This is a genomic window from Dyadobacter sp. (assembly GCF_017744695.1).
Classification (GTDB): Bacteria; Bacteroidota; Bacteroidia; order Cytophagales; family Spirosomataceae; genus Dyadobacter.
This window is the reverse complement of the sequence record NZ_JAGIAS010000001.1, coordinates 288,358-339,002: the sequence shown is the minus strand read 5'-3', so window position 1 is coordinate 339,002 and position 50,645 is coordinate 288,358. Positions and strand designations below refer to the sequence as shown.

Sequence of the window (50,645 nt, the reverse complement as noted above, 5' to 3'; positions counted from 1 at the left end):
CTAATGTGACGAACAGACCTGTCGGGATGGTAGTTACGGAGCCCGTAGTGTTCACCGTGCTGTCTGTCAATGCATTGGCATCGTGGAATACGTTACCCGAGAGCTGTACGGTTGGGACAGTGAAATCAGCGGTTACGGTGCTGACATTACTCTCCAGTCCGCCGTTGTCGGTCACAAAGAACGGGATCTCTACGACTGCACCGCCATCGACAGGGTCAACCAGTACGGAAAGACCTGCTGGTGGGATCGTTACGCCCGCTGCCGGCCAAACCTGCTGGCCCGCGCCCGGCGTAGTGCCCGGAGCGACGTAGGTCGTGCCGTTGATGGTGATCGTGGTCACGTCGGCAGGGAACTCGGTGAAAGTGATCGAACTCACAGTTCCGTCGGTATCGCTCAGTCCGAAATGCGAGGTCAAATCGACCTTCGTCGTGCCACCCGGGTTTGGCTGGGTAGGCTCGGTGCCGCCCGTAGTGACCGGAGGCAGCTGGATACCGAAGTTGGCATTGGTCACATTGGTACCTGCTACGGTCACGCCGGTAAGGATACCGTTCACGCCTGCATCGCTACCTACACCTGCGCCCAGGTTCTCGCCCGTGTTCACCCAGCCCGTTGGCAGGCTTGGCGTAGTAGAGCCGGTCGAAGTCTGGTGCAATACGATGCTGTAATCGCCGGGAGCGGTCACACCGAAATCGTAAGTGCCGTCTGCATTCACGGGCACTGTTTTCACGGCCGCACCGGTGCTATCCACCAACGTCACGTACAAGCCGGTCGGGATCGACGGGTCGGTAGCGGTGCTGTTGACGGTCACATCTTTCAATGCGTTGGCATCATGGAATACATTACCGGTCAGGGTTACCGGTGCAAAACAAGCCTCAGGCGCATTGATCGTCACATTCACTTGTTTCACCAATTGGCATTGGCTTGCATTATCGGTCACAGTTACGGTGTAAGTCCTTGGAGAACCAGTCGTAACAGTAGGATTGGCAACAAATGCATTGGAAAGACCTACCGATGGGCTCCATGCATAAGAATAGTTACCCGAAGAAGTTACATTCAATGGCAGCGGGGCAGAAGTGCCTTCGCAAAGTGCCAGGTCGCCGGTTGTCGCGGCAATGGTGTTTGAATTTACAACCAGCACCACTTCTTTGTAATTGCTGCAACCGGTCAACAGGTTGGTCTGCGTCAGACGGTAAGTCTGGGTCGAAGCGGCATTTACGGTTGTAGAGGTCGCATTCGGACTTGCCACACCGGTCAGCGGGCTCCATTGCCATGTTGTATTCGCAGCAGGAGTTCCAGCCAGCGATAGTGTCGCCACGCCACCTTCGCAAATCGCGGTGTTACCGGTAATGGCAAAGTTGGCAGGTGTATTTACCGTTACCACTACGTCATCGGTGGTCGTACAGCCATTCAGGGTCACACTTACCTGGTACGTTGTCGTCACAGTCGGTTTTACGGTCGGCTGTGCCACATTGGCCGCGCCTACGATCCCGGCACCAGTCCAGGAGTAAGTGGCACCGGCAATCGCCGCTGTACCGATGGTCGTAGATTCGCCCGGACAAATGATTGCATCCGAACCTGCATTAGCCGACGGGCTAACTTTAACCTGATCGGTGAAAATACAGCCGCTAGCCAGGGTTACAGTCACTGTGTAGGTGATTTCGCTGGTAACCGTCGCAGTTGGGTTAGCCACGTTCGTAGCGCTCAGGCCGGTTGCAGGGGACCACGCGTAGGTTGCACCCGCAGGAGCCGCCGGATTGCCGGCAGCGCCATAACCGATGGTGATCGGGCCGGCAGGGCACACGGTTTGGTCTGCCAGTTCGAGGCCGGTCACCGGATTGACGGTCAGCGTCACCTGGTCGCTCATTGGGGTCGAGCAGCCCGGATAGCTTACCTTGACGGTGTAGGTCGTGGTAACGGTCGGGTTAAGTACGGTCGGGTTGGCAACGGTATTGCTGCTCAGTCCGGTCGCTGGCGTCACGCCATCGGCCATAAACCATTCGTATTGCGCAAATGGCTCGGCTTCGCGACCCAATTGCACCGCTGCTCCCTGGCAGGTAGTTTGGGCAGCGCCTGCATATTCACCGGCTGTAATGGTGTTGCTTAAAACGACGGTGTCCTTGGCCACGCAGTTCGACAATGGGTCGGTGACCGTCACTATGAAGCTTTGGGGCGAAGCGGATGCGAACTGCACCTGCGGCTGCGCGTCGGTAGGGCCGGTACCATTGGTCCACGCTGCATTGGATGGTTCCCAGGAGTACGTCCAGTTGGTACCCGCCGGGGCAGGGGAGCCCAAAGTGACGGTAGCACCATTACAAACAGCACGGTCGTTGCCGGCAGCGGCAACAGGGGCTGTTACAGTTACGGTGACAGTATCGCGGTTAACGCAACCCGAGGCTGTTTCTGTAATCAATACATGGAATTCCGTAGTAGCAGCGACGGTAGCTGTCGGATTCGACAGAGTAGGGTCGTTGAGACTGATCGCAGGCTGCCAGGCGTAAGTAAAGCCCGCATTGCCAACGCTGCCAATCTGAATCGAGGTATTGGGACAGGTAAATTTATCCGCCGCGGTAAACACAGGCAATGACCATCCCGGCGGGTTGATCACAATGGATTTGAAGCAGGTGATCGACGCATCGTATTTATTGGTGATCGTCACGGTGATGGTCGCCTGTGCGGTAGAGGTAATGTTTACCGTCGCGGCATGGGCATTGTCCACCAGGTTGGCAGGGCTCCACGAGAAATTATAGTCCGATGGATTCGCAACCGTAGTTCCGAGTTTGAGACCCACAGGCCCGAACACTTTGGGACAGCCCTGTCCGGAAAGCGTCGCAATTTCGAAATCGCAACCGCCGGTGCCCGTGCAAGGTTGCACCAGCACGTCGGCCGTACAGGTAACACCGTTCAATGTAACGGTCCGTCTGAAACGCGTCACGCCGCTGTTGCTTTTCAGGTAAGCGTTCTTGCCATTGCTGGAAGTCTGCAGAATGGTGCCGTCACCCGATACCATGCTCCATGTATAGGTAGTTCCCGGTGCATTGTCCTCGTCCATATGATAACTCCACGCCGGTCCGCAGATGGTTTGATCCTGGTCGCTGATCCGCGAGTTAAGGACCGAAACTTTCACTTCATCGGTGAATGCGCAGCCATTTTTAATGGCAGTGACCGTGTAGTTGATCGCGCCGCCTGCGACTGCCGCTGTTCCTGCATTGAAAACGGGATTCGCAACCTGCGATGCCGACAGGTACTGACCAGACGTCCAGGTGTAAGCAAATGTATTATCCGCGGTGCCTCCGAGTGTTACCGAAGTGTTTTTACAAATCGTTTTGTCGGTACCGGCGAATGCGAGCGTGTTGTTAGGTGCTGTAACCGGGGTTACGGTCACGTCGTCGGTAGTAACACAAGTGCCGCCGCCTTTTTGCTGAACGGTTACCGTCAAACGGTAAACAGTTGTCGCAGCCGGATTGGCGACGGGCTGCGCGCAGGTGGTGCAGCTCAGGGTCGACACCGGGTCGCCCGAAATGCTCGTCCATACATAAGAAATGGACGGGCTGGCGATCGGGGTGGTACCGATCTGAACGCCGGTGGCTCCCTGACAGAAGGATTTGTCGGTGCCCGCGTTGGCAACGGCCGGCACCACGGTGACCTGATCGATGTCCACACAACCCGCCGCGTCAGCAACCTTTAGGGTATACGTCGTTGCCTGCGTGATGGCAGGGGTTGTCCAGGAAGCGGTTGTAGCCAAAGGCGTACCCTCGCTGGTGCTGCCTTCAAACCAGGTATAGTTGTAGCCACTGCCTGAGCCTCCGGAAGCTGAGCCGTTCAGGGCCACGGTGTTCGCGCCCGCACCGCAGACGTACCACTGCGGGCCGTCGGCATTAGCAATGGGGGATACGCTCGAACTGATGTTCACCGTAGCTACCTGCGAGCTGTCCACGGTTTCCTGATTACAGAGCTCCGCATTCACTTTCACCAATCGGCGATAGTAAAGCGTCGTTTGCGAGGCCAGGGGTTGCAAGTCTTTGAAAACTTCACCAGGCATATCTTCCCAGGGGCCCGTAGCGCTGCTGGACTTTTGCCATTGGTAAAACACCTTTCCCTGAAAATTGGCAGGGGTTGTAACGCCAACTGCATTACCTGTGATCAATCCGGGAATACCCAGGATACACGCTGTCTGAGTAAGGGGCGCCAATGTACTCGCAGAAACCGCGAAGTTGTCGGGTAGGGAGCCATCGTTAAATTTGGCAATGACGGCATCGGTACCTCCCGCCAGGCTGGATTGATACGAGCCCGATGTCGCTGCTCCTGCACCTGATGTGTAGTAGGTAACGATGATATTTCCCTGCGGATCCGTTGCAATATTTTTACCTCTCGCGTCGGCTACGCTTCCGAATCCATAAATGGCGTCGACGGCCGTGGTTCCCAGATAGGTACCCCAGATGCGTTGACCTTGCGGAGTAAACCGGTTGACGAATACATCGGTGCTTCCGATTGGGCCAGGTTTGTAAGAACAATCGGTAGCCAGTGCTGCACCGGCATCGTTGGACTGGCCCATAAGGACCAGGTTACCCGCATTGTCCTGCGTTATACTGATAGCAATCGTCATTGCTGAGATGGATGTCGTCAGGTACGTACCCATTTTTTGGGTACCACTTAAATCGAAGCTGGCCAAAAAGGTACTTCTTACGAGAATACCGGCGGTCTCCAGACCGGCAGGCATGGTTTCGATGAATGTACCCGGAGTACTGATCCCTGACGCACTCTTTGTCTGGCCAACAGTGTAGATAGTCTGACCAGCCTTATCGATGTGCATGTCATGTATATAATCACTTTGAACACCGCCAAAGTAGCGTCCCCAGGTACGTTGCCCGTTGGTTTTGTCCATTTTCAATATAAAACCATCGGACGACGTGTTTTTAGTTTGCCCTTGCGAGGCATTGGCGGCGAGGTCCGGGCTGGTGGTTGCTCCCGAGACGTATATCTGGCCATCGCCATCGAGATCCATCGCACCGAGATAAGAGGTCGTGGCGTTCGTAACCTGGCTGAAATCAATGAAGGTACCCCATTGCCTTACTCCGGCGTCATTGAACTTGACCAGAGCAGATTGGACCTGGTTGATGACAATGGGGCTGGGAAGGGCCGGTCGGAATGTCCCGGGCGTAGCAATGTCTATCCCGGGAGGCGATTGAGTTCCGGTGATGATGCTTCCATATGCGTAAAAATTGTTCTGATCATCGACAGCGATCCTGGATGGCAAGAATGCCATACTCCCTCCAAAATAGCTTCCCCAGGTGCGCTGCCCTGTCGTTGCATCAAAACGGGCCAAAAAGCCGGTATTCTGATTGGCAGCGGTCTGCGTGGTCTGATGCGCGCCAGCGGTGGCCATCCCGGCACTGGTGGTTGTTCCACCAATGTACAACGAGTTGCCCTTAATGGTGATGGCGGTGGCTAAGTCTGCACCGGTTCCCCCATAGTAAGTAGCCCAGATCCGCTGACCTGCATTGTTGAATTTGGCAAGGAATGCATCGGTAGTGCCGCCGCCGTAAGTTCCGTCGTAGGCTCCCGCGGTAGCGACGCCCGCAGCACTGGCGGTATTGCCTGTTACATAAATGTTGCCCTGGCTATCCGTTACCACAGCCGCAAGCTGATCCGCTGCCGTTCCTCCGAAATAAGTGGCCCATTCGAGCTGCGGCGTAGGATCGATGATCAGTGTTCTGCTTTTGTCGTAGGCCGGTACGTTGAATGCGTACACGTCGCCATTCAGTGCTTTGTACCGCACATCGAGTTTCTTACCGGTTTGGCTGATCCAGCTGGCCGGAATGTTTTCGCTGAGACTGCCATGGTTGAGGTCCATTACAATCCGACCGTTTTGAAGGACAGTTTGTTTGGCGCCCCTGTATTTCAGATTGATTTTTGAGGCGTCGGCGCCCGGTCGTACGATGAAATTGTATTCAACGGGTTTGTCCGTGCCTTTGCGTGCGACAAATTCCAGGTCAATGCCGGGATAAATATCGTGATAGGTAACACTGGCATATTTGCGGATGCCGTAATATGCCCCATTCCCGTTGATCGCATTGACCGGCTCCGAAACTGCCGGACCCGTGGTCACCACCGCCGTCGGATTAGCGCCTTGCAATTCGATATCGACCCGATGAAATTTGTTTTTAGCGGTGTAGGTATCATAACTGAAACCCGTTTGCCGTAGCTGTACATTGAGCCCCGGCATATTCAGCAGGTATTTTGCTGCTCTGTTGGGCTTGCCGGCCTGGTTAACCAGCTGTCCCTTGTTTTCGGTGAAGCCAGCACCAGCGGCATCCCGAAGCCATTGCGCAGTCTTGTCTTTGCTCACCTGCCCGGCAGGGTGCATAACAGACGGAGGCATGGCGCTGTCTTTTGTCTTCTGCGCCGATGCCATAAACGCTGTCCAACCCCAAAGGGCCAGAAACAGTAGAAATCGTTTTTGCATAACTGATAGTTAAATGAATAATCTAGATTTGGTTGGGGGGCCGGATGTTTCTTTATTTCATAGGCAGTCGGTTAGTGGTTAGATAATGAGGTCGTGCGTGCATAGTGGCCCGCATGGAGCGGCTGTGCCGTTTAATTTGTAGTTTACTTGCCGCTTTCCTTGTTGATCAAAACCTTGTTAAGTTTCACGGCAAGGTCAAGCAAATTGCCCACTTCCAGTTTTTGGAAGATGCGGCGCTTGTAGTAGCCTACACTTTTGGAGCTGGTCCCGGTGATGGCCGCGACCTCCTGGTGTGATTTGTTGGCAACCAACAAATCAGCCATTAACTCTTCCCGTTTCGTCAGGGTGCGGTTGATAGGCTTCTCCACAATATGGAACAACAGCTCTTGCTGGATATCGGAACTGATATACCTGAGGTGGCTTTCAGCGTGCTTGAGGCCTTCTTTAATTTCTTCGGGCAGGGATTTGTTGGAAAACAGTGCCATAGCACCGGCCCGGATGAATTTGTACATGAATTGGGTCTGGTCGCCAAGGTTTACCAGCACAGCCGCCTGCGGATTCGCTTTTTTGAAATCCTCAATCAGGTCGGTATTCTTTGCGTCGGCTGCGCCTATATCGAGGATCATCGCATGGATTTCCGTCGCCTGCGACAGTCCAACGGCGTTCCGAAGGCGGTCGGTTTCAACAATGGTGCCGTTGGGATATTGATTTTTAATGATTGCGCGTAATGCCAGGGAAAACAAATGATTATCGGTAACGATTAATATGGTCATGGTTGGGTAGGGTTATTCATCTACATGGTGCTTGCGCAATCAGCGGCTGGAATAAATGGAAAGTCCGGCCAGCGATATCGCCGTCCGGACTCTCATCCCCGTTATTACCTGCTAACGGCTATTTTGTGTGTGCTGATAGTGCCGTCAAACAGGGTCATGGTTACGATGTAAATGCCTTGGGGAAGCTTTGTTACATCAATGCCGGCGGGCGACGGCTGCTGGTTTCGGATCAGCCTTACACCGCTCGCATTTAGAATATCTACGTGTTTGACCAACTCATGATTACGGATCAGGATTTTATCTACCGTAGGATTCGGGTATGGTGCTACGCCTGCTTCACTTTGAAATGTGACCTTACGGATGCTGCTATACGCAAACGCGCCGTCCAGGCCGTCCGCGGCGCGGTCGATCATTTTAAGCCGGTAATAATTCTGGCCGGCCAGCGGACTGGCGTCCACGTGGGAGTAATTGACGAGCACTTTGCTATCGCCCTGCGACGCCACCGAAGCGATGCGGGTCCATTGTTTACCGTTCTGGCTGCGTTCGATATCGAACCGGTCGCTGTTGGTTTCTTCGGTGGTCGACCAGCTGAGTAATACGGTTCTGCCTTCCGCAGCTGCGCTAAATTTCGTTAACGTGACTGGCAGCGGCACAATGAGCGACGCAAATGTGTAGGCAGTGTAGGTGTCGGGTGCGAGTGGTGAGAGCGTGGTGATCGAGCCGGTCGTGAGGTCGCTGGTGCCGCCTAAAACCGATGTTGCATCTACTTTGGACGGGATGGCTACCCATTGCGTCCCGTTCCATCCGACGATCGTGAGCTTACTGAGGTCGTTGGTTGTCAATGCACCGATAGCACTGCCGGCATCCCACGTCAAGGTGAGCGGTGTGGCGTTGGCGCCGTCGATGTCCCAGTATTCGACCGTACTCACGACATCCACATTGGTACCCATGCTGCTGGTCGCAAACGGGCCCCCGCTGGGGAGGGCAGCATAATCGGATCCGGTGAAAAGGTTACTGGTGACGGCGGTGTTCGCGTCGGCGTGAAAATAAGCACCCATGACGCCGTCGGCCGAAGCTGCGAACTGGCCGAGGAAGCCATTGTCGCCGACAGGAAATACGAATGTGCCCGCGCCGTACTTGCGCACGTAGCCGTCCACATAACCTGCGTCGGATGCACCGGTGGAGGTAAGGTTGTCGCCGGCAAAGTTGAGCACACCGAAGTTCCCCGCGGCGCGTTCGGTCAGGATTACGCCCGGCTGTGCGCCTCCGCCTCCGGTCACGAAGTTATGATTGCTGAAAAAAGTCATCTGGGCACCGCCGAAGATCGTCGTGTTTCCCTGGCTGCCTTCCTGGGCCTGGGCGAGCTGCCCAAACAGGAGCAAGGCCGTTGACATAGCCGTGCTGATCCATCCTTTTCGGGATGAAATGGTATAGTTTTGAGTCATTGTAACGTCTGTTTGATGTTTGATGAAAAGAGTTGTGTTCAAAAGCGCTTCTTTTTGACTCGAGGAGCGTCCCGTCACAAATTCAGCTCAGTTTGAAAGTTTGGTTATCTGAAGAATGACATTCCGCGTTCTGGGCACATTACCCACGTTACTTGACACTTCATACACTACTCCTTGACCAGCATTAAGGTAAACCATTGTAGTAATGGTGCCCGTCCCCCCGATGCCTGCGGCTAATGCCATATTAAAATCCCCAGCCTCCAATAAACCTGCGTTTCCTGTACGGTTTAGTCGTCCCCAGGCGACATAGGCGTTAGATAGGTCATTGCCAACATTGTCACTCACATTAAATAAGTAAAGTCCCGCAGTAGGTGCTGTGAAAACGTTTGTCGTCAGATTAAAATTTCCGCCCCTGTCATAGCGGGCATTCGCAAAATCGAATGCTGTTATTACGCCGCCAATGGATTGAGATCCATTTACACTCAGCATAACTTCGGTGGTTTGTCCCGGTACTTGTTGCCAGCTTCCACCACCATTGGCGTCGGAGGTAAACACTTTGCCGGCTCCCTGAGTACCGTCGGTAATCGTTACCTGGCCAGTTGTTTTATCCACTTTCATCTTACGGCCCGCAGTGGAGGCTTCCACTTCCAGGTTGGAGTTAGGCTCGATGGTCGTCGGGTTTGTCCCGATTTTGACCTGCGCGAAAGCGCCAGGCGAGGCGAGAAGCGTTACAATCCCGATGATAGCCGCATAGCGTGTTTTTAGAGTAACAATTGATGATAATAGTTGTTTCGTCTTCATTTTAAGTAGTGATTTAATCATGTGTGTCAATAGATGGGAAGCAATTAGAATGGCCCGATGGCATAGGTCTCAGTAAATCGCAGCTCACCGCTAAAAAAGCCGGTTTGAAACCAGAAATAAAGCGTTTGAGGGCCTGCAACAGTCACTCTGAACGCCGGTGTTGTATGGTATGCACCGCCTGCTATAACCAACCATTCCGCTGCTACGCCCACCGGATCATAGCTAGCCGGGCTTGTCGATAAAGCGGTGTTGATAAAAGCTTGGTTGCCGACAGGGTAAGTTGTGGCAGCGGTCGGCATCGTCCATTGAGCAGTCACCATATAAGTGCCCGCTCTGGGTAGTGTAATCGATGCCCCGGAAGAGGTTTGAAACGTTCCCGTATTGGTAACAGTTACCTGATTTCCGGTGGTGCCATTGACCATGGCGCCAGACAAAGGATATTGCCAGCTTGTGCCGCCAGCCGCATCCGAGGTAAGCACTTTCCCGGCGCCCTCGGTACCGTCGGCGATGGATACCTGGCCGGTTGTTTTATCGACCTTCATTTTACGTCCCGGTGTAGAAGCTTCTACTTCCAGATTCGAATTAGGTTCAATGGTGGTAGGATTAGTCCCGATTTTTACCTGTGCAAAAGCGGCAGAAGAGCCTAGCAGTAATGCAGTACCAAGCAGTGCAGAGGTTATTTTTGCCCGCGAAGATTTGAATAATAGAATTTTTGTTTCCATGTGTTTATGTTATAAAGTGTTATGCGAAACTTGTTGCAGGCATCCGGCCTGCTGTTTCCAGGATCGGTACAAACCTAATTAGGCTGATGAAGAACATAAATCGAAATATTACTACCAGTCGCTACGAATTGTTCATTAGGAAAGTAGGGCCCCTACCTTTTTTGCGGATATTGCGAATATTTTACAATAGCAGATTATGCACCATATACTGATCGTCGATGATCACCCGATGATGGCCATTGGGTTACAATCTATCGCCAAGACGGTGATCGAGAATTCGACATTTACCCTTGCTTACACGTTTACCGAAGGGCTCGATGCCCTGGCGAAACAGCCGGCCGACTTGCTTATCCTGGATCTTGCGATCCCGGGGACCCGCGGACCGGAAATGATTGATTCCTACCGGGCCGTACAGCAGGATGTGAGGATCCTGGTATGTTCAGGTAGGGATGAACTGATGAACGCCCCCATTTGCCTGCACAGGGGCGCCAACGGCTTTCTGCATAAAAACAGCTTCGATGGCGAGGCCGTAACAGCAATCCGGGCGGTCATGGAGAACAAAAAATACATCAGTACGAAGGTCAAAGATGCCATGCTCAGCAATCTGATGGAAGGCAAGGCCATGCAGACCGACCCAGCCGCGTCGCTGACTCCAAGGGAACGCGAAGTACTCGGACTACTCCTAACCGGCAAATGGCTCAAAGCCATTGCGGAGGAGCTGAATGTCAAAATTTCCACAGTTGGGACACAAAAGAACCGGATTTTCAAAAAAATGAAAGTCGATAACATCATAGACCTTGCCAAAAAATTCTGGTATCTGGAAGAAAAGACGGCAGATCATTTGTGAGTTTCGTTATCCGTACCGGTTTGTTTGAATATCAGGTGAATGCACGCGCCGGGCTTGTTCGTCACGTGGATGGTTAAACGCAGTGTTTTCGAAATCTGTTTCAGCAGCAGCAACCCGAGCCCCTGGTAGCCGGCCGGCAGACTTGTATCCCGCTCGTCGGACGCATTGAGCCACTGCAACAGCTCGGCGGGCATTCCCGGGCCGTTGTCTTGAAAAACAAGGTGTAATTCTCCTGGCCGGTGTTTTGTGTAAATATGGATAGAATTGCCGTCGTGGGCTTTGATGGCATTGTCGATCAGATTATGGATAATAATGGCGAGAAGGTTCCGGTCGGTAACGACAGTCTCGTCAGGGGAGATTGTTACCTGGATGGTGCCGTTGCTGGTGCCAAGGACCGGCTTGAAGAGCGCGACCTTTTCGTTGACCGCGTCTTGCAGTTTTACCTGCACCACGCTGGTGGTCGTTCCGTGCATTTCCGGCTTAATGAAGTTGACCAGATTATCTACCATGTGGTACATATTGTCAACCGCCAGTTTCAACTGCCCAATAAAACCGACCGCACTATCCAGCTTGTTATCCCTGATCAGGGCCCGACTGTAATCCAGTGCGTAGGACATGTGCTTTACCGGCGTGCGGATGTCGTGCGATATGGACGCGATCATATGGATATGCAACCTCACTTGTTGTTCGAGCTGTTTTTCGGAGTCGCTCAAAACGCCGAGCGTTCTTTCCAAATGTTCGGTCCGTTCCCTGACCTTCATTTCCAGGGCCAGGTTTTGGCTCTTAACGTTTTTCACACGCTGCCTCAAAATGCCGTAAAACGACAGTAGGACGGTCGCGGCCGCCAGCGCCCTGAACCACCAGGTTTCATGCCATTGCTTTTCGACATGAATGGCGAAATGCGCCTCACTATGGTTGCCTGTACCAAACCCGTTGGCTTTGCGTATACGTAGCGTGTAGCTTCCTCCTTCCTGAAACGGAACAGCGATCTTTCTGCTTTCTTCCAACACCTTCCATTCCGTCATGGGTTCTTCGCCTTTGAAGAGCCTGTATGACATCTTCAAATTGTATGGGTTACCAAAGTAAGGCGTGGTTACCTTCAGTACGATTTGCGGTACTCCCGCTTTGACCAGAACCTCACCCCGGTCGAATACAAATGTGCTGTCATCGCCGTCGGGATCGTCGATGTAAATCTGCTGCCCGGGAACCTCCGGCCGTATTTGTTCCGGAACGAACCAGACCAACCCATCGATCGAGGGAAGCGACACGATCCCTCCCGGTGTTCGCAATGCGCAAGGTTGGCAACCCCCGTTGAATTCATTGGTATTAAAACCGTCTGTTTTGGCATAGTAGTGATAATACAAATCGAAAGGTTTCTTTGCATAGGCGAGCAGATCCGCCCGGCTGATTTGAAACAACCCCTTGTTGGTAGTGATCCAAAAATATCCTTTTTTGTCCTCGACTATGCAATGGCTGCCGGCGAGGTATTGCTTCTTGTCAAGCGGAAACTGCGTCAGCTTGCCGTCCTTTAAAAGAAATAGTCCGTTGGTGTACGTGGTAATCCATATTTCGTTACGACCGTCGGGAATGTAAAGGCTCCGGATGTAGATGTCGGCGAGCTTGTTGACGCGGGATATTTTTTTCGACGGCAAATGTATATTGTAAAGCCCTTTGCCGGTCCCGACCCACAGAATTTCGTTCGTTTGGTGCTGAATCCAGGAGATGCTGGGGAAATGCTTGCCCGCGAAAAAGCGGGGCTGTGCGTCGGGTTCGGAGGGATCAATGTAATACAGGCCAAGCAAGTCGGTACCAATCCAGATCCTGCCGTCCGGGCCTTCATAAAGTTGCTTGATTTCACCCGCCATCGTCCAGATAGAAATGATACGTTTACCAGTGCTGTCGAATCTGAACAAAGTCTCCCTTCGCTTGCACCACAGTGTGCCGCTACGGTCTTTGAGAATGCTGTACCTGTCCCAATCAACCGATTTAGCGATCAGTTTCATTTGCCGCGCCACCGCTCCCATGCTTCCGCTATCCAGGGAAAACACAATTCCTCCGGCAGTAGCTATCTCCTTATCATTTGCTAGTGCCTGTCCGTAATGTACGTTATACCCTTTTCCGGATGGATCGATTACCGTGCGGAACTGCTTTTTGGAGACTATATAAAGGCCATTGAGTTGACTTCCCAGGAACAGCCTGTCCGTGTCCCTATCCCAAAAGAGGGTCTTAATCCCCCTTTCCCTAAAATCGAACCCGTCCAGAATGAGGGTGCTGACCACCGAACCGTCTTTGGCTGGTTGCAGATAATACAGGCGCCGGCCGACAGCTATAAATGCCTGATTGGAACAATTATTCCAGAAAATCTGATGCTGCCGGGTTGACTGATCGTCGGGACCGGCTGAAACGGGACCGGCGAGCTTTGATTTTACTGGCCGAGAGTCGTTCCCCGTCCCGGGGAAACGAGTTAAATTTAAATTTTCGTCCAGGTAGTAAAGATTTTTATTCAGACGAAAAAAACGAAAGAAGCTCCTGCCCGGAAAAGGAAGGAGCTTTGTTAGTTTGTTATTTACATAGTAGCCGACGTTGTGCTCGTCATATACGAAATGCCTTCCCTCCGGTGTGGGATATATAGTGGCAACCCCGTGGCGATAATGTGTTAACGCCTCCTCGTTGAGGTCGGGCAGTGTTTCAACCAAATGCGGGTCGCGAACTTTTGGAACATTCGCTGACCAATACAGGGGATATCCCCTCAGAGAACTGTCGATCGTCGCTTTACCATCCGTGATCCGGATCCAGGTTTCGTTACTGGTCATCGCCAGGAAATCATTCGTGCGACTTTGGGGATCAAGATTGAAACCATAAATGCTTCGGGCCGCGAAAGAATTTCCAAGGTTGTCAAAGTTTACAAAACGGTCCCCGTCATAGCGGACCAACCCTCTTTCGGTAGCCAGCCAGATGTTTCCCCGGGCGTCGCGCGCGATGGATTTGACGCTGTTTTGCGGCAGACCGTTTTCATCCGTAAAGTGTCTGACATCGTACCCGGGAATGGTTGGTACTTGCTGCGCGATGGCAGTGTTTAAAACCAGGAAAAGACAAAGAAACAGGTGCGAAAGAGACTTGGAAGCGAAATGCATTCGTGCTGCGGATAAATAACGTAGAACGGATTTTCCATGCAAGAATCTGAAAAGCGTTGAAGCGAAGCCTCACAAACGATTTTCTGGATTCCTGGATTATCATGAAAAGACCTTGTTTAAAATGGGATGCCATTCGGAAAACGCCCGCATTATAGAAAAAATTCGATGAATATGGATGACAAGGTTGTCGCAGGTAATTTCCTACTGCGGAAAGCGGAGGGAACCGGAAACTAAATTCATGAAATGATAACGGCAATCGGGGAATAATGGCCATGATGTTTTGGTAACTTGTTGTATATCTTTTTCTTATTGGTGTTCCTCCTAAATCGACCGACTATGTCAAAAAAAGTAAGGCTGGTGCCTGCTATGGCGCCGGAACCAAAAACCAGGGTAGCGAAGCCTTTTGTAAGGGCTGTTGGCAACAACGACCAGATTATCATCGCCTGGAAGTATGAAGGCGCCATCAAGGATTGCATTGGTTTTGCCGTGTACAAGCAAATGAACAATGAAACCGAGGCGGAGGCAGACGCACTGCCTAACCGCATCGGCTTTGAAGGGGAACCTTTCAGGAAAGGGGAACAACGCCCCAGCTTTGAATGGCCTATCCAGCGCTTTGTGTGGACGGATTTTTCCATTAGTCACGGAGATAAGGCCCGGTACAAGGTTGTACCGATTTTATATGACGGCATACAATTGCAAAAAGATACCAATAATGCATCCGATTGGACGCCCTATGTTTTTGCCCAAACCGGCGTTGACCTGGAAGGCAACAAATCTCCGTATCAGGCTTATTTCAACCGGGGGGTAGTTTCATCCCAGTTTTTTTCCAGAATGAAAGAAAGCCTGGCGGATGAGCTGCCGGGAACCACCCTGAGTGCGATCATTGATGGAGAGAATAACAGGATCAGGGATTTTCTGGGAGGTTTTCTGGACAACCGGCTGTTCCGTCTGCTGGACGACGTCATATCGGATGCTGAGATAACCATTTATTCAGCACTTTACGAACTGCATCAGGAAGACTTCATTACGAGGCTTTGCCAGATCGGATCGCGTGCCCACGTCGTTTTGGCTAATGGAGCCGCCAAGAAAAAAGGAGAGGATAAAAATGAAGATTCCAGGAAGAAGATCAAGCAGTTTCAGGTAGATGTGTACGATCGCATTGTGGACGTCACCCAAAAGCATTTCGCGCACAACAAGTTTATCGTGATCTGCAAGAATGGCAAGCCGCTGAAGGTCTGGACGGGAAGTACCAACATTACCTCGGGCGGAATGTTTGCACAAGTAAACAATGCAATTCTGATCGAGAATGAACAGCTGGCCAATATTTACATGGAAGAATGGCAAGCATTAGTGGACGACACGCAAAATAACGCCAGTGGCTATGGGGATAAGTTGTATCATCATAACCTGAAAGCGAAAGTGTTTGCCGATAACGGCAGCCGCGTTTGGTTCTCCCCGACGCGGGATTTCAAAGACCTGGAGGATGTGGAGCGTATTTTGGAAGAGGCCCAACAAAGCGTCTTATTTCTGATGTTCAATCCGGGTCCGGCCAACACTTTCTTTAATTACATACAGGATTTACAGGCGCGGAAGCCGAAACTGTTTATCCACGGAATTATTAATCAGGATCCGGGGGCATCGTCGCACAAGCCGCTGATCTTTTTCCATAAAGGACAGAAAGTGGAAACGGATTGGGATGCGATCTTGCCGAAGAGTATTCCGGAGGCATTTGCCTTTTGGTATAAAGAAGTATCCGCCGGAATGGTCACCATCCATAGCAAGGTGTTGGTAGTAGATCCTTTTGGCGAGAAGCCTTACGTGATTACGGGCTCGCACAACTTTGGGCCTAAGGCCAGCAAGACCAACGACGAAAATTTGCTGATCATTCAAGACGCGTCCCTGGCTGCCCAGTATGCTGTCAATATCATGGCTGTTTATGATCACTATCGATGGCGCTACTCTTTGTTCAATCAGTTCAGCAACTTTTCCGGCCTTACCCGCGACAGAGAGTGGATGACCGACTACATGACTGATCAGATTCGGATGAAGGAGTTGGATTTCTGGATCCATTGAGGGCGTTTCCGGCGGCGCTACGCGGATATAAGCCGCAAAATCGGGGCCCTGATCGCCGGGCCTCTGATTTTGCGGCTTATTTAATTTTCACGGATTGGATGATTTGCATGACTGTCTTCACATCGCTGCTACGGCTGTAAATCGTAAGTCTGAGCGGGTTGCCGAGGTCATAGTAGATTCCGATTATCCCTTCACCGGGCCTTTTCGGTGTGACCATTCTCGTCGGATAGCCGTCGCGATTGCCTTCTGTAATGCTGTGCGTTTGCGAAGTTATGCTTAAAAATTGGTTGGAATACATGCCGTAATCGTAGTGAAGCGTATCCTTTTGATTGGTGAGGCCGCCCACTTTGGAGTCATAACCCTGCGCAGTGAATTTACTCCATGTCGAAGGTGCTTCGACCGTGAAAACACCGAAATCAAATGTTTCCCATTCGCTTCGGGGCTCTTCTTTTGTACAAGCCATGAATAGGAAAAAACTCGTCAGAATTAGAATAGTTCTCATGTTTTTCGCCCAGCGTTTTTGTTTGTCCGATTCGTTTTACAAGTGCAAGACCAAAATCATTTCTGATCGGTTGCAATCACGAGGTTGGCTGATCTAAGTACTTCTACGTATTTTCAAACATCCGTATTGCCTCGCACAAATGGCCCGATGAGATGAGGTTACTTTGTAACATCAAATCACAAATGGCTATGAAAAATATTCTTGTTTTATTCTCTGTTGTACTTTTTTCTGCATCTGACAGTCTGGCTCAGGTGGTTTTAGACCGGTTTCACGACAAAGTAAGGGGCCGCGCCGAACAGCGGGCCGATCAGGCGATGGACCGGGCCATCGACAAGGTGGAAGAAGCGATCACGCAAAAGCCCGAAAGGAAAGGAACCGGGAAAGGTGACGAAACGGAAACAGCGCAGCCGGTACCCGCAACGGATACCGGCACGACCTTCAAAAGCTACTCGTCTTACGATTTCGTGCGTGGCGAGCACGTCAGATACGCGGAGGATTTCTCGCAGGATGTGATCGGAGAGTTTCCCATGCATTGGGCTACCAATAACCGGGGTGAGGCGGTCACCATTGAAGGTTTGCCAGGCAAATGGATGCGCATGTTTATCGGAGAGTTTGTGTCACCCGAGATTAAGAAACTGCCCGATAATTTCACGGTCGAATTTGATATGCTGCTCACTTATATGGGTAATGATGAGCAGGACTTTGGGTCCATATTTCCCAGGTTTGAATGGCAGCTATTGCAATTGGCTTCCGGCGGGGAAAGTGCCAGGCTTTTTGCACAAGGCGGGAATGAAGTGCGCAAATTGAGTTTGATTGTCCAGCCGGCTTACGAGGACCGTTCTTCGATTTATGTGCAGAGTTACGATAAAGGCGCTATGTATTTCGAGGGCGGTAATAAGGACCTGAAAAAATTTAGCAACAACTACCGCCGGCCATTTCACGTGGCGTTCTGGGTGCAAAAACAGCGGTTGCGCTGCTGGATCAACGAGGAAAAAGTATACGACATACCGCAGGCAATAGCCCCGCAAACCGCATTCAACCACCTGGGTTTTTTAATGTCGGACAATAACCAGGAGGAAAATGTAGGGGTGTATGTATCCAATATCAGGGTATCGGAAGGCACCGCCGATATGCGCAGCAAACTTATTACCGAAGGAAAGCTGGTAACGAACGGGATCCTGTTCGATGCTAATTCCGATCGTATAAAACCGGAAAGCGCCGCCGTGCTGAAACAAATCGCTTCGGTCATGCAGGAGAATGCGCAGGCCAGAGTCAGGATTGATGGCTACACGGATAGCGACGGAGAGGACGCGAAAAACCTGGATTTGTCCCAACGCCGGGCGAATGCGGTAAAAAATGCGCTGGCAAATGTGTATAAGATTGACGCTTCCAGAATGGAAACGAAGGGAATGGGCGAAGCGAAACCCGTTGCGGACAACACAACCAAAGAAGGCAAAGCGCAAAACCGCCGCGTCGAGTTCATCAAACTGTAAAGGTTATTGGTTCCTTCTGATTTTAAATGTGCTATGAATACATTTCGATTTGGCTTCCTCTCATTTTGTATTACTTTGAATGTTCTTTGCTCAGCGAGAGAAGCGGGCATGGGCGGGAAAAAAAAATAATGACATCCCGCAACCGGTCGGGCAAATTTTAGAGAGTGCCAGGCAAACCGGTTCCGGTAGGACCGCGAAAATGCAGGAACGCCAGGTTTGCAGTTTATCGAACTTGCGGTACTAGTCGGAGGCGTTGAAAATCAGGTCAGGAAAACTAACTTTGGGCTACCATAACCGGCCCTTCACCATGAATAAAATTTCCGCTTTACTTTTTGCTTTTTTCTTGACCGCGCATGCGATACGTGCCCAGGATACGGAAGAAGCAAAAATTCTTTCGGCCAAAGACGACTCGGCTAAAATCATCCGGCTGGCCAACTATGCATTTAGCTTTGTCGACTCCGACAAACAAAAGGCGGCGCGTCTGTACGATGAGCTGATGCGCCTGAGCAAAAAACTGAATTATCCGTATTGGTCGGGAATGGTTTGGTTTAACCGCGGGTATATGAGTGCCAAAGCCGCAAATGATGTGCAGGCGATACAGAATTTTGATTCGGCGATCATGTATTTGAGTAAAACCAACCGGGTCGATATGGAGGCATATAGCCATTTAAATATTGGTGCGATCGCGGAGCGGCTTGGTAAAATCGATGAAAAGGTCAGCCGGATTTCAAAGGCGATCCATCTTTTGCAAAACACGAAATACCAGAACATTCTCGCGAATGCGTATAATGCTATGGGTGTGCTGTTTTTCAATCTTGACGAGTACAATAAGGGCTTGACCTATTTTCAAAAAGGCGCGAAGACGGCGGTTCAGGCCAAAGATACGTCGACGCTGGTGGAGGCCCTGTACGGAATGACGAACTGCCTGTCGTCGCAGCGGAAATTTCCCGAGGCTTTAACGAATGCCAACGAGGCGGTCCGCCTCGCTACGCTGCGCGGCAGCGACTATACTTTGTGTGTTGCCCATAACAGTATGGCCGAGCTGTACCGCAAATGGGGTAAGGCAGGGTTATGTATCGAACACGCCAGGCTGGTGCTGCAATATGCGACCGCCAACAACGACGTCCAGTACCAGTTGATCGGCACAATGGGGCTGGCCGATGGCAACCGCCTTGCGCAAAATTTCCGGGAAAGCATCCGGTACTATAACCAAGCGTTGCAACTGGGCAAGGAAAAAGCGGTGGTTATCCAGTTGGATGATATTTACAAAGGCCTGTCGGAAGCTCACGAACACCTCCATGATAACGGGCCGGCTTTGGACTACTATAAGAAATACATCGTTTATCGCGACAGCGTCAGCAATGAAAAAATCCGGAAAAATGCCGCGGAACTGGAAGTAAAGTATCAAACGGCGGAAAAAGAGAAAGTGCTGTCCCAGAATAAATTACAATTGGCCCAAAAGGATTTACAGCTTCAAAAAAGCCGCAGTTACATCTATTATGCTTTGGGTGCCTTCGTATTGGTATCGTTGGTTGCGATCCTGCTTTACCTGCAATCGCGGTATAAAAAGCAATCGCATGCCAGGGAATTACAGTCGATTCAGCAACAGAAGGAGCTGCAATTGTTGCAGGCACTTATGCAGGGAGAGGAAAAGGAGCGTAGCCGCATTGCCAAAGACCTGCACGATGGCGTAGCAGGTATGCTGGCCGCGGTGAAAATGCATTTGAGCAGTACCGGGTCGGCCGACGGACTTTTGAAAGAGGACGGGTACCGGCAGGGGATGAACCTGTTGGATGAAGCCACCGATGAAATCCGGAAAACCTCGCATAACCTGATGCCCGAAGTACTGCTGCGGCACGGGTTGGACGTTGCATTGAGCCGCTATTGCGAGCGGGTCAGTAGTAACAAAGCGTTGAAAATCCAGTACGATTCCTGGGGAGAGATCGACCGCTTCGCGGATAGTTTTGAATTGTCGGTGTACCGTATCGTCCAGGAACTACTCAACAATATAATTAAGCATTCAAAAGCTTCCCACGGAATGGTGCAGCTGACTCAGCAGGACGACCTTCTTTCGATTTCCATCGAAGACAATGGGGTAGGGTTGGCGACGGGAGGCAATGACCAGGGAGGAATGGGACTGCACAGCCTCCAAAGCCGGATCAAGGCGATGAACGGGAAAATCGATATAAAGGAATCGGAGGATGGCTTCGCGGCTTACCTGGAATTTGAGATCCTAAATATAAAAAGGGAAGTAGCTGTATGAAAAAGATTGAAGTCGCCATTATCGACGACCATGAGGTAGTGATAGACGGCCTGGTGGCTATGCTTTCAACCGCCGACCAGCTGGAAATTGCCTACACGACGCAAAGCGGGAGGGAGCTGCTCGGGTACTTGCAGGCAAATGCGCCCGATGTGTTGCTGATGGATATCCAAATGCCGGAAATCAGTGGCATCGAGTTATGCAAGCAGGTGTTGCAGCAGCAGCCGAAGGTAAACATTATCGCATTCAGCAGTTTTGACGATTCGAGCTATGTGAAAAATGTCATGCGCAAAGGGGCCAGGGGTTACCTGCTGAAAAACTCCGACAAACGGACCATCATCCGGGCGATCGAGTGCGTGATGCGCGGGGAGGATTTTTTGGATGATGCGATCAAGAATATCCTGTTGCAGGAAACCATCACGGGACAGCGTCGTTCTATTTATGAGATACCGCTCACCAAAAGGGAAAAAGAGCTTGTGACGCTGATCGCGGAAGGACATTCCAGCCAGGAAATTGCCGACAAATTGTATATCAGCCTGCGAACCGTCGAAACACACCGGCTGAACATCAATCAGAAAATGGGCGTGAAAAATACAGCGGGGTTGTTGAAGGAAGCTATCAAAAGAGGGTTGATCGATTGAGTTGAGCAGTTGGCCATCGCTAATGCCGGCGCCAACGCGCGCATGCCGGATTTCACACATTGAAATCCGGCACGCGGTGATTGAAATATTTGACACTATTTTACATCGGGATATTTTCCCAGAATCTGCATGGCTTCTTTGGCAAATTGTTTGCTCAGGCTACCCGCGTCATTGACAGGATTCTCCATCGATCCCCGCCAGAGCAACTCGTTGGTTTTAGCATCGATGACGTCGATGATCAACGTGCCGTCTGTGTAATGCTCCTGGTGATAACCGGTGTTCCACGGGTTATAGTAGCCGGCATAGGCAATCGGGATGAGCTGGCCGTGGAAGTAGTAAGCCCGCGGGCCAAATCCATAGCCATAATAAGGATATACGGGCGGATTGGGGACATTCTCGGTTTTCTGTGTCGTGAAGATGTGGTACATCAAAAGCAGGTCAGGATTCTGCTCATCCTCGGTAATCCCTTTCTTTGTAAACTCGTTCTTCACGGCAGCACGAATATTCTCCTCGGTGATCGAGTTGGAGAGCTGGGGAAGCTGTTTCGTATTCTCTTCGGGTTTTACCCAGGCGTATTTTTTATAGTGGGTCAGGTGAGCGGAATCTACCTGGTCTACTTTGACCGAGGCACAGCCTGCCATGATCAGCACGGCGGTGCTGAGAAGTGCGATTGTGATCGTTCTCATGATTTTGTGTGGTTTGATGTTGGTGAAACGGAGACGCCAGGAGGGATTCAGAGGTTCTTTTTAATGTACGCTTTCAATTTGGCTGTTTCCAGTTTGAGATCGGCTTTGGCCTTACTGGCGTCGGTTCCGGCATCCTGCTCCGCGGCTTTCAGGTGAGCCCTGGTTTCCACGATCAGTTTTTTGCCCTCGTCTCTGGTCGAAGCCTCCATATCCGCGGTTTTTCTTTCGAGGCCATCCAATGCTTCCCTGAGATGGTCGTTGGTTTTGACTTCAAATTCGGGTATGCTCTCCCATTTTTCGATTTTGTAATGGGTAACCATCATCTCGGCGGGCCAAAAGCCTTTTTTCAGTTCAGCGGAGGTGAGCTTGCCGGCGGTTGCGAGTTTTTGGAGGTCCTGTAAATGACTTACCGATTTTTCGAATTCGGCTTTGAGTGCCCCTTTGTCCTGCACCCCTTCTTTCCGGAGCGCGGAAATGCCCTCGCCGATCTCTTTGGCGGCCTTTTCGTAGCTTTTCAGGTCGAGGTCTTTAACGGCTGCGTCGAAATGCCGTTCGGATTCAGCCAGTACCGGTTCTGCGACCTCCTGTGTTTTGTATGTGGTGTCGTAAGCGGTCTTGTCGTCCTTGAGCGAATCGGCCTCGTATTGCTTTTCGGCCTTTTTACGGCTTTCGCATCCGGTTTGTAGCAGTACAATGCCCAGGGCGAGTATGGGTGTCGAAAGAATGATTCGTGCTTTCATGATTTCTCAGGTTCTGTTTTGGATTGATCCGTTAGCGGATGTTTGCTGCGATCAGCTATAACGAAAGTATAGGCTGTGCCTGCAAGCGGCAACGCAGGATCGTCAGAACGCCGGAATGTGTCGTTGGAAAGGGAGAATCTGTCGTTTAGCCCGCCCGGATGCGCCGAAATCCGGGCGAGCTGATTTCGGTAGCCCTGCGCTATTCGCTGCGCAGACTTTTTGCAGGATTGGTAAGGGCTGTCTTTACGGACTGAAAGCTTACGGTCAGGAAGGCGACCAAAACGGCCAATAGTGCGGCTTGAATGAATATGAATACATCGATACCGATCCGGTACGGATAGTTTTGCAGCCATTTGTCGATCGCATAATAGGCCAGAGGAAATGCGAAGACAAAGGAAATCGCAACCAGTTTCAGGAAGTCGGAGGTCAGAAGCCGTGTAATGCTGGCGACCGACGCTCCCATGACTTTACGGATGCCTACCTCCTTGTTGCGCCGTTCCGCCGAAAGTGTGGCCAGTCCGAAAAGCCCGATACAGGAAATGAAAACCGTTAGAATTGTGCCGAACAGCATAATTTGCCTCCATTTGGCTTCGGATTCGTACTGTTTTACGTTCTCATCGTCCATAAATTGATAACTATACGGATTGAGCGGGAAGAGTTGGGTGAACGTTTTGGCTATATGCCGGAGGCTGGAAGTTTCCGTTCCGGGTTTGATTTTGACAAAGAACTTCCCATAAGGATTGTCCGGCCTCATGGTGAAGAGCTGAGGACCGATTTTCTCGTTTAAATCTGCGTAGTGATAGTCTTTGACAACGCCGATCACCGTGCATTTGAAATTTTCATACGAGAAATCGACGATTTGCCCGATCGGGTCTTTCCATCCTGCCTGCTTCACGAACGCCTCGTTGACCAGTACCGATCCGGTGGAATCGGCCGGGTAATCGGCGGAGAAATTACGGCCCCGCACAATCGGTACCTGAATGGCCGGGAGGTACTCCGGATCGACGGTTTCGTATGTGAAAGCGACTTCCTCGCCTCTGTTTACTTTCGCCGACGTATTCCAGCGGCCGCTGTTTTTGGGCGCTACGGCGAGGACATCGGGGTCTTTTTGCAGCTGATGTCTCAGCAGGTACGCCTGCTGCCGGGTAAGGTTGGATTTATCGACACTGACTAAGTGCTCGTCACTATATCCCAAATCTTTATTAATCAAATAATTGAACTGCGAATTGATCGTAAGCGTGCCGATGATCAGGAAGGAGGCGATGGTGAACTGAAGTACCACCAGGGCAGTTTGCAGATAGTTTTTTCCTGAGAGCTGCAAGCGGTGGTAGAGCGTTTTGACAGGATTATAACCAGACAACACAATAGCCGGGTAAAATCCGGCCAGCAAGCCCGTGATCAGAAACAGAGCGAGGTAACCCAGTACCAGGTTGCTATCGAAGAGGTACGAGAGCGCAAGGGCCTTGTCGGCAAGCTGGTTAAATACAGGCAGCACTAATTGGACCAGCGCAAGAGCAAAAATGAAAGCGACCATGCAAAGCAGGAACGACTCACCCAGAAACTGGGCGACCAGTTGCATCCGGCCACTTCCGACTACTTTGCGGATACCGATTTCCTTCGCACGCTTCAACGAACGGGCAACCGTCAGGTTTACGAAATTGATACAGGCGATCGCCAGAATAAAAAGGGCAACACCGGTAAGAATGTAGGAGAATTGCGGGTTGCTGTGGCCCGCCAGGCCATTATCGGAAGGCAATTCGGCGCTCAAATGCATATCCGTGAACGGTTGAAGGCTATATACTTTTTTGTCCTTCATTCCATATTTCAGGGCCACTTCCTTAATGGCTTCCTTCGCATCCGCATTGTAGACCAGGTTCATCTTTCGTTCAACCTGCGCTATACTCGCTCCCGGAGTGAGCAGAACGAAGGTGTTCATGAAGGTATTGAACCAGTTTGTGGCACGGTGCATTTCGCCCGGACCGATGACCATCGGGATCATGATATCGAACTTGATCGATGAATTCTGCGGGGATTTTTTCGCCACGCCGGTGACGGTGTAAGGTTCGAAGCGTGCGTCCTTTTCAAAACTGTCCTTCATTAAGAGCGTCCTTCCCAGTACGTCTTTACTACCAAAATGTTTTTCGGCCATTTCTTCGGAGAGCACGACCGACCGGGGTTCTTTCAGTGCGGTTTTCGGATCCCCGTTCAGCAAGGGAAAAGAGAATACTGAAAAGAAGGAAGAATCGGCGCGAAAAACTGTTTCACTTTTGATTTCATTGCCTTTCTTGATGTCGTTACGGTGTCCATGGTAACGAACGAATGCTTTAATTTCCGGCACGCCGGCGGCAAACTTCGGGCCGGGAACATAACCTGTGTTTCCCGTGGCGCCTACCTGCTTCCCTGCGGGAGAGATGTATTTGTTGGTGATGCGGTAGATATTCGGATTGTTGGCATGAAACTGGTCAAAACTGACCTCGTCCTTCGTGTAAAGCAGGATCAGCATCGCGGCCGCGAGGCCGATGCTCAGCCCGACAATATTGATGAACGAATAGGCCTTGTTGCCGGCCAGCGTCCGCAGTGCAATGGTGAAGTAATTACGGATCATGTCAGGACTGAATACAAACGGGGACGAATAGTATTGTTTTTGTCTTTTGATATACCGCCATTTCAGAAAGCCCAAAGCTTCACGCCAATAATGCAGCCGCGCTTTTCGCTCGCCTTCCTTTTTTACCTGGTATTCGAATTCTTCATGCAAATCCCCCAGGATCGATTCGAGCAAGTGCGGAGCGCAAACCAGGCACAGCAGCTTGTCGGCCCAGGCGGGAGGTTGCGGGAGATGTTTTGATTTCATAATTCAATGGCCGGTTTAAAAGGTTTTGTTAGGCGGGACCAAAGATTTTCCCGCACCTCGCGTACCTGCGTAAGCGTGCGCTCGCCGTAGACTGTGAGCGTATACAGCCGCTTGCGCCGCCCGCCACGTTCGGCGGTGGGCTCGCCCATGCTGGACTTTACCATCCCTTTTTCTTCGAGACGCTGCAATGCGGAATGGACCTGGTTCAGTTTCACCGGGCGTCCTGTATTTTCCGCGATCTCGTGCATCAGCGCCACACCGTATGCGTGCCCATCGAGCGCAGCGGTAGAAAGCAGCACGATTTCTTCAAACTCTCCCAAGTAGGCCCTGTTCATATCAACAATTAGTTTCACATTTGCTGATAAAATAGCTTGCCAATAAATATTGGCCAGTGTAATGTATTGTAATATAAGGTGTTATTGTTTTGGATGGGCGGTGCGAAATGTTCATTTGCGGACAATAGATGTCCGGCTATACGATGAGTTTATCATGCGGGACAGGTAGATCGAAACGGTAAACGTATCTGTCTGGTTGGGCGAGAATTCGAGGTATCCCTGACAGTCTATCAGGCCAATTACCCCGGACCCATCAAGCCAATGGCTACTGAACAGGTCCGGGACTATGCGTATTAACGATTGTTGAGCATAATGCTCTTGAAATCGCGGGTAAGATTCGTAAGCGATTGCTCTACGCCCATGCGTTCAAGCGAGGATGCGCCTACAAAGCCGTGGATGTCGCTTTTGGAGAGTACTTCGCGGACATCGGCAGGCGTGTTTACCGGCCCTCCGTGCGCGAGTACGAACACGTCTTTATTGACGTTCCTTGCCGCGTCGCCGATCTCCTGGGTGCGTGCAATGGCCTCATCCATCGTGCAGGTCGCATCCACCACACCAATAGAACCGCCTACGGTAGTGCCTACGTGGGCAATGATAGCATCCGCACCCACTTCCGCCATTTGACGGGCTTCTTCGGGGGTGGCCACATACACGATCGAGAACAGGTCCATCATCGTCGCCAGCCGGATCATCTCCACTTCTTTGGCAAAGCCCATTCCGGTTTCTTCGAGTACCTGTCTGAAATGGCCGTCGACGATGCTGTGGGTAGGGAAGTTGTTCACGCCCGAGAAGCCCATTTCCTTCACTTTCAGCAAATGGTGCCACATTCTGCGGCGCGGGTCGGAGCCGTGCACGCCGCAGATCACGGGGATTTCCTCCACTACCGGCAGCACCTCGAACTCACCGATCTCCATCGCCACCGCATTGGCGTCGCCGTAGGCCATCAGCCCGGCCGTGGAGCCGTGTCCGGCCATTCTGAAACGGCCCGAATTGTATATAATGATCAGGTCTGCCCCTCCTTTTTCAATGAATTTGGCACTGATACCCGTACCCGCGCCGGCCGCTATGATGGCTTTCCCCTGGTCAATGGTGGCTTGCAGGCGGTCTCGTACTTCTTGTTTGGTGTAGGGATTTCCCTTCCCGGTCCATGGGTTAGGCATAACGTTTCGTTTCGATTATGATTAAAAAATGATTTGTGTCTCAAAAGTAATGAATGGAGGCTATCTCCTTTCAATTGCCGCCGCCTGACCTGCTTTTTGCACGACACCCAGCAGCGTCGCCACCAGCAAATGGGCAAATGCCGGGTCGTTGATATGCATGTCGGCTTCGGTAACCTCCACATTGTCAGGAGTATGTTCCCGGATTGCATTGAACAGCGCTTTGTCCGCCGCCGGATCGTAAAAAATGCCGCCTTCCGAATCGACTTGCGATACGCCTTTCAGCGGCAGGACGATCGACGCAGGTACGGGTGAGCGTCCGACCTTGCGCGCGAGCCGCTCGCCCAGGATAGCGTTCTCATGTGCGTCCGTACGCATGAGCGTCACGTCCGGCGCCCAGCTGTACAGGTGCCGGTGTGCATAAGGCGCAGGTACGGTATCCAGGTGCGCGAAATTGACCATATCCATGCAACCCGGCACCACCACTTGCGGAATACCCATGTCGGCCGCCGCAGTCAGTCGTTCCGGGCCGGCATTGCATATGCCCCCGCAAAGATCGTCGGCGAGCTCGGTGGTGGTAATATCCAGCACTGCGTCGAAAACGCCCTCACGGATGAGCGATTCCATGGTTTTGCCGCCTACACCCGTCGCGTGAAATGCAAGCACTTCGTACCCTTCCTTTTGGAGCAGCTCCGTGCATTTATCCACGCAGGCCGTGGTGTTGCCAAACATGCTGATGGCAATGCAGCGCGAAGCATCTTCGGATACCGGTTCTATGTTGGCCATTGCACAGATCGCCGCGGCCGCTTGTTCCACCAGCAGTTTGAGAATGTGGTTGGTACCGGCCACGTCCACCACCGACGGGATGAGCATGATATCCTTGTCGCCGATCTGCCGCGACAGGTCTTTGGTAGCCAATGTGGTGAGGCATAATTTGGGGACGCCGAACGGGATTTGCTGCATGGCGGAAAGCGCAATATAAGTACCGCCGCCGCCGCCAGTGCCGATCACGGCTTTGATCTTCCCTTCGGCATAGAGCCGTCCTACCAGCCGCGATGCGCCTTTGCCCATGACGTCGATCGCCCTGCCGCGGTCGCGGTGCTGGCGCAGCTCGGCGATATCGCCGCCTGCTTCCGCCGCCACCTGGTCGGATTCAAAATCGACCGGGAAGGAGTCCGTACTGCCGAAAATACCTGTGTTGATCGTGAGCACGCTTTCGCCACGGGCAAGGATGCATTTGCGCAGATACGCGAACACGTCGCCCTTGGTGTCGAAACACCCGAGGACCAAAATACTTTTATCGGAAAATGCCATATGCAATTATAATTAAACATCGATATCAAAAACAACCACCCGTTCCAGTTTCGGCACCACCACTTCCTTGGCGCGCTCGTGCACGGGATGGGGCAGGTACGCGTCGCGGGAGGCCAGGGTGTCGAACGTCATCACAAAACCATGTGTGAAACCTTCGTTCAATCCCTCGGTACTATTATATGGGCCGTATTCCATATCGAGCAGCCCGGGTATTTGCCCCACCATTTCTTTCATGGTTTTGAAGCAAAAGGCAATCTGCTCCTCGGTCACGGCCGGTTTGAATTGAAATACACCAAAATGTCTGACCATATGCTCAATGATGATTTAAATGGACCCTGTTGAGGTTACTACTTTAATGTCCTGATATAAGACAGCAGGTCGGCCACCTGTTCATCGCTGTAATTGTCGATCAGGCCTTTGACCATAAACGACCGCCCGCCGAGGAAGCCCTGGCTTTTGATAGCCCCTGCTTCGATAAAGCTTTTGCTGCCGCCCATGAATGCGAGCGTCGTGCCCTGGTTGTCCTTGTTGACCAGGTACCCTTCGAGCTGGGTGCCGTCTTTTTTGGTCACGCGGTAAACCGCATAGCCGGATTCTACGGCGGCGTCAGGATTCAGGATCGCGGTGAGCAATGCTTCATTCTCCCGTTTGGCCGATCCGTCGAGCGCGGGGGCGATGGTCTGGCCCTGGTTGCCCACCTGGTGGCATAACAGGCACGTCTGGAAGAGCACTTTCCCCGTTTCGGGATTTCCTCCGTGTTTTTCGGCAATGGCAATGTATTTGGTCAGCTTACCCTTAAATTCCTTCCGCCTGGTTTCCTCGCGTTGCTTCACACCATTCATAATCGCCGTACTGCGGGCGTCATTTTTGGTGGCACCGGCAATGCGCTCGGCAGCCGGCAAATCGAATGCGGAGAGCGGCAGCTGCTTTTTCTCGTGCAATGCCAACAAGAGTCCGGCGCCTTGCGGGGACGATGAGAGCACCGTTGCCAGGTCTTTCTTCTCGGAGTCGTTCAGAGCTGGTAGCCATTGTGCCGCGGCTTGCCGGGCTTTGGCGGGATTGGCTTTCGCCAGGCTTCCCAGGGCCGCTGCCCGTATGTCGAAACCGAAATTTTTGTTACTAACCATTTTCAAAAACAATGGCTCGCTTTGGGCGGCATCTGTTTCCAGGACTTTGATAGCCAGTTTCAAAGTGGCGTCGGTAGCATCATCGGTGACCAGCCTGGCGGCGGCGTCGCGCGCATTCGCGATCCGGTAGCGGCCGGCTACATCCAAGGCAAGATCGCGTTCAGCAGGAGCAGCGCTTTGCAGCAGGGTATTCACGGGGGCAGCCAGCAATTCGGACATCGCCGCCGATTGTACCTGCGATTGGTTTTGTACCGCAAAACCCAGATACGTTTTGGCTTGGGAAGGCTCGTCCAGCATTTGCTTCATGGCCTGGTATATGTCCTTATTGGACAGCATCGCCGCCATACTCACGAAAGTCGATTCATCCAGGGCCGTCAAATGCGCCTTGGGCCAGAATTGAAGGAAGGCCTTATCCCTTTGCGCGGCAGGTAATGCCTGCACGGCCCAGAGCATATGCGTGGCCGGAACTTCCTGCGCCGCAGGAGAGCCGATGAATTGGCGCAATGCTTCCGGCGATTTTTCCAATGCTTTTCTAACCAGGTAGCGTTCAAAACGGCGTTCATAGCTGCCGCCCATCTGGTTTCCGGGAAGCTCGGGTTTGGCTGCTTTCACGAGGATTGCGATCGATTTCGGATCGGCAGCATCCGCTTCATCCAATGTCCGGATCACCTGCGAGCGTACCGCCGGATTAGGGTCTTCAATCAATGCGGCAACGGCGTCGGCAATCTCCGATGATTTTAACCCAAAACTATTGAGCGAACGAATGGCCTCCCTGCGGATGTCCGACGAATTCGCTTTCAACAATGTGTTTAGCAATGCCGCGTCATAATGCCGGATTCCTTCCAGCGACCACAAGGCATGAATGCGCGAAACGGGATCGTTGGATTCTTTCGAGGCGATATCGATCAGTTGTGACGCGAGTTTGGAAGTCTCAGCGGCCGGGCGGTCGGTAATCTGGTGCCATGCTGCCCGTTTTTCCCAGAGCGAAGGTGATGTCAGGTACCCGGGTAAATCTTCGGTTTTAACCTCATAAAAATTGGCTACCTGCCTGGGTTGCTGGCTCACGTGGCGGATGCGCCAAATGCGGCCATGGGTTTTGTCGCGATCGGGATGGGTAGTGGGCAGCTCGTTATGCGACACGATTTTGTTGTACCAGTCGGCGATGTAAAGGCAACCGTCCGGCCCGAATTCCATGTTGACGGGGCGGAACCAGTCGTCTTCCGAGGTAAGCAGGTCGGGCAGGTGGCTTGACGTGACGGTGCCATCCTCGTTGCGCACCATTTTCACCGCATTGATCGAGCTAGTAATGGGGTTGGCCAGGAATGCGACATCTTTATATTCATCGGGGAATGAGCCCTTGGTATCGTCGGCAAAAGCAGTCCCGGAAATGCCCGTACCGCCGACCCTGAACGTATGCAATGGCGGCATGAATGGCTGGTAGGGCCGGATCCTGTCGTTACCGATGCCGGGGAAACCGACGCCGGGCTCCAATTGCACGACCGAATACCCAAGGTCGTTGGCCTCCGAACCATACCATTGCCCATTATGCCGGAGCTGGAAACCCCAGATGTTGTTCAAACCGGAACTGACTACTTCCAGCTTTTTACCATCGAGGGAGAACCGGCCGATCTTGCTGAAATCGATCTTGGCTTTGCCATTGCCGGTCAACGAAGTAACCTCGCCCTTGTTCAGCCCACCGTGACTGAAATGGATCCAGTCGCCCGGCGCCCGCACGAGCGTGTGCGCCATCGTATGTGTGTCCGTGAAGCCGAAACCGGTCAAAAGCGGCAGGCGGTTATCCGCCTTTCCGTCCTTGTTGGTGTCGTCGAGGAAGAACATTTCCGAGCCCTGGGCGACGTAGACACCGTTTTTGTAAGGTAAAATGCTCATCGGGATAGTAAGCCCTTCTGCCCAGATCGACGTCCGGGCAGGCGTTTTGCCGTACAGATTGGATATTACGACGATCTTGTCCGTGCCCTTCGTTTTTCCCTGGTACAGATCCAGGATGCGTTTGAAATTCGGATGGGTCTTTTGGGCGTTCTGATCGTCCATCAGCCGCAACAGGTCGTTCCATTGAATATCGGCGATAGGGTCGAGCGGGTACATCCGGGCCGTCTGCGTCCAGAGCCTGCCTGCGTCGTCGAATGTAAGGTCGACGGGGTTGACAATGCTGTCGCGCTCGCTGGCCACCAGTTCTATTACAAAACCGGGCGCGACTTTGAACCCCGCCAATTCTTCCTCGGGCGTGTACACACCCGTCCGCGTCGATTGGGTTTTATCTTTCCGCTGGGCAAAGGTACTCCCGGCTGTGCAGAAAAGCGCGAGAAAAAGAAGCCCGCACGGAATGCTTTTACGCGTCATATCGTATTGATTTTGTTTTGTTTAAACTAAAAAATAGCGCGGTCTATAATTCAGAAATCGTCAGATCCCGGAATTCTACTTTTGCCGCCCCGCCGCTGTGTATTTGCACTGCTATAAACCCCTTCGAAGGAATCCTGGGATCGGTTTCGGTGTAGTCGCAGGTTTTGACGCCATTGATGTACAGCTCGTGGCGATTGCCCTTGCAGCGGATCATGTAGCTGTTCCAGCCGTTTTCATGCAGCAAATGGCTCAGCGTTTTCAGGTCACCGCCGACGAGCTTTCCCCTGCGGTGCTCATCGTAAATGTCGCCCCAGTAGCCGGTACCAATGTCGGCCTGGTAGCCTACCACCTTGCCGCCATCGATGATTGAGCGGTACTGAATGCCGCTGTTGATCAACCCGGTTTTGGCGTCGCCGGTAAGTCGGAACAGGCAGCGGAACTCAAAATCGCGGTATTCGCCGGTGGTGAGCAGGTAGCGGTTGGCGGGGATTTTTTCTTTGCGGTCGCCGCTCACCAGCGCGCTGTCCGCCACCTGCCAGAGTTTGATCTCCGCCGGGTCGGCCGTTCGCCAGCCGTTCAGCGTCTTGCCGTCGAAAAGCGAAACGGATTTAGGCGCTTGCTGTGCCGATGCCTGTTCCGGCAAATGCAGGGCCACCGTGAGCAGCAGGGCCGAGCCTGCTGCTTCCAGTATGAAATTGGGGTTCAGGAGTTTTATCATATCGTTTCAATTAGGTACTACAATGCGATTACCAGCCTTCATTTTGAACCAGTGTGCCGCCGGACTTGTCGATCTCCGACTGAGGGATCGGGAAATAGTCGTTCTTGCCGTCGACGTACTTGAAGAAGTTGCCGCCCCATTGCGGGTTGATCTTCACGTCGTTCTGCCACCGGTCCTTCGATCTCAGGAAGCTGCCCGCAATGCCCCAGCGGCGCAGGTCGTAGGCTGTTTTGCCTTCGAACGTGAATTCGACCCGGCGCTCGTGGCGGATCGCTTCGAACACCTGCGCTTTGGTGAGGGTCGTGGCTAATGCAGGCATGTTCACCGACGGCCGCGCGCGGACTTTGTTGATATAACCCACCGCACCGGCCGCGTCGCCCGTCTCGTTGAGCACTTCCGCGTACATCAGCAGCACTTCTGCATAGCGGTACAATGCGAAGTTAGCGGAAGTGTGCCAGGGATAGTTCTGTTCGATTTCGGCACCTGTTTTACCCGAAATCACCCATTTCTTGACTGCAAAGCCGGTTCCGTTTACCACATCCTTGAAAACCTGTCCTTCGAAATTATCGCCCCTGCGGAAAATGGAGTAGGTAAGGCGGGGGTCTTCCCTGGGCTTCGTTTCGTATTCGTTCACGAGGTCTTTCGTCGGCCTGATCCACCCCCAGCCGCCGCCAGGTACATAGCCTTCGCCGTTGGGCGCGCTGTACGTGGTCGAGAAATTGCCCAGGTTTTTGCCGGTGTTGGCTTTGTATTGTATCTCAAAAATGGATTCGGGATGGTTTTCAATCGAGCCGTCGAATAATGCTGAATAGGAGTCCAGCAGCCTGAACCGGCCGGAGTTGATCACCGTTTCGAGCAGGGGTTTGGCCTTGGCCCATTGTTTTTCCCAAAGGTATAATTCGGCAAGCACGGTTTTGGCGGCGTAAGACGTGGCGCGTCCCAGGTTGGCGTCGTCGTAGGAATCGGGCAGGGTCGATGCCTGGATGAGGTCTTTTTCCACCTGGTCGAAAATCTCCTGCCGGGTAGATTTCGGTACCAGCAACTCGTCGATGCCTAGTGTTTTGGTAATCAGCGGTGCATTGCCATACATTTTTCCCAAGCGCAGGAGCCACCAGCCGCGTAGAAAGTAGGCTTCCTTGATCAGCCGCGATTTCAGGGCTTCGTCCATTTGAATGCCGGGTATTTTCTCCATCGCCTGGTTGCAGCGGTAAATGCCTTCGTAAATCTGGAACCACTGGTTGGCCAGCTCCCCGTTGTTGGGTTGGAGGGTGTATTGGTAAATCTGGTTCCAGGCCACGCCGTCGGGATGCGGCTCGGCATCGGAACTTTGAATATCGCCCCACATATCCATGCCCGTCACATTGCTGGTGCTACCGCCTGTGTGGTAGGCCAGAATGGCATTGTAGCAGGCAACTACCGCAGCCTGGGCGTCGCTCGTGGTGGTATAGAAGTTTTCCTGGGAAATCGAGCCGATCGGGTCCAGGTCGAGTTTGCCATTGCAGCCGAAGGTCAGGGCTGCCAGCAAAAGCATTGAATGTATGTTTCTTTTCATAATAAAGACCGTTTGCTATGATTGCGTATCACTAAAAACCCAGGTTCAGTCCCATGTAGACCGAGCGGGGAATAGGGTAGGCCGTGGCCGTTGTTTCGGGGTCGAAGCCGGGGTAATTGGTGAATGTCAGCAGGTTCTGGCCGGCGATGTAGAGCCTGAGTTTACCCAGTCCCACCTTTTTCAACGACTTTCCGGAAAAGTCGTAACCGAGCTGGACGTTCTGGAGGCGCAGGTAATCCTGGCTTCTCACCCAGAAATCCGACGAGCGGGAGTTGTTGTTAGGGTCGCCGCCGATGATCCTGGGAACATAGTTGCTCGTGCCGGGCCCCGTCCAGCGATCGGCCCACATGATGTTGGTCGACTCGGCTGCACGTGCCGCCGCAAACCCGCTGGCGAAAATATTCTGGTACCGTCCGAAATCGCCTACGAGCGAAAGGGTGAAATCAAAGTTCTTAAACCGGGCACCCGCATTGAAACCGACCGTTTGTTTGGGCAGGAAATTGCCGATATAGGTCCGGTCGCGGTCGTCGATGATGTTGTCGTGGTTAAGATCCTTGAACTTGATGTCGCCCGGCGCTGCATTCGGCTGGAAGGGCGAATTTTTGATCTCGTCGGTAGTCTGAAAAATACCTTCCTGGACATAGCCATAGAATGAATTGATACCATGCCCCTCGGAGGTCCGGGTTTCGACGCCGCCCTGGCCCCCGCCTGCCTGGATAATGTCAAGGCCTTTGTTCAGCTTGGTAACTTCGTTTTTATTGACGGTCAGGTTAATGCCCACATTGTAGGTCAGCTCCTGGTTGAACGCATTGCCGCGATATTCCACAGTATACTCCATACCGCTGTTCCGGGCGCTGCCGACGTTTTGAAAGGGAAAAGTAGCCATGCCGGAAATGGTAGGCAGCGGTACGCGAACGAGTACGTCGGTCGTGCGGCGGTCGTAATAATCGATGATGAATGAAAGCCGGTCCTGAAACAGGTTAAATTCGAGTCCCGCGCCGGTGGTCGTGGTTTTTTCCCAGGAAATATTCGGGTTGGCGAGTGCCGTAGGCGCAGCACCGGCCAACACATTCTGGGACGATCCGAAATCATAGCTTAACCCGTAATCGATCACGGATTGATAGGGATAAGTTCCCCCCACATCCTGGTTCCCCAGCGCGCCATAACCTGCACGAAGTTTGAGATAACTCACCGGGCCTAGCTTGCCGGCCGCAAATCCCTCGTTGGAAAGCACCCAGCCCGCGGACACCGAAGGAAATATACCCGTGCGGTTCTGTTTGGCGAAACGCGACGACTGGTCGATGCGGATGCTGGACGAGAGCAGGTATTTTTCCTTGAATGCGTAATTGAGCCTTCCCAGATAGGATTGCAGTGCCCATTCGGTGTAATTGCCCCGTGCGAGGTCGTTGGCGGTAGCGGCGTCGAGCACTTGCAGATTCTCGTCGTTTCTGCTGAATGTATTACGAAATGCCCGTACGAACTCGAACCGCTCGTCCTGGAAAGTGTACCCGGCCATGAGGTCGAGGTGGTGATGCGTATTGAACGACTTGCTGTAAGTAAGAATGTTGTCGATAATGTAGTTTTTTGTGCTTCTCAGCTCCCTGTTCAGCGTGGCAATGCCGTTGGAGTTACCCAGGCCGAAGTTGTAGGACGGAACAAATGATTTGATATCCAGATTAATGTACTCCGCACTCAGGCTACTCTTGAATTTCAAGCCCGGCAAGATTTCGTATTCAGCGAAAAGGTTACCCAGCAATCCAAGGCGGTTTTCGCGGTAGGTACGCTCATACGCGGCCACGAGCGGGGCGGTCATGGTTGTAGGTTGGCCGGCGCGGTCGGCGATGCCGTAGCTGCCGTCGGCATTGTAGGGTTTCACATTCGGCGCGTAAATCAACGCGGCGTTGACCGCCCCCTGTGGATCGCCTTGCTTCAATGCACCGTAGCTGAAACCCACGCTGCTGCTGATTTTGAGTCCTTTTAACGGTTTAATATCGTTGTTGACCCGGAAATTGGCCCGGTCGTATTTGGAGTTGATCACAATCCCGTCGCCTTTGTAATAGCTCGCAGTGATGGCGTGCAGGTTTTTTTCGGTGCCACCGCTGAGCGAGAGGGAGTAGCTTTGTTTCCCGCCGGTGCGGAAGATCTCGTCCTGCCAGTTGGTGCCCTTTCCGAGCGAGGCCGGGTCAGCGTAGGGAGCTTCTTTGCCCTGGTTTACATAAAAATCATTGACCATGCCGCCATAGGTAGCCGCGTCCACAGTCCCGATTTTTTGTATCACCCTGTCGAAGCTGTAATAGGACTGAAAACTGATCGCTTCTTTGCCGGTAGAGCCCCTTTTGGTAGTAACGAGCACCACCCCGTTGGCACCACGGGAGCCATAAATGGCAGCCGATGAAGCATCTTTCAATACGGTGATCGATTCAATGCTGTTGGGATCGAGGTCGGTAAGCCCGCCGTTGGTGATAATACCGTCGACCACCACCAGCGGGGAGGCTGATGCGCCAAAAGTACCCATCCCGCGTATCCGCACCTCCGCGCCGGCACCCGGATTTCCGCTCGTCTGTCGTACGGTAAGCCCGGCCATTTTGCCTTGCAGGGCCTGGCTGAGCGTGGGTACTGCCTGGTTTTCGGTTTGCCTGGCGGTAACGGTGCCCACAGCGCCGGTCAGGTCGGTTTTCCGGATCGTTCCGTAGCCGATCACGACTATCTCGTTAAGCGCTTTAATGTCCCCGATCAGTTTAATATTGATCTCGCTTTTGTCGCCTACGGGCATTTCCTGGCTGATGTAACCCACAAAACTGAACGTCAGAATGGCCGTCGGGTTGTCGATTTCGAGGTTGTACCGCCCCTGCACGTCGGTCGTGGTGCCGCTTTGCGTGCCCTTCACGAGCACGCTCACACCGGGGAGCGGCTCGCCCTTGTCGTCGGTGACGAGCCCCTTGATCGTTTGCCGCACCTCGGTTTTCTTTTCAGGGATAGGGGGAGCGGCTTCTTTGTCTTTGGGTTCGCGGCGGAGTACAATGCTCTTGTTGAATATTTTATAGGAAAGCGGAAGATCTTTGAGCAACAGGTTCAGTGTTTGCGCAATCGACGCATTCCTGATCTGCAGCGTCACTTTCTGACCTTTCGGCATTTCGAGCTTGTCGTACAGAAAAAGATAGTCCGTCTGCTTTTCGATAGCGGACAGCGCTGCTTCCAGCGGCACGTTTTTCTCGTCGAGGGTGATCTTCTGGCTGTACCCGTCGGCGGATACTTGCGCGAGTGTTGCCAGAAGGAGAAACGTGATCAGTTTCATTGTCAGGATCAGTTTGGGAGGTATGGATACACGAGGGTAACCCCGGCCCCGGAGTAAATCGATTAATTGCATATATTTGTAAGGTTTGGGTGAATGGTTAATAGCGTTTCCTGGTGGGAGCCTGTTGCATCATCCGGACTTGTCGCAGGGGAAATGTTCGCACCATTTTCCCTGTTTTTGTTTACCGAACTACGCTGCCATGCGCGTTGGAGGTGGTTTTGCTTTGTTTTGCATAAAAGGTGTTGGGTTAGGTAGATTGATTTGTTAACGCAATACTATATACGCTTCTACATTGAAATCACGACTTTCCGGTTTTCAATCGTGCTGTTCACGCCCGCGTACCGGAGCATATTGAGTAGCTCTGAGATATTTACATGGCGGGAAACCTTTCCGGTGAACTGGCGTTTCGGGATTTTTCCGCGGTATTCCACTTCGATGTCGTACCAGCGCGAGGCGTCGCGCATGATTTCCCGGATACCCGAATCACGGAAGTAGAAAAGCCCTTGCTTCCAGGCTGTTTCCCGTTCCGTGTCCACGGTGGCCGTTACGATCGCCCCGTCGGATTGAATGGCGCCCTGCTGGCCGGGAACGAGCATACGTGACTGGCCGGTATGACTAAGTCTGACCGACCCTTCCAACAATGTGGTTTTCGACGCCTTTTCGTCGGGATAGGCCATGATATTGAAGCTTGTCCCGAGCACTTCCACCTCCGAATCGCCGAATTTGACGCGGAACGGTCGCTTTTTGTCTTTGGTAACTTCAAAATACACTTCCCCGGTGATCTCCACCCTTCGTTCGTTGGCGGCAAAAGCGGCCGGGAAGCGGACGGACGAGGAGGCATTCAGCCAAACCTTGCTGCCGTCGCTGAGCGTGAGCTGATATTGGCCTCCTTTGGGAGTCGTTAACAAATTGCGTTGCAAAAGGTTGTTACCTGGTTGATTACCAGTCGAAATGGCAATTTTTCCCTCATCTGTTTTGGTGATTTCCGCATCGCCTGTTCTGGCCAGCAGCCCGTTTTTGGCGCTGTCGAGATGAATGCCGGCACCGTCGGCGAGCACGAGGAATGCGCGGTTACCGCCCGGTGGAATGTCGGTCAATACCTGGTTCGTGGCTACGGGCCGTTGGGTAACTGTGGGTTGCTGTTTAAACCGGTAAAATGCAAACGTAGCTGCGATGACAATGACCGCCGCTGCCGCATAGCGTACCCATCTGATCCGGAACGGCTCTTCCGCAGGTTGTGCCAGGGTGTTGTCGGTCAGGATGGCATTCAGCATTTGCTGACTTTCCTGTTCCCCGAAATGCTTCTCGTCTGCATCCGTATGCTCCCATGCGTGCCTGAGCGCATGCGCAAGCTCGTCATCGTGTTGCGAGGACCGGACAAGGTCCATCAGTTCCTCCGTTTCCGCGGGCGTTGCTATGCCTGCGTAGTAGCGCCTGAACAGTGCGGAAAGCCTTTCTGGGGATATTGCCATGGCCAAATTGTTAGAATGCTAAAAAATCCCGGTTTTGTATGAAAGACCGAAAGCCCAGGTAAAAAGGGGGTAGTGTATTCCGGAAATTTTTAAATAAAAATGGAGATGAAGATCAATATGTTGGTAATCAATCTTTTGCGAATATAATTGCCGATGGATTCCGACGAAAGTTGCAGATATTTTTTGACCGTCTCGCGGGAGAGGCTGAGGCGGCTTGCGATTTCGGCGTATTTGAGGCGCTCATGACGGCTGAGCAGGTACACCTGGCGTTGCTGTGGCGGCAGGTGGTCGATCGCCTCGTCGATCAGCGTATAGCGCTGGGTTTCGTCTGCGTCGTCGGTATGCTCCATGTCGAAGGTACTTTCCAGCGGTGCCACACGGCTTTGTTCCCGCGCGATCTTTTTCAGGCTGGTAATAGCCTGATTTTTCGATGCCGCAAAGAGGTATGCTTTGAAGTTGGAAACGCCGGTGAGCGATTCGCGGTTGAGCCAGATTTTGAGAAACAAGTCCTGGGTAATCTCCTGGGCCATTTCGTGGGAACGCGTCACACGGTAAATGTATGTACCCAGCTTGTGATGGTACCGGTTGAAAATAATCCTGAAAGCCCTTTCATCGCCCGAAGCAATGCGTTGCAGCAGCTCGGCGTCCTCATGCAGGAAAGAGTGATCGGACATTGTCGGAAACTTAAAGTCGGAAATGGGTCGCGTGGCCCCGGTCTGGGCGTTGCCACTTTTGCAAAAATATTAATAATTCGTTGAATAGGAAATATCTTGCAAAAAAAGTAATTATTCCAATGGTGGGGTGGGCGGAACCAATATTTCAGTTTAGAGACCCAAAAAATACTTGTTAATTTTCCGGTTGCCGGCCTGCTGCGACCGCTCTAATTTTGGCTATCAATTCAACAAACTGATCTATGAATCTTTCCAATGAAAGGATGTATCAGGCTATTATAGAGAAGGATAGCCAATTTGAGGGTGTTTTCTTCACGGCTGTGAAAACCACGGGTATTTTTTGCCGCCCGACCTGTACCGCCAGAAAGCCCAGAATGGAAAATGTCGAATTTGTCTTTTCTGCCAAAGAGGCATTTCAGAAAGGGTACCGGCCATGTAAGGTTTGCAGGCCATTAGAGCACGCTCATCAGACACCGGAAACAATCCGTTCACTGCTCGACGAATTAGCTGACGATCCTGCTTTAAAATTCAGGGATGCGGACCTGCTTGCCCGGGGGCTTGAACCGAGTTCGGTACGGCGTTGGTTTCTTAAAAACCATCGTATGACGTTTCACGCATACCAGAGAATGTACCGTATCAATTCTGCTTTTAAACACATTCAGCAGGGGCAGTCGGTCACGACAGCGGCTTTTGATTCAGGTTTTGACTCGCTAAGCGGCTTCGGGGGATCGTTCAAGAGCATTTTCGGGTTTTCGCCGGTTAAAGGGAAATCGCAGCAAATAATAGACCTGACAAGGCTGGAAACGCCCCTGGGAACCATGTTTGCCTGCGCGACCAGGGAAGGTTTGTGCCTGCTGGAGTTTACCGACCGGAAAATGTTGGAAACCGAGTTTAAATTGCTTTCAAAAGCCTTGAATGCGAACATTATTCAGGGGCGAAATGTGCATTTTGAAATACTGGAAAAGGAACTTGCGGAGTACTTCGCGGGGGCAAGGAAGGAGTTTACGGTCCCTCTTCATGCAGTAGGGTCAGACTTTCAAAATATCGTCTGGCAAGCATTGCGGGCTGTTCCCTATGGTGAAACCCGAAGCTATCAGCAACAAGCGGTGATGATCGGAAACCCCGGCTCCATACGCGCGGTAGCCAATGCCAACGGCATGAACAAAATATCGATTCTGGTACCCTGTCACAGGGTGATAGGCACCGACGGCAGCCTGACCGGCTACGGAGGCGGAATATGGCGCAAGCAGTGGCTGCTCGATATGGAGAGGGCCAACAAGTAATTTCCATTTAAAAAACGGAACTCACGAGTGATTATGAGTCCCGTTTGCATCTGGCTGATAAAGCATTTCGGCAGGATGACCTCAGCCAACCAGGTCGACGGGAAGGTTGTAAATCCGTTTGCCGGTCGCCTTGTAAATGGCGTTGCACAACGCCGGGGTGAATGGCGGTACCGGAGGCTCACCTACGCCCGTCGGCTTCGCATCACTATCGATAATATGCACGTGAATCTCCTTCGGTGATTCGGGCATGCGGATGATCTGGTAGGTATCAAAATTGTTTTGTTCTACCCGGCCTTCTTTAAATGTGATCGCGCTTTTCAATGCAAGACTCGCCGCGAATTGCGCGCCGCCTTCGAACTGCGATTTAATCCGGTCGATGTTGACCGCGGTGCCGCAGTCGACCGCGTAATGTACGCTCGGGATCGTTACCTTGCCACCCGCGCCCACTTTGACTTCTACAATGCAAGCCACATAAGTCAGAAAACTCTTGTGGGCGGCGAAGCCGAGGCCCGAGCCTTTGGGCAATTTACGACCCCAGCCTGCTTCTTTGGCCACCCGCTCGATGACGGCTTTCATTCGCCGGGTTTCCCACGGATATGCGGCAATATCCTCGCCGTAGTTAGGGTAGGTGCCTTTGACTATTTCCTGGTTGAAGGTGATGTTCCTGTCCGCACCCAGCAATTCGAGCGCCTGGGCGACCGGGTCCATACCCCGCGCTTCGGCTACCTCGTCGAGCATGGTGGCGCTGGCGAAAACCTGCGGAATGTTGCGGACGGAGCGCAGCCATCCCACGCGCAGGTGTGAAGGTGCGTCATGCGTTTCGATGCGGATGGCGGGTATATCGTAGGGTAAGTCCACAGCCCCGAGCATCATTTCGCCGTCGTCGGGTTGTACTACCTTGGTGTCGGAAGTGGCCGAGATAGACGGGTAGGCAATATGCTGGTTCCAGCCCGACAGTTTATTATCCTTATCGATGGTAGCGACAATCCGCTGGACGCTCAATGCATGGAAATAGTCATGATGGATATCGTCTTCCCGGGTCCATTGTACTTTTACCGGATTGCCTGTTTCTTTGGCCAGCATAGCGGCTTCCACGATGAAATCCGGCTTGGATTTGCGTCCGAATCCCCCGCCGAGCAGCGTCACATTGATTTTTACCTTATCCACAGGAATTCCCAGCACTTCCGCTACTACGTCGCGTGCGCCCTGCGGGTTCTGCGTGCACGCCCATATTTCGCAGGAGCCGTCTTTGAAAACGGCCAGCGCACAGGGGGGCTCCATCGTTGCGTGGGCTAAATGCGGAGCAATGTAGGTGCGCTCTATCACCTTTTTGGCACTCATTTTTTGGGAATCGAAATCGCCCCGGCTGCGCCTCGGCGTGCCCTTGGGCTGGGAGACTTCCTTGACGAGCTGCTTGATCTCCTCCGCCGAATCATAGGATGCATTCGGGCCAAGGTCCCAGACTACGTCCAGCAGATCACGTCCTTTGATGGCAGCCCAGGTATTTTCCGCGATCACGGCCACGCCTGCCAATGGTTTGTTTAGGGTAGCGGGAAGGCCGGCCCCTTTGATTTGCACCACTTTCAGCACGCCGGGTATGCTCCGGGCTTTTTCGTCGGTAAACGATTTGACCGATCCGCCCGCGGCCGGGCAGCGTTTGATTACGGCTACTTTCATGCCTTCCACTGCGGCGTCAATGCCGAATACCGCCTGGCCGTTCACGATCGCCGGCAAGTCTACGATCGGCGTTTCTTTTCCGATTATTTGGAATTTGTCGCGGCTTTTCAGCTGGACGTCTTTGACAGCAGGAACCGGCAATTGGCTGGCTTCCGCTACCAGGTCTCCGAAATTGAGCTTCTTATCCGAGTTTTTATGTACAACCTGGCTATTCTCCGTATCACATTCCGTTTCGGGGACCTGCCATTTTTTGGCCGCAGCCTGCAACAGCATGGTTTTGGCAATGGCGCCGACTTCCCGCATCGGCTTGTAGAACATACGGATCGAAAAGGAGCCGTCCGTGTTCTGGTTACCGTATTTCTTTTCGTCGCCCTCGGCTTGTACGATCTGAACCTTGCTCCAATCGGCGCCCAGCTCGTCGGCTAGCACTAATGGAAGGGATGTGCGGATGCCCTGTCCCATTTCGGAACGATGGGCAATGATGGAAATTTCGTTCGAGCTTGAAATCTTCAAATATACATTAGGGGCAAAAGCAGCTACTTTTTTACCTTTTTCATCACAGCTGAAAAGGTTGATCCCTAAAACAAATCCGCCGGCAAGCATGCCACCCGTTTTTAAAAAGTCCCTTCTGGAAGCCTTGAAGACCTCTGACGAAACGGCGTCCTGTTTCTTTTGAGTGAAAGTTTGATACTTCATGGATTGGCTTTTTACAGTTGGTTTAAGAAGCTGAGGAAACGCTCATAATGGCCGCCTTGATGCGATTGTAGGTGCCGCACCGGCACAAATTACCTTCCATGGCCTGTTCAATTTCCTGCTCGGAAGGGTGCGGGTTTGCTTTGAGCAGCGCGGCCGCATTCATAATCTGGCCTGTCTGGCAGTAACCGCATTGCGGGACCAAATGCTTTTGCCAGGCAAGCTGCAAGGGATGGTCGCCGTTTGCCGACAAACCTTCAATGGTGGTGATTTTATTTTCCCCGACGGAGGAAACCGGTACGCTGCAGGAACGGACCGCCGTTCCATTCAGATGCACGGTGCAGGCGCCGCACTGCGCCATACCGCAGCCAAATTTGGTTCCCTTCAAACCTATGATATCACGCAGTACCCACAGCAGGGGCATGTCCTCGAGGGCGTTGACCGTATGCTGTTTTCCGTTGACTGAAATCGAATATTCTGCCATAATCTGGTTGTTTATTGTGTGTCGAATGCGGGATCGGATTGTCCGTAAAAGTATCAAAGCCGCTATGGACGGCGTTAATACTATTCAAACCAAAAATTAGGAAATTCAAACCAGATTCCAAGTCAGTTCCTCGGCTTCCTGCCGATACTTGGGAGGGTCAAGGCGTGTTGGGGAGGGAGTTGTCTTTCAGTTCTTTTTAGAACACTCGCCCTGAGAGAAAGTAGTAATTCCGTGCGCGCGCGCTTCGCAGTCGTTCGGATAGGTTTTTCCATTGCAACCACAAACGGGAGCTAAAACATAATAGCAACCTGAAGAATCCCTTGCCCGTTCAACGCATGCGGGATCGGGACTGCTTGATTTTTTACAGGCGATCAGTGATAACACTAAAAGGAAACCCAATACAGTTCTCATATTTTCCAGCTTATAATGCCAGTCAAACAACGTGTTGCGGCGTTACTTAAGACAAGTAGCTGGTACGTTTGGTTGCACGCCGGATAACCGTAATGGTATCATTTTTCTAAATGCCGAATCAGCCGCGTTTCATTGCGTCTTGCTTCGCGGTTTCTGTCCAGCAGATGTAGCTATCCGATGAGAAAGGAATTTCCGGTGCCTGATCCGGCATGGTAATTGCTGCTCAAAGCAGTTCAGTCTAACCATAAACTATATATGTATAAAACAGTTGATTTATCGGAAAGACTCTGGAAGGTTTGCCTGCCTTATATATCCAGCACAAAAAGTGTCATAGTCCACAAGCATTATTGTTATAAGGTGGCGGTGAGCCTGGACCATCAGATTGAATGCAGCGTGGGAGAATCTACCTACACGGCAACGAAAGGATTCGTGGTTAATGGTAATGCGTTGCACAGGTGCATTTCTCCCGATGGACCGGTGCTAAGTATCCTGATTGAGCCGCAAAGCCCGTGGGGAAGTAAGATCAGGGAAATTCTGGGCGACAGGGATTTTATCCGGTTCGAGGAAATATTGGATGTAGACCGACTTGGGCCCGTTCTTCCGCTGAACCACGCGTTTTTAAAGGATGCCGATCTCATTCCCCACATATTCAAGCTGATGTTTTTGGTCACCGGGCTGAAAATTCAGGATTCAAACCTGATCGATCCCCGCGTAAGACGGATCATTGACTATATATCTGCACATCTGACTACGAACATTACGAACCGTGAAATTGAGAATCTTTCCAATCTCTCATTTCACAGGACGCGGCATTTGTTTGCCGCCGAGGTGGGAATTCCTTTATCCAGGTACATTTTGTGGCATCGGCTGCGGTGTACGCTCAAAACCGTCATCGAGTCGGGGGAATCGCTCTCAAAAGTTTGCCGCGATTATCACTTTACCGACCTTTCCCATTTCCATAAGACATTTAAGAATATTTTCGGATTAAACCCATCCACTTTTTTAGCCGAATGCAGGGTTGTTATCCAGGATGATGCGCACGTCGAAGAAGTTGTTGCCAGCCGTGCAGACTTGTAAATTGGGGCTAATATTTGCTGTTTCAGGGGTTTTCTTCTTTCAAAAGGTTGTGACGTAGTTACGTTTGTTTCATTTTAGCGCTCCCTTTGCTTGCCTTGTCGGTTTCTGTTCGGAACCACATCCAACATTTTTAAACTTTTTGAAAGAACGGGAGTAGCGCGTTTATGAAATTATCTGTTTCTGCGGATTCTTTATCCAGAGAATTGCAGGATTGTAGTATCTCTTATATTGTCAAAACAATGGGCCAATCTGTGCAAATGCAAAACAGATATGGGTTCAAAATTGTCGTGACTTTGGGCGATTCCTTTGATTCGGAGATCAATGGGTATCACCATCAAGCTGTTAAAGGTTTTGTTATCGATCGTAACGTCCGGCATAGCTGCAACTCCGGTGAAGCAATGATGTTTATCAGTCTCATTGAGCCTGCCAGCCGATGGGGTCGTAGTCTGGGGATATTGCTATCCGGGCGCGAAGTTTGCTTCATCGAGGAATTGATCGCCGTAGAAGAGATTGAGACGATCCTGACGCACGGACTTGACACGATGGGTGAAACAGTTGTAGCCCAGCGCATTCAGGCATTCTTTATGCGGGTGGCCGAAAAATTCCCGGCGCTGCCGCCGGAGAGAATGGACGATCGGATGGGGCCGGTTATATCATACATTGACCAAAACCTCTCCAAAAACATTGATTTGTCGGAAGTAGCGAACCTGGCATATCTTTCTTCCCATCGTTTCAGGCATTTGTTTACAGAGCAGATAGGCCTTCCTTTTACACAATACGTGATATGGCAGCGTCTTAAGAAATCTATCTATGCGGTAGCTTCGGGTGAAATGACACTTGGAGAGGCAGTGGAGGTTTTTGGTTTCACCGACCAGGCGCATTTTAGCAATGCATTCAAGAAAACGTTTGGGGTATTTCCCAGGGCATTTCTGCAAACCTCCCACATTGTTTTACAGGTTTGTGTAGAAAAAGAATAGCCTCCATTTACAATGCCGCGCTATTTGAAAAGGTATAATTTTGAAAAGGGTAAAGGGACCATTATTGGGGTTAACGCAATTCGGATGATTGCAGCACACGCTGCAATCATCCGAATTGCGTATATGTATTATCGTTATTCATTGTCCGGAATGAGTGTTGGTGTCGGCATGTCGGGTTCACCAGGGAACTGGCACACTTTTCTAGTTGAAAAGGCAGACTTTAACCAACACAGCTATGCCGAAACATAAACCAAACTTTTTTTACAGAAACGGGTTATCGATTGTCTTTCTCTCGTTTTTCATTGCCGCATTGGTGGCGCAAGCTTTTTTTGGCTGGAAGCAACACAATGATGACTTAACCGAGCTGGGGGCAGGGCCGATCGCATTGGGAGCATACCTGACCAGCGGCCACTTTTTTTCGTCGACATTTGAGAATTTCCAAAGTGAGTTCCTGCAAATGGCCATGTATGTGACCCTTACCATTTCGCTTCGTCAGATTGGCTCGGCCGAGTCAAAAGACCTTTTCAAGCCGGAAGAAGTGGATAGGGAACCTGACCCTACGAAAGAAGATGCGCCCGGTCCGGTCAAGCGGGGAGGGTGGCAACTGCGGCTCTACCAGCAATCACTTTCGATCGCTTTTGGGCTGCTTTTCCTGGTAAGCTGGGCCGGCCACCTGTATGGAAGCTACATCGATCACAACGAGCAGCGGATTCTGCATGGGGAACCGGAACAATCGTTGAATGCATTTCTGGCTGAACCCGCTTTCTGGTTTGAAACTTTCCAGAACTGGCAAAGCGAATTTCTTTCCGTCGCTTCCATCGTTATCCTGTCGATTTTTCTTCGGCAAAAAGGATCGCCCGAATCCAAGCCCGTCGATGCCGGCCATATGGAAACGGGGAAATAGGACCATGCTATCTCCCCGTCAGCTCGCACCGGGATGCTCTTTTATGGTGATGAGTGGCCGGCGCGAATTCCGGTAGTCTGTTGTTGGGTTTACTTCGGCCGCGTCCACACGGTGGTTCTGCCGAATAGCGGCGACCCTACATATCCTCTGATTTCAAGCGTACTCCCGTCGAGTGTCATTTTGCTACTGTACGATTTTCCGCTTTTGGGGTCATACACTTTTCCGCCTGTCCACAGCCCGTCCTTAAAAGTGAAATCGGAAAGTATGATCATGTCCTTGAGCGGGCGGTTGCGCAACGACGGGTCGGAGTTTTTGCTATCCCGTTGAGGAGTTTTGCCGTCCGCTTCAAAGGCGTTTTTGATCCAGGTGATCTTGCCGGAGTACTTCCCGGATGATTTGTAGATTTCTACCCTGGCATCCTTTTCTTCGTTAAGCCATTCGCCAAGAATCGCGTCAGGTGCCTGCGCGTTTGCGAGAAAGGGAATAGTCCAGAGCAAGGCTACCCAAAATCCTGTCTTTTTCATTATTACTGTTAGTTTGTTTCATGCAAAAATGACGGATGCAGGCCTAAGTTTTTTTGATCTGGATCAAAAAGTCGCGGGAAAACTGGTTTTAATGCTTGTATGAGTCCCGGAGACCGTGACCGACGAAATTGGTGAAGCAAGTCCTTCTTGGGCATTGAGTCCCCGCCGGGTGATTCAAAAAATTATGTAAGAAAAAACCATAATTAAGTAACATACACCACTTTCTATTTAAGTCTTTTGTGTCTTGAACCTTTGACAACCCCGCCCATTGAGGGAAATACGGGATGGATTAACCCCAAAATTGATCACAATGGAGCAGCACCACGACCACGATCACCAACATCACCAGCATAAACCAATGCACAAGGGGCATTCGGAAATGCCGGCAGAGGCGGAACATGTTCATCCGAAGTCGCATGACGGCGGTGCTGAACATTCCGGCCACGACAAACATGCCGGGCACCATACCGCTGATTTTTTGAAGCGATTCTGGATATGCCTGGTAATCACCGTGCCCGTGCTGCTGCTTTCGCATATGATACAGCAATGGCTGGGGATCAGCTGGACGTTCCCCGGTGATGCATATGTGCTGCTGGTGCTGGGGACGGTGATCTACTTTTATGGAGGATGGCCTTTCCTGGACGGGCTCGTCAGGGAGGTAAGGTCCCGGAACCTGGGTATGATGACGCTCGTCGCGGTCGCAATCACGACGGCTTACGTGTACAGCGTTGCCGTCGCATTAGGCTTGCGGGGAATGGATTTCTTTTGGGAGTTGGCGACCTTGATCGACATTATGCTGTTGGGGCACTGGTTGGAAATGAAATCGCAGATGGCGGCGTCGAGGGCTCTTGAATCGCTGGTGGCGCTGCTCCCGGCGGTCGTGCATGTGGAAAAAGATGGCCAGGTATCCGACATCGCATTGAAAGACCTGAAAAGCGGCGACCTGCTGCTAGTCAAACCCGGCGAAAAGGTAGCTGCCGACGGCGTGGTGACGGACGGCAATTCGTATGTCAACGAAAGTATGCTCACAGGCGAAAGCACTCCGGTGCAAAAGCGGAAGGACGACAAGGTGATAGGCGGCGCGGTCAACGGGGACGGCATATTAAAGGTGTCGGTCACCGGGGCGGGGGACCAGAGCTATCTTCAAAAGGTGATAACGATGGTCAGGAGCGCACAAAGCGCCAAGTCCAATACGCAGAATCTGGCTGATAAAGTGGCAAAATGGCTGACGCTGATTTCCATCACCGTGGGCATTGTTACCTTCATCGTGTGGTACACGGGCGGGCAGGAGCTGGCTTTTGCACTTGAACGTATGGTGACGGTGATGGTTACCTCGTGCCCGCATGCACTGGGCGTGGCCATACCGCTGGTGATAGCCATCTCGACATCCCTTTCGGCTACCCATGGACTGCTCATCCGGAACCGGACGGCATTTGAAAATGCTAGAAAACTGACTACCATTATTTTTGATAAAACCGGCACGCTGACCAAGGGAACCCATGAAGTCCAGCAGATTATTCCGCTGGATAGCCGCTTTTCCCCGGATGAGTTGTTGCAATATGCTGCGGCGGTTCAGCAAAATTCCGAACACCATATTGCCCACGGTATCATGCGCAAGCTTAAACAGGCAGGCCTGGAACTTTGGTCCTCGACTGATTTTAACTACATGCAGGGCGTGGGTGTCAGCGGAAGGGTGAAGGGAGGGGAAGTAGTTGCGGCGGGCCCGAACTATTTCAAGCAGGCGCACAAGTCGATGCCGGAAATCCCCGATCAGGTGGATCAGGCCATTGAAACGGTCAATTTTGTGCTGATCGACGGCGAACCGGCGGGCTTGATCACTTTCGCGGACACGATCCGTGAAAGTGCGGCCGAAGCAGTTGCGGAGCTTAAAAACATGCATATCAAAACCTTCCTGTTGACCGGCGACAACGAGAAAATTGCGGAGGCCGTGAGCAGGAAACTGGATATGGATGGATACCTGGCCAATGTGCTGCCACACGAAAAACAGAACAAGGTCAGAGAATTTCAGCAGCGAGGGGAAATCGTGGCGATGACCGGCGACGGGGTAAACGATGCGCCCGCCCTGGCCCAGGCCGACGTGGGCATTGCCGTCGGCTCCGGGACCGATGTAGCGGCCGAAACTGCCGATATTATTCTGGTGAACAGCGATCCGATGGATGTGGCGCAGATGATTCGGTTTGGTCGCGCCACCTACCGGAAAATGGTACAGAACCTGGCCTGGGCCATCGGCTATAACGTCATCGCGATACCGCTTGCCGCCGGGATTCTTTATCCTTCTTTTATGCTTAGCCCGGCGATGGGCGCGGTACTGATGAGCGCCTCGACGATCGTGGTGGCCATCAATGCCAAATTGCTGCAGGTCAAATGATGAACATGCCTGAAACTATGCAACGTTGGAACTGAATTCTGTAATACCCGTCGAAAGCCTGCACATTACTTTTGAGAGGTCATTTAAACAAACTCAAACACAGGTTTTTATGGAAACTTTAAAATTCAGAACGAATATCAATTGTTCCGGTTGTGTAGCCGGTGTGACCCCCGCGCTCAATGAAACGGTAGGAGAAGGTAACTGGCATGTCGACATCGCTACGCCGGAAAAAATCCTGACCGTCGATACCGATCAGGACGAACTGGAGATTATCGTCGCAGTGACGAAGGCCGGATTTGTGGCGGCCAAAGTGTAAAATGTTTTAGATATCAGGAAAGTGCTATCGCCCGGATACGGACTGCATCTTACTTAAAGCTGTACAAATAAGGAGCCATGTGTGCCTTTCCCGAAAATAGTTTCTCGTGACGTACCAATACTTCGGCGGCCAGCATCTTTCGCTGAAAGGTGGTTCTCCGAAGTTTGGTACCGAGAATCGCCTCGTATACATTCTGAAGTTCATTCATGGTGAATTTTTTGGGAAGCAGATTTCCCCCCACCAGTTTTCTATCAAGATTGTCCCGCAACGTTTGAATGGCCTTTTCTACAATATTCCTGTGATCCAGAATGAGTTTGGGCAGTTCGTTGACCGGGTACCACTCGCAGGAATCTGAAAGCGCATCCGGTTTGGGCGTCACATCTTCATAATTGATCAATGCATAATAGGCCACCGAGATAAACCGGTCGAGCATCCATTGATATCCTTCGTCAGGCCGAATGCCGTTGGCTTCCAGCA

At 52.0% G+C, this 50,645-nt stretch carries 36 protein-coding genes (1 of these 36 running past the window's edge); 11 read left to right on the top strand and 25 right to left on the bottom strand.

The window, feature by feature from the left end:
• The 5 genes from J7619_RS01265 to J7619_RS01245 form a co-directional block, all read right to left on the bottom strand.
• A partial coding sequence (locus J7619_RS01265; RefSeq protein ID WP_291193108.1) for an SBBP repeat-containing protein occupies positions 1-6,463 on the bottom strand: 6,463 nt, incomplete at its 3' end.
• A 143-nt stretch (positions 6,464-6,606) separates the two neighbouring features.
• Positions 6,607-7,236: a response regulator transcription factor gene (locus tag J7619_RS01260; RefSeq protein ID WP_291193106.1), complete on the bottom strand. Its 630-nt coding sequence runs from the start codon at positions 7,234-7,236 to the stop codon at positions 6,607-6,609.
• A gap of 104 nt (positions 7,237-7,340) precedes the next feature.
• Positions 7,341-8,681, bottom strand: coding sequence for a T9SS type A sorting domain-containing protein (locus J7619_RS01255; RefSeq protein WP_291193104.1), 1,341 nt, complete (start codon positions 8,679-8,681; stop codon positions 7,341-7,343).
• Positions 8,682-8,768: 87 nt separating this feature from the next.
• A complete protein-coding gene (locus J7619_RS01250) occupies positions 8,769-9,482 on the bottom strand; it encodes a hypothetical protein (RefSeq protein ID WP_291193102.1) in 714 nt (237 codons plus the stop codon).
• A gap of 44 nt (positions 9,483-9,526) precedes the next feature.
• Positions 9,527-10,204 (bottom strand): hypothetical protein, encoded by a 678-nt coding sequence (locus tag J7619_RS01245; protein WP_291193100.1) that lies wholly within the window; start codon positions 10,202-10,204, stop codon positions 9,527-9,529.
• Between the two features lie 196 nt (positions 10,205-10,400).
• On the opposite strand from J7619_RS01245, the gene J7619_RS01240 reads away from it, so the two are divergent.
• Positions 10,401-11,051, top strand: a complete 651-nt coding sequence (locus J7619_RS01240; RefSeq protein WP_291193098.1) for a response regulator transcription factor — start codon at positions 10,401-10,403, stop codon at positions 11,049-11,051.
• Here J7619_RS01240 and J7619_RS01235 read toward each other — a convergent pair.
• Entirely contained in the window at positions 11,042-14,185 is a 3,144-nt protein-coding gene (locus J7619_RS01235; protein ID WP_291193096.1) for a two-component regulator propeller domain-containing protein, read from the bottom strand. The genes J7619_RS01240 and J7619_RS01235 overlap by 10 nt on opposite strands.
• 336 nt (positions 14,186-14,521) lie before the next feature.
• Between J7619_RS01235 and J7619_RS01230 the strand changes: the two genes are divergently transcribed.
• Positions 14,522-16,258: a phospholipase D-like domain-containing protein gene (locus tag J7619_RS01230; protein ID WP_291193094.1), complete on the top strand. Its 1,737-nt coding sequence runs from the start codon at positions 14,522-14,524 to the stop codon at positions 16,256-16,258.
• A gap of 76 nt (positions 16,259-16,334) precedes the next feature.
• On the opposite strand, the gene J7619_RS01225 is transcribed toward J7619_RS01230, so the two are convergent.
• Positions 16,335-16,760, bottom strand: a complete 426-nt coding sequence (locus J7619_RS01225) for a hypothetical protein (RefSeq protein WP_291193092.1) — start codon at positions 16,758-16,760, stop codon at positions 16,335-16,337.
• Positions 16,761-16,948: 188 nt separating this feature from the next.
• Here J7619_RS01225 and J7619_RS01220 point away from each other — a divergent pair, with 188 nt between their 5' ends.
• The 3 genes from J7619_RS01220 to J7619_RS01210 all read left to right on the top strand — a co-directional run bounded on the left by J7619_RS01220 (position 16,949) and on the right by J7619_RS01210 (position 21,154).
• Positions 16,949-18,253, top strand: coding sequence for an OmpA family protein (locus J7619_RS01220; protein WP_291193090.1), 1,305 nt, complete (start codon positions 16,949-16,951; stop codon positions 18,251-18,253).
• 307 nt (positions 18,254-18,560) lie between these two features.
• Positions 18,561-20,516 (top strand): ATP-binding protein, encoded by a 1,956-nt coding sequence (locus tag J7619_RS01215; RefSeq protein WP_291193088.1) that lies wholly within the window; start codon positions 18,561-18,563, stop codon positions 20,514-20,516.
• Complete coding sequence (locus J7619_RS01210; protein ID WP_291193086.1) at positions 20,513-21,154, top strand: response regulator transcription factor; 642 nt, start codon at positions 20,513-20,515, stop codon at positions 21,152-21,154. The genes J7619_RS01215 and J7619_RS01210 overlap by 4 nt, the downstream gene beginning before the upstream one ends.
• 95 nt (positions 21,155-21,249) lie before the next feature.
• Here the strand turns inward: J7619_RS01210 and J7619_RS01205 are convergent, their stop codons facing one another.
• From J7619_RS01205 to J7619_RS01145, 13 genes are all read right to left on the bottom strand, one after another.
• Positions 21,250-21,840: a DUF4136 domain-containing protein gene (locus J7619_RS01205; RefSeq protein WP_291193084.1), complete on the bottom strand. Its 591-nt coding sequence runs from the start codon at positions 21,838-21,840 to the stop codon at positions 21,250-21,252.
• 47 nt (positions 21,841-21,887) lie between these two features.
• Positions 21,888-22,580 carry a hypothetical protein gene (locus tag J7619_RS01200; protein WP_291193083.1) on the bottom strand — a complete coding sequence of 231 codons (693 nt, stop codon included), beginning with the start codon at positions 22,578-22,580 and terminating at the stop codon, positions 21,888-21,890.
• A gap of 199 nt (positions 22,581-22,779) precedes the next feature.
• Entirely contained in the window at positions 22,780-25,431 is a 2,652-nt protein-coding gene (locus tag J7619_RS01195; RefSeq protein WP_291193081.1) for an ABC transporter permease, read from the bottom strand.
• Entirely contained in the window at positions 25,428-25,766 is a 339-nt protein-coding gene (locus tag J7619_RS01190; protein ID WP_291193079.1) for a PadR family transcriptional regulator, read from the bottom strand. The genes J7619_RS01195 and J7619_RS01190 overlap by 4 nt, the downstream gene beginning before the upstream one ends.
• 293 nt (positions 25,767-26,059) lie before the next feature.
• Complete coding sequence (locus tag J7619_RS01185; RefSeq protein WP_291193077.1) at positions 26,060-26,926, bottom strand: phosphoenolpyruvate hydrolase family protein; 867 nt, start codon at positions 26,924-26,926, stop codon at positions 26,060-26,062.
• A gap of 60 nt (positions 26,927-26,986) precedes the next feature.
• Entirely contained in the window at positions 26,987-28,237 is a 1,251-nt protein-coding gene (locus J7619_RS01180) for a Tm-1-like ATP-binding domain-containing protein (RefSeq protein ID WP_291193075.1), read from the bottom strand.
• A gap of 12 nt (positions 28,238-28,249) precedes the next feature.
• Complete coding sequence (locus J7619_RS01175) at positions 28,250-28,546, bottom strand: Dabb family protein (protein ID WP_291193073.1); 297 nt, start codon at positions 28,544-28,546, stop codon at positions 28,250-28,252.
• A gap of 38 nt (positions 28,547-28,584) precedes the next feature.
• Positions 28,585-31,725 carry a HEAT repeat domain-containing protein gene (locus tag J7619_RS01170; protein WP_291193072.1) on the bottom strand — a complete coding sequence of 1,047 codons (3,141 nt, stop codon included), beginning with the start codon at positions 31,723-31,725 and terminating at the stop codon, positions 28,585-28,587.
• 43 nt (positions 31,726-31,768) lie between these two features.
• Positions 31,769-32,443 (bottom strand): DUF1080 domain-containing protein, encoded by a 675-nt coding sequence (locus J7619_RS01165; protein ID WP_291193070.1) that lies wholly within the window; start codon positions 32,441-32,443, stop codon positions 31,769-31,771.
• A gap of 28 nt (positions 32,444-32,471) precedes the next feature.
• Positions 32,472-33,995, bottom strand: coding sequence for a RagB/SusD family nutrient uptake outer membrane protein (locus tag J7619_RS01160; RefSeq protein ID WP_291193068.1), 1,524 nt, complete (start codon positions 33,993-33,995; stop codon positions 32,472-32,474).
• 31 nt (positions 33,996-34,026) lie between these two features.
• Positions 34,027-37,362, bottom strand: coding sequence for a TonB-dependent receptor (locus J7619_RS01155; protein WP_291193066.1), 3,336 nt, complete (start codon positions 37,360-37,362; stop codon positions 34,027-34,029).
• A gap of 215 nt (positions 37,363-37,577) precedes the next feature.
• Positions 37,578-38,762, bottom strand: coding sequence for a FecR family protein (locus J7619_RS01150; RefSeq protein ID WP_291193064.1), 1,185 nt, complete (start codon positions 38,760-38,762; stop codon positions 37,578-37,580).
• A gap of 89 nt (positions 38,763-38,851) precedes the next feature.
• A complete protein-coding gene (locus J7619_RS01145; RefSeq protein WP_291193062.1) occupies positions 38,852-39,436 on the bottom strand; it encodes an RNA polymerase sigma factor in 585 nt (194 codons plus the stop codon).
• Between the two features lie 239 nt (positions 39,437-39,675).
• Between J7619_RS01145 and J7619_RS01140 the strand changes: the two genes are divergently transcribed.
• A complete protein-coding gene (locus tag J7619_RS01140; RefSeq protein ID WP_291193060.1) occupies positions 39,676-40,716 on the top strand; it encodes a bifunctional transcriptional activator/DNA repair enzyme AdaA in 1,041 nt (346 codons plus the stop codon).
• 81 nt (positions 40,717-40,797) lie between these two features.
• Here J7619_RS01140 and J7619_RS01135 read toward each other — a convergent pair whose 3' ends face one another.
• The 3 genes from J7619_RS01135 to J7619_RS32180 all read right to left on the bottom strand — a co-directional run bounded on the left by J7619_RS01135 (position 40,798) and on the right by J7619_RS32180 (position 43,981).
• Positions 40,798-43,089, bottom strand: a complete 2,292-nt coding sequence (locus tag J7619_RS01135) for a xanthine dehydrogenase family protein molybdopterin-binding subunit (RefSeq protein ID WP_291193058.1) — start codon at positions 43,087-43,089, stop codon at positions 40,798-40,800.
• A 22-nt stretch (positions 43,090-43,111) separates the two neighbouring features.
• On the bottom strand, positions 43,112-43,570 hold the full coding sequence (locus tag J7619_RS01130) for a (2Fe-2S)-binding protein (protein WP_291193056.1): 459 nt from the start codon (positions 43,568-43,570) through the stop codon (positions 43,112-43,114).
• 186 nt (positions 43,571-43,756) lie between these two features.
• Complete coding sequence (locus J7619_RS32180) at positions 43,757-43,981, bottom strand: Kazal-type serine protease inhibitor family protein (RefSeq protein WP_409012696.1); 225 nt, start codon at positions 43,979-43,981, stop codon at positions 43,757-43,759.
• Between the two features lie 255 nt (positions 43,982-44,236).
• Here J7619_RS32180 and J7619_RS01125 point away from each other — a divergent pair, with 255 nt between their 5' ends.
• The 3 genes from J7619_RS01125 to J7619_RS01115 all read left to right on the top strand — a co-directional run bounded on the left by J7619_RS01125 (position 44,237) and on the right by J7619_RS01115 (position 46,939).
• A complete protein-coding gene (locus tag J7619_RS01125) occupies positions 44,237-45,058 on the top strand; it encodes a helix-turn-helix domain-containing protein (RefSeq protein ID WP_291193054.1) in 822 nt (273 codons plus the stop codon).
• A 257-nt stretch (positions 45,059-45,315) separates the two neighbouring features.
• On the top strand, positions 45,316-46,035 hold the full coding sequence (locus J7619_RS01120) for an AraC family transcriptional regulator (RefSeq protein WP_291193052.1): 720 nt from the start codon (positions 45,316-45,318) through the stop codon (positions 46,033-46,035).
• A 235-nt stretch (positions 46,036-46,270) separates the two neighbouring features.
• The gene (locus J7619_RS01115) at positions 46,271-46,939 is read left to right on the top strand and encodes a DUF6766 family protein (RefSeq protein ID WP_291193050.1); all 669 of its coding nucleotides are present in this window, start codon (positions 46,271-46,273) and stop codon (positions 46,937-46,939) included.
• A gap of 89 nt (positions 46,940-47,028) precedes the next feature.
• On the opposite strand, the gene J7619_RS01110 is transcribed toward J7619_RS01115, so the two are convergent.
• Positions 47,029-47,463: a DUF2147 domain-containing protein gene (locus tag J7619_RS01110; RefSeq protein WP_291193048.1), complete on the bottom strand. Its 435-nt coding sequence runs from the start codon at positions 47,461-47,463 to the stop codon at positions 47,029-47,031.
• Between the two features lie 310 nt (positions 47,464-47,773).
• Between J7619_RS01110 and J7619_RS01105 the strand changes: the two genes are divergently transcribed.
• Together J7619_RS01105 and J7619_RS01100 are read left to right on the top strand one after the other, a co-directional pair.
• Entirely contained in the window at positions 47,774-49,852 is a 2,079-nt protein-coding gene (locus J7619_RS01105) for a heavy metal translocating P-type ATPase (protein ID WP_291193046.1), read from the top strand.
• Between the two features lie 109 nt (positions 49,853-49,961).
• Positions 49,962-50,168 carry a heavy-metal-associated domain-containing protein gene (locus tag J7619_RS01100; RefSeq protein WP_291193045.1) on the top strand — a complete coding sequence of 69 codons (207 nt, stop codon included), beginning with the start codon at positions 49,962-49,964 and terminating at the stop codon, positions 50,166-50,168.
• A 49-nt stretch (positions 50,169-50,217) separates the two neighbouring features.
• Here J7619_RS01100 and J7619_RS01095 read toward each other — a convergent pair whose 3' ends face one another.
• Positions 50,218-50,645, bottom strand: the 3' portion of a protein-coding gene (locus tag J7619_RS01095) for an NrtR DNA-binding winged helix domain-containing protein (protein ID WP_291193043.1). It continues 265 nt past the right edge of the window; the window shows 428 of its 693 coding nt (coding positions 266-693); its start codon lies beyond the right edge, outside the window; it ends in the stop codon at positions 50,218-50,220.

Bases quoted from the DNA above. Each gene is read 5' to 3' on its own strand.
- J7619_RS01260 (WP_291193106.1), bottom strand. From the start codon at position 7,236: ATGACCATATTAATCGTTACCGATAATCATTTGTTTTCCCTGGCATTA.
- J7619_RS01255 (WP_291193104.1), bottom strand. From the start codon at position 8,681: ATGACTCAAAACTATACCATTTCATCCCGAAAAGGATGGATCAGCACG.
- J7619_RS01250 (WP_291193102.1), bottom strand. From the start codon at position 9,482: ATGAAGACGAAACAACTATTATCATCAATTGTTACTCTAAAAACACGC.
- J7619_RS01245 (WP_291193100.1), bottom strand. From the start codon at position 10,204: ATGGAAACAAAAATTCTATTATTCAAATCTTCGCGGGCAAAAATAACC.
- J7619_RS01240 (WP_291193098.1), top strand. From the start codon at position 10,401: ATGCACCATATACTGATCGTCGATGATCACCCGATGATGGCCATTGGG.
- J7619_RS01235 (WP_291193096.1), bottom strand. From the start codon at position 14,185: ATGCATTTCGCTTCCAAGTCTCTTTCGCACCTGTTTCTTTGTCTTTTC.
- J7619_RS01230 (WP_291193094.1), top strand. From the start codon at position 14,522: ATGTCAAAAAAAGTAAGGCTGGTGCCTGCTATGGCGCCGGAACCAAAA.
- J7619_RS01225 (WP_291193092.1), bottom strand. From the start codon at position 16,760: ATGAGAACTATTCTAATTCTGACGAGTTTTTTCCTATTCATGGCTTGT.
- J7619_RS01220 (WP_291193090.1), top strand. From the start codon at position 16,949: ATGAAAAATATTCTTGTTTTATTCTCTGTTGTACTTTTTTCTGCATCT.
- J7619_RS01215 (WP_291193088.1), top strand. From the start codon at position 18,561: ATGAATAAAATTTCCGCTTTACTTTTTGCTTTTTTCTTGACCGCGCAT.
- J7619_RS01210 (WP_291193086.1), top strand. From the start codon at position 20,513: ATGAAAAAGATTGAAGTCGCCATTATCGACGACCATGAGGTAGTGATA.
- J7619_RS01205 (WP_291193084.1), bottom strand. From the start codon at position 21,840: ATGAGAACGATCACAATCGCACTTCTCAGCACCGCCGTGCTGATCATG.
- J7619_RS01200 (WP_291193083.1), bottom strand. From the start codon at position 22,580: ATGAAAGCACGAATCATTCTTTCGACACCCATACTCGCCCTGGGCATT.
- J7619_RS01195 (WP_291193081.1), bottom strand. From the start codon at position 25,431: ATGAAATCAAAACATCTCCCGCAACCTCCCGCCTGGGCCGACAAGCTG.
- J7619_RS01190 (WP_291193079.1), bottom strand. From the start codon at position 25,766: ATGAACAGGGCCTACTTGGGAGAGTTTGAAGAAATCGTGCTGCTTTCT.
- J7619_RS01185 (WP_291193077.1), bottom strand. From the start codon at position 26,926: ATGCCTAACCCATGGACCGGGAAGGGAAATCCCTACACCAAACAAGAA.
- J7619_RS01180 (WP_291193075.1), bottom strand. From the start codon at position 28,237: ATGGCATTTTCCGATAAAAGTATTTTGGTCCTCGGGTGTTTCGACACC.
- J7619_RS01175 (WP_291193073.1), bottom strand. From the start codon at position 28,546: ATGGTCAGACATTTTGGTGTATTTCAATTCAAACCGGCCGTGACCGAG.
- J7619_RS01170 (WP_291193072.1), bottom strand. From the start codon at position 31,725: ATGACGCGTAAAAGCATTCCGTGCGGGCTTCTTTTTCTCGCGCTTTTC.
- J7619_RS01165 (WP_291193070.1), bottom strand. From the start codon at position 32,443: ATGATAAAACTCCTGAACCCCAATTTCATACTGGAAGCAGCAGGCTCG.
- J7619_RS01160 (WP_291193068.1), bottom strand. From the start codon at position 33,995: ATGAAAAGAAACATACATTCAATGCTTTTGCTGGCAGCCCTGACCTTC.
- J7619_RS01155 (WP_291193066.1), bottom strand. From the start codon at position 37,362: ATGCAATTAATCGATTTACTCCGGGGCCGGGGTTACCCTCGTGTATCC.
- J7619_RS01150 (WP_291193064.1), bottom strand. From the start codon at position 38,762: ATGGCAATATCCCCAGAAAGGCTTTCCGCACTGTTCAGGCGCTACTAC.
- J7619_RS01145 (WP_291193062.1), bottom strand. From the start codon at position 39,436: ATGTCCGATCACTCTTTCCTGCATGAGGACGCCGAGCTGCTGCAACGC.
- J7619_RS01140 (WP_291193060.1), top strand. From the start codon at position 39,676: ATGAATCTTTCCAATGAAAGGATGTATCAGGCTATTATAGAGAAGGAT.
- J7619_RS01135 (WP_291193058.1), bottom strand. From the start codon at position 43,089: ATGAAGTATCAAACTTTCACTCAAAAGAAACAGGACGCCGTTTCGTCA.
- J7619_RS01130 (WP_291193056.1), bottom strand. From the start codon at position 43,570: ATGGCAGAATATTCGATTTCAGTCAACGGAAAACAGCATACGGTCAAC.
- J7619_RS32180 (WP_409012696.1), bottom strand. From the start codon at position 43,981: ATGAGAACTGTATTGGGTTTCCTTTTAGTGTTATCACTGATCGCCTGT.
- J7619_RS01125 (WP_291193054.1), top strand. From the start codon at position 44,237: ATGTATAAAACAGTTGATTTATCGGAAAGACTCTGGAAGGTTTGCCTG.
- J7619_RS01120 (WP_291193052.1), top strand. From the start codon at position 45,316: ATGCAAAACAGATATGGGTTCAAAATTGTCGTGACTTTGGGCGATTCC.
- J7619_RS01115 (WP_291193050.1), top strand. From the start codon at position 46,271: ATGCCGAAACATAAACCAAACTTTTTTTACAGAAACGGGTTATCGATT.
- J7619_RS01110 (WP_291193048.1), bottom strand. From the start codon at position 47,463: ATGAAAAAGACAGGATTTTGGGTAGCCTTGCTCTGGACTATTCCCTTT.
- J7619_RS01105 (WP_291193046.1), top strand. From the start codon at position 47,774: ATGGAGCAGCACCACGACCACGATCACCAACATCACCAGCATAAACCA.
- J7619_RS01100 (WP_291193045.1), top strand. From the start codon at position 49,962: ATGGAAACTTTAAAATTCAGAACGAATATCAATTGTTCCGGTTGTGTA.